A 42,239-nucleotide genomic window follows, 5' to 3' on the forward strand; every position below is an offset into this window, starting at 1 on the left:
CGCCTCCACACCCGCACGCTGCTCACGGCGACGCGCCTCACGCGCCTGCTTATCGATCATGGTCATCAGTGTCTCCGATCAATCAGGAGCACCGCCCCTCACACAAACCATCTGACACCCTCGCCAGTCGCTCCCCTGGAATCCACACGCGGGGCAACTCCGGCATCGTTTCCAGGACGTAGAACTCCCGTGCGAACAGAAGACGCAAAAAATACAGATCATGGTCCTCAACCCGGAGCACCATGTCGTGAGGCCACCGGGAGTTTCTCCCTGGCCACGACATATACATGGGCAACCTCCTGGCATCTCGCGGTCGCAGCGCCTGGCCGAGCCCTGTCAGGCGGGCATGGAAGGCGGGGCATTGCACGGCTCAGCACTGCTCCGGCGATGGTGGTTGCCACGCTACTCCCCGATGTCCAGGCTGAACACCGCCACCCCGGCGCCGTTCGGTCAGAAAGGTGGTGGGTCGGATCCGCCGGGATGCGCACCGCCGAATTCTGAACCGCCGGGATGTTTTCCTGGGTGGTTCGAACCCGCTCCGGATGGTCTTCGAGGCGATGTGGTGTGGGTTGCCGGTGCCGGTGGGTGGTCGAGGTGTGTGCGGCCGGTGGGGCTGGTCCACTCGAGGACGCCGTGGCTGGGACCGGTTTGTGAGCCGTTGCCGTTGCCGATTTTGAGGCCCATTCTCTGGGCGATCGTGGCACGGGGGCCGTCGTTCTCCCCGTCCTTGTTGGGCAGTCCTATTTGCCGGACGGTCCAGCGGCTCTGGTGTTTCAGGACGTGGTGGCGCCGGCAGAGCCCGGCGAGGTTGCCCAGGCTGGTGGGGCCGCCATGGGCGGCGTCCCGGGTGTGGTCCAGGTCCAGTTCCGCGGCGGGTTGGTTGCAGCCGGGGAAGCGGCAGCGGGAGTCCCGGGCGTGCAGGAGCCGTTTGAGGTCTTCACTGGGACGGTACCGGTCCACGGCCAACACCGCACCGGTGATCGGGTCGGTCAGGACCCGGTTCCACGCGGACACACCACCGGCCAGGAGACGTGCGGTGTCCGGGTCGATGGGATGTCGGCCGTTCAGCTCCGCCGCGACCGGCTCATGAGTCTCGTCACCGATCAAGGTCAGCACCGGGACGGTCACCTCGACCCGGGCGGTGATCCCGGCCAGGAGCCCGTCGGGGGTGTCGTGACCGGTCGGGGCGCCGTGCAGGAGCAGATCTGAGAGGAGGTCGGCGCGGAGCTGATCCCGAGTCCGTGGCTCACGGCCTGGACCCGACACGTCTGCATCCGTGCTGGTGTCCGGCCTTCCAGTGTCCTGCCGTCCCGGGCCTTCGGCATATGTCGTGGCCAGGTGCGTCAACCGTCCGAACACCCCATGGGCGAGCGTGGCGGGCAGCACGGCCCCGAGCTCGGCCATCCCCTCCGGCAACGGATTCAACCAGACACGTCGTTCCTGACAGGCCCGCTCGTGGCGGACTGCCAGGGGTTCGGGTTGGGCTTTCTCGGCTTCCCGGGCCGCGAGTCTCCGTACCCGCCCCGGCGCCTGCACCTCCGCCACGGCCAGGACCGCGGCCTCATACCGGGCCCGCGCCGTGGGGTCGGCAATCGGGGCACCATGCTCCTTGATCACCCGCACATGCGCGGCGCTGATCCGGCCTTGGCCCAGGGCGTGGAAGGTGGCCGGAAAGCCGTCCAGCAACTCCACGGCGGCACTCATCTGATGCTGGATGCTCCGGTCACTGGTCCGGGTCGCCGTGGCGAGTTCGGCCGAGACCGAACGCTGGGCCAGCTCCAGCGCTTTGGAGTCCAACAGCCCGTCCCGCTCCCCCAACGGCGAACCGAACCCCGCGCCGTCGTCGGCCATCACCTCGGCCAGGCGGGAGGCCATTGCCAGGGTGTACTCCCGCAGGGCCTGGAGGCTCGCAATCGCCGAGTCGATGTCCACCAGGGAGGAGACCATCCCAGCCAGCAGCGACTCCGGATCCGCCGCTGCGGTCCGGTCCTCTCGCGTACTGCTCTCCGCCTCCATGACCCCACTCTTCCAGAGGGGTGTGACATTAATTTCCGCCCAGGAGTCGTATGTGGAGAACCTTCACCGCCCACTGCACCAGGCACCGATACCTGCCGGGCTCACCGCCTCAGACGCAGGAGAAGTCGTAGTCCAAACCGCCGGACACGTACTGCGTCATGACCACCTTTCCGCCACTGGTCAGAGGCGTCCCGGAACACGCGGAGCGCGCACCGCTCAAGTTCCTGGCTCCAGGGATCCAGCTCGGAAGACCGTACAGAGAGCTGGACGAGGCGACCGTCCCGGCGATCCTCCCCCACTGGTACGTCGTGGAGTACACCCCCACCCGGGCGCCGATGCCCGTGAAATACGCGGCCATGCCCTCGAGGTCAGCCCTGTTCGCCGCCGTATCGGAAGACCAGGAGTTCCCCGTCTCCACGTCCAGCCACCACAGGTACGCACCCGGACCGGTCACCCCGCGACTGTTCGCGTCGTCGTACGCCTTGGCGTACCCGTACATGTAGGAGCACGCCGCCCCCGTCGACCCGGCCACGCACGTCCCGTACGGGTTGGCCACCACCGCCCCGCCATAACTGTTGCTCTGCGGCCACCAAGACCCTGCAGTCCCCGGATTCGCGGTGTTGACATACAACGACACGAGCGGCTGGCCCGTGCCGCCCACGGACCCGGCCGCCCAGTTCAGCTCGACGGCCAGGCACTGGTTGGTGTTGTTGGCCAGGCCGCCGTTCACTCCGACCACGGCGAACGCCTGCCCGCCAGGCAGGGTCTTACCGCATTGCGGCCAGGAGACGTCATTGCCGACGACGACGGCCTGGCGCGGCGCCGCTGCAGCCGTCGACATCGCGCGGACCGCCGCCGTCGTCTGGGCAGCCGTCGTCTGAACGGTCGTCGCCGCACCGGCCGAAGGCGCGGCCCAGGCCGCCCAGCAGACCATGACCGTGCACACCGCAGCGATGGCACGGATGAACCGGTTCAGCTTCATGGGGCCGCCTTTCGCGGGGCACAAGGCATCCGCTCGCCTGAACCGCAACGGATCGCGCCGCGCCCCTCCTCATCGCAGGGTAGAACCGCCCCGCATCCATCACAAGAGGCCCGCCCGCAGCGGCCCCGCACCGTCCCCACCCGTCATCCCACCTCCGCCGGAACCCCCAGCCCCAGGTGCTCCCGCAGCGTGCCTCCCCGGTACTCCGTCGGGTACACACCCCGCTCCTGGAGCGCCGGCACCAGGTGATTCACCACCTCATCCAGCCCCGTCGGAATGAGCCACGGCGAGATGTTGAAGCCGTCCACCACGCCGTCACGCGCGTACTCAGCCAGGTGATCCGCCACCGCTTGGTAGGACCCCACGAAGCTCGCATCCCGCCGCGCGGACTGCCCGGCCACGAATTGCCGGATGCTTTGTCCTTTGTCCTTCGCCTCCGCCCGCCACTGATCCGCCAGCTGCCGTGCCTTGGCCCCGTGGAAGCCACTGCCGCGCGTCTCGCTGGTCTCCTCCACCACCGGATCGATCTCCGGGAGCGGCCCGTCCGGGTCGTACTCCGCAAGGCTCCTCCCCCAGAACTGCTCCAGGAACGCGATCGCCTGCTGCGGCCCGATCTGCAGCGACCGCAGCCACTCCTTCTTCTCCCGTGCTTCCGCGTCCGTGGGCGCCAGGATGAACTCGCTGGCCGGGAAGATCAGCAACTCGTTCGGGTGCCGGCCGGCCGCCACGGTCCGGTCGATCAGATCCGCCCGGAACGCCCGCGCCGCCTCCAGCTTGGGGTGCGCGGAGAAGATGACGTCCGCCTGCCGGGCGGCGAAGTCGCGCCCCTCGGGCGAATCGCCCGCCTGGAACAGGACGGGCCGCTGCTGCGGGCTGGCTGCGGAACCGGCCACGCCACCGCGCCACAATTCCTTCGCGAGCTGCACGAACGCCTCCGCATGCGTGTACCGCTCCGCGTGGTCCAGGTACCCGCCGCGGCGGAAGTTCTCCCCGGTCCAGGCGTTGTCCGTGGTCACGATGTTCCACGCCGCCCGCCCGCCGCTCAGCCGGTCCAGCGATGCGAGCCGCCGTGCCAGATCCGCCGCGTCGTTGTACGTGGTGTTCTGCGTCGCCACCAGCCCGATCTTCTCCGTGACCCCGGCCAGCGCGGCCAGCATGGTCTGCGCGTCCGGCCGCCCCGCGACGTCGAGCTCGTGCACCCGCCCCAGGTGTTCGCGCAGCCGCAGCCCCTCCCCCAGGAAGAACGCGGCGAACAGCCCGCGCTCGGCCGTCTGAGCCAGGCGCCGGAAGGACTCGAAGTCCGTCTGCGACCCCGCCTCCGGGATCTTCCACACGGTCCCGGAGTTGACGCCCTGGAAGAAGACGCCGAACTGGATCCGCCCGCTCGGGCGGAAATCGCTGCTGCTGTATGTCATGCTCGTGCTCCTGCCGTGAGGGTGTGGCGGTTGGCGGGGCGGCCCAGCCCCAGAATGTCGCGGAAGGTGTTGCCCGCCCGCAGCGGCCGCAGCACGCCCCGCTCCCGCAGCAGCGGCAGCGTCACGGCCGCCAGCTCCGGCAGCTCGGTGACCAGCGACGACGCGCGCAGACGCACGCCGTCGGCCAGCTCCAGCAGATGCGCGACGACGCCGGCGAGCGCCTCGGCGGATCCGGTGAAGCGGGCGCCGTCTCCCCCGAGTGCGGTGTCAGTCGTGCTCGCGGGGAGCCCCCGCGCGTCGAGCGCCACGGACAGCTCTGCGACGAGCGCCGGACCACCATCCTGCCGGAAGCCGTAAGCCTCCCGAAGCCGCCCCAGTTCCGCACGCAGAACGTCCACCGAGGAGGCGGAGACCAGCACGGCGTCCACCTCCTCCGGCCACAGCGGTCCGTCCAGCGATACGAGCGCGGACGGCGCCAGAACCGGCAGCTGCCCCTGCGGCGGGCGCGGGATGATGGACGGCCCCTTCACCGAATAGCCCTCGCCGTCCCCGAAATCCGCGCGGAAATCGGCATAGTGCAGCCGGTCCGCGTCCAGGTACCGGCCGGAGGCGACGTCCTTGATCACGGCGTCGTCCTCCCAGGAGTCCCAGAGCCGGCGGTTCGCCTCGACGGACGCCGCGGCCTCCAGACGGCGGCGGCGCTCATCCGCCGCGGGACGCCCGACGGCGGCCGCCGCCCGCGCGTCGTCGCTCGCCACCACGAGCCAGCCGCCCCGGCCCCGGGAGGCGTAGTCGAGGGTGGCCAGCTGCGTGGCCACGTGGAACGGCTCGGTGTAGACGGTGTCGACCTCCGGGATCAAGGCGATCGCATGCGTCTGCGGGCCGGCGAAGGCGGCGCGCTGGACGGGGTCGAGGCCTTCTCCCGCGGGGAAGACGAGCCCGTGGAAGCCCGCGGATTCGGCGGCGAGCGTCAGGTGTTTGAGGTCTTTCGCGTCGTCCGTGTCCAGGATCAGGAAGCCGCTCATGCCGCGTCCTGCCGTTCCAGAGGCAGCTTCTCCCCGGCTTCCACGGCCACCGGCAGCCGGTTCCCGGCGGGCGGCAGCGGGCAGGTGGCGAAGTCCGTGTAGGCGCACGGCAGATTGACCGCGCGGTTGAAGTCGAGCACCGCGGTGCCGTCCTCGCGCGGGGTGACCGTCACGGAGCGATTGGCCGCGTAGGTGGTGTTGCCGCTGGTCAGATCGGTGAAGAGGACGTTCAGGGTGCCCGGGGCGTGGCCGTTGAAAGCGGTCAGGACGTGCTCCTGGCCGCCCAGTTCGAAGTGGAGCCGGGCCGGCGCCTCGTACACGTGCTCGATGCCCTCCACCACGGCGCCCACCGTCACCGCTTGCGGCGACTCGAAGAACTCCACGCGGGCGTCGACCACGAAACTGGACGATGCCGGGTAGGCGGGCGTCCCCGGGTACTCCGTGCGGAGAGGGTGCTCCGGGTCGCGCGGCCGCACCACCAGGAAGCCGCCGCGGCGGGCCACCTCGATCCGGACCCGGCCGTGGTCCACGTACAGGGCGTCGCGCTCGGCGACCGGGCCCAGGACCGTGGTGCTTCCGGTGCCGTCCGGGTTGAGCTCGCGGCCCTCCCAGCCGAGCCGTTCCAGGGCCGTGAGCGTGATGGTCACGGTGTCCTCAACGGCGTTCCAGAGGCCCGGGATGCCGGGGATCCGGGCCGGTTCGGAGTCCAGGAAGTGCAGGCCGGTGACGGCCAGGAAACCGTGCTCGGTGGCGCGCTGTTGCTCATGGACGGCGTGCCAGGCCTCCCAGGACGTCTGGAGCTGGGTGGGCTGGTCGGAAACAGTGTCAGTGGGCGAGGGCATGGTTGCTCCTAGAAGTGACAGCGGGACGGTCGGCGTACGGGTCGCCGTCCTCCCAGAGGGTGGTGGGTGCGGCCGCGCGCACGGCGGGGATGACCTCGGCGGCGAAGCGTTCCAGCAGTTCGAGCTGCTGGCCGAACGGAAGGGTGGTGGGGAGTGAAACGGACTGCAAATCGTGCCCGTAGAGCTGGTGGTAGGACAGGATCTTGTCCACCACCTGCTCCGGGCTGCCGACCAGGGCCGGACCCTCCGCCACGGCGTGGTCGATGTCCCGGTACGGCGAGTTGTTGCCCGGGACGTCCCGGCCCGCGGTGAGCGCCTCATAGACCGGGCCGTACTGGGCCTTGGCCTGCTGCGTGGTGTCCGCCAGGAAGATCCCGCCGGCGCCGCTTCCGGAGCCGAGATACGCCTGGCGAGGGTCGTGGCCGTGCCGGGCGTACTCCTGGCGGTAGTGATCGATCAGGGCCTTGTAGTTCTCCCGCGGCTGGATGGCGTTCGCGGTGAACAGCGGGTCGCCGTGCCGTGCGGCGAGCGCGGCACTGGTCAACGACGTCGCGGAGCCGTGCCAGACGCGCGGCGCACCTCCGTAGGGGCGCGGCGTCGTCGTGGTCGGCTCGGTGAGCGCGGGTCGGAAGCGGCCCTCCCAGGTGAGGCCCTCCTCCCGCCAGAGGCGGCGCAACAGGCCGTACTTCTCCTCCAGCAGCTCCCACTGGTCGTCCAGGGAGTGGCCGAAGAGCGGGTACTGCAGCACCTCGTTGCCCTTGCCGATCACCAGTTCCAGGCGGCCTCGGGAGAGCTGGTCGATGGTGGCGTAGTCCTCGGCGACGCGCACCGGGTCCAGCACCGAAAGCACCGTGACCCCGCTCTGCAGGCGGATCCGGCTGGTGACGGCGGCGATCGCGGCGAGCACCGTGGTGGGCGAGGAGGAGATGAACTCCCCCGCGTGCCGCTCGCCGACGGAGAAGGAGTCGAAGCCGAGTTCCTCGGCCCGCTGGGCGGTCTCCACCACCTGGGCGAGCCGGTCCGCGGTGGAGACGATCTCGCCCGTGAACGGGTTCTTGAGGTGCGGAATGATGTCCAGGACCTGGAATTTCACTTCGCCACCGCCTTGGAAGCCGCGTCCTTGTACGCCGCGAAGTTCTCCGCGGTCACCACCTGGGAGGACGGCACGGCCTCCTCGGACAGGCCCCAGCGCTCCAGGACCTTGGCATAGCTGCCGTCCTGGATGGCGGAGTCGATCGCCGCGGACAGCGCTGCGGCCAGGCCGTTGCCGCGCTGGGTCACGGCGGCCACCAGAGTGGTGCTGGGCCAGCCGGCGTTAACCTTGCCCACCACCTTCAGGTCATTGCGGGTGTTGGCCCGGTACACGGCGGACGGGTACGGGCCCAGGTTCAGATCCGTGCGCCCGGAGGAGAGCGCCAGGATGGTGTCCGCCTCATTGGCGTAGTACTCCAGCCGGGCGGGGGCCTTGCCCTTGGCCTCCAGCTCCTTGTTCCAGGCCAGCAGGATCTTCTCCTGATTGGTGCCGGAACCCACGGAGATCTTCTTGCCGGACACGTCATCCGCGCCGTTGACTTGCAGTGTCGAGTCCGTCCGGGCTTCGAAGCCCATGAACGCGGCCCGGTAGCCGGCGAAGTCGAAGAGCTTCACCCGGTCCGCGTTGATGCCGACGTTGGAGATCACGGTCTCCACCTCGCCGGACTGGGTCTTCAGCGGCCAGCTCTCCCAGGAGGTGACCTTGACGTCCAGCTCCAGGCCGAGCTTGTCCGCCACGAGCTGGGCGATGTCCAGCTCGCTGCCCACGGGGGTTTTGTCATCCGTGGCGTGGAAGGAGAGCGGGATGGATCCGGCGCTCGTGGCGACGGTCAGCTTGCCGTCCTTCGCGATGGCGGCGGGGACCTTCGCGGCGGCGGCCGGGTCCTTCTGGTCCCGGATGCGGTGCTGCTCCGGGGAGGTGTTGTAGGTGATGCCGTTGCGGGCGGCGGCGGGGCTCGCCCCTGCCGCGTTGGCCCCGGGGTCGGAGCAGGCGGCCAGGGACGGGATCACGACGGCGGCCAGCGCGAACGCTGTCACTGCCCGGGAGGCGAGGGTGCGGGTGCTGTGCTGCATGGGTTCCTCAGATGTTGAAGGCGGGTTCGATGACTTTGGAGAGGGACGTCCTGGTGCGTTCCTCGCGGGGATTGCCGAAGAGCTGGGCCGGCGGGCCGGACTCGACCACCCGGCCCTGGTCCATGAAGACCACGGTGTCCGCGACGTCACGGGCGAACCCCATCTCATGCGTGACCACCACCAGGGTGGTCCCGGTGCTGGCCAGGTCCCGGACGACGTCCAGGACCTCCCCCACCAGCTCCGGGTCCAGGGCCGAGGTCGGCTCGTCGAAGAGCACGATCCGCGGCTCCAGCGCCAGCGCCCGGGCGATCGCCACGCGCTGCTGCTGGCCGCCGGAGAGCTGCCTCGGATACACGCCGGCCTTGTCTGCCAGGCCCACGCGGTCCAGGAGCTCCAGCGCCTTGGCCGTGACCTCCTGGCGGTTCCGCCGCTGCGCCACCAGCGGCGCCTCCACCACGTTCTCCAGCACGGTCAGGTGCGGGAAGAGGTTGAAGTTCTGGAAGACGAAGCCGATCCCGGTACGCGTGGCGAGAATGTCCTTCTCCCGGCGCTCGTGGAGCTTCCCACCGCGGAGCCGATACCCCACGGGTTCGCCGTCCACCGCGATGTAGCCGGCGCTGAGCGCCTCCAGGTGGTTGATGGCCCGCAGGAGCGTGGACTTGCCGGAGCCGGACGGGCCCACGATCACGGTCACCTCGCCGGGTTTCACGGTGAGGTTCACGCCCTTCAGAACTTCCAGGGTGCCGAAGCTCTTGCGGGCGTCCACGATGTCCACGCGGGCGGGAAGGGTGGCGGTGCTCATGCTTCCGGTGTCCTTTCAGAAGGAGGTGCGACGACGGCGCGGCGCGGGCCGAGATTGGCCCGGAGCCTCTGCCACGGGGTGAGCGGGAGGGTGCGGACGGAGCCGCGGGAGAAGTGCCGTTCGATGTAGTACTGGGCGATGCTCAGGACCGAGGTGATGACCACGTACCAGAGGGTGGCCACCAGGAGCAGCGGCAGAACCTGCTGGGTGCGGTTGTAGATGACCTGCACGGTGTAGAAGAGCTCGGAGTACGCCAGGACGTAGACCACGGAGGTGCCCTTGACCAGGCCGATCACCTCGTTGAACGCGTTCGGCAGGATGGCTCGCATGGCCTGCGGGAGCACGATCCGGGTGTTACGCCGCCAGGCCGGGATGCCGAGGGCCGCGGCGGCTTCGAGCTGTCCGGCGTCCACGGAGAGGATGCCGCCCCGGATGATCTCCGCCGAGTAGGCGGCCTGGTTGAGGCTGAGGCCCAGCACCGCGGCGGCGAACTGGCTGATGAGCGTGGTGGTGGAGGCCTCGAAGAAGCGGACATCGGTGAACGGGATGCCCAGACTGATCTTCTCGTAGAGGTACCCCAGGTTGTACCAGAGGAGCAGCTGGACCAGCAGCGGCGTGGAACGGAACACCCAGGAGAAGGTCCATGCCACGCCCACCAGCAGAGGCGAGGTGGAGAGCCGCATGAGTGCCAGCAGGAAGCCGAGCAGGAATCCCAGCGTCCCGGCGATGACCGTCAGCTTCAGCGTCTCCAGCAGGCCGGTCAGGACGGACTGCGCGGTGAACCACTGCGCCACCACGCCCCACTCCCAGCGCGGGTTGGTGGCCAGGGACCACGCCACGCCGGCCAGCAGGAGTGCCACCACCACGGTGCCCACCCAGCGGCCGGGGTGGCGGGCTTTGACCACGCGCAGTTCGGCGGCCGGCGGAAGCGCGGCCGGGTCAGGCGGTGCCGTGTCCACGGCTCCGGTGTGCAGGCCGAGGGTAAGTCTGTGTTCGGTGCCGTCGTCCAGCACGGGGGTGTCGGTGATGACGCTCATGGCAGGTCCTCGCAGGTCCGTGGAAGGGGTGATCAGCAGCCAATCTAGGAACCCCGATCGGGGCGGTTCAAGGCGTCCCTTCACCTCCGGAAACCCTCGTTCACGGCACGTCGCCGCAGGTCACACGCCTCCATATGCGGCCCCGCACGACGCCCCGTGACGGGCCGTGAACCCCGGCGTCGGGCGGTGACGGACCCGCTGGATTCCCGGGTGGAGGGGCTCCTAGGGTCGGGTTCCACACGCACCGGAACCAAGGAGGAGACATGAGTCAGGCACGTCCGTCGCTGGTGGTGATCGGGGCAGGACCCCGCGTGGCCGGGGTGCTGGAGCGGATGGCCGCGAACGCCCCGGAGCTGCTGCGCTCCGAGGTGGACATCCACCTGGTGGACCCGCACGAACCGGGTTCCGGACGGGTCTGGCGGCACGAGCAGTACCCAGGCCTCCTGCTCAACTCCCAAGCGCAGGACATCACCCTTTTCACCGATGCGACGGTGAATTGCGAAGGCCCGCGGACCGAGGGCCCGGATCTGCTCGAGTGGGCCGGGACCGTGGCCCCGGAGGCGCTCGAGGACCCGCAGCTGCTCACGGAGGCCGCAGCCCTCCGGCTGGGTTCGTTCCCCAGCCGCCGGCTCTTCGGCGCCTACGCCCGCTGGTTCCTGCACGCGGCGGTGCTCCGCCTCGCCCCGCGGGCGCGCGTCACCGTGCATCGCGACACCGCGCTCTCCGTCCACGACGCCGGCGAGGACGGCCACCACAGCGAGGCAGCTCACAGCGGCGCCTCCCATCGCGTCCTCCTGGCCTCCGGCACGGTGCTGGAGGCCGCCGTCGTGCTCTACGCCCTGGGCCACAGCGACGCGCGGCCGGACGACCGCGAGCGAGAGCTGGCCGCGTTCGCCGAGCGGCACGGCGGTGCGTACCTGCCGGCGTCGTACACTGCCGACGCGGACTATTCGGCGATCCTTCCCGGCCAGGATGTGCTGGTGTCGGGGCTGGGGCTGGCGTTCATCGACCTCGTGGTGCTGCTGTTCGAAGGCCGCGGAGGGCGCTTCCAAGCGGCCGAAGGCGGCAGGCTCGACTACGTCGCGTCCGGCCGGGAGCCGCGCCTCTGGGCCGGTTCACGGCGCGGGGTTCCGTATCACGCGAAGCCCCAGGCTCCCCTGCGCGGGCCCTTGCCCGCCGGCCCGCGGTACCTGAACCGCCAGGCCGTCACCTCGCTCGCGGACCTCCACCCGGACGCCGCCTTCCGGGAGCTCCTCTGGCCGCTGGTGCAGAAGGAGGCCGCCCACTATTTCTACGCTGAGCTGTTCGCCGCGTCACCGGAGCGTGTCTCGGGGCCGTGGCACGCGTTCCTGCGCCGCCTGGACACGGTGACGTGGGCCTCGGCCGAGGCGGAGCGGCTCCTGGCCGACTTCCTGCCGGATCCCGCGGACCGCCTGGACTTCGCACGGCTGGACCGCCCGCTGGCCGGGCTGCACGGCGGGATCGAGGAACGCGAGGATGCGGTGCGGCAGCATATCGAGAACGACCTGCGGCTCCGCAGCGACCCGGAACGGAGCGAGCAGACGGCCCTGTTCGTGGGGCTGCTCCAGGCCTACGTCACGCTCGGCGACGCCGCCGCGCCGTTCGACGAGTGGTGGCACGGTTTCTTCAGTTTCGTCGACTCCGGCCCACCGCCGCACCGTCTGCAGGAACTGCTGGCGCTGCACCGCGCCGGGTTCGTCAGGTTCCTGGGGCCGGGCCTGTCCGTCGGCACCGACGAGGCGAGCGGCACGTTCACGGCCGCGGTCCCCGGCAGCGCCGAGGTGGTGCACGCGAGCGCCTTCGTGGAGGCCCGCCTGCCTCAGCCCACCGTCAGGGGTTCCAGCAATCCGGCGCTGTGGCAGCTGGGCGGCAGCGGGCTGGGGCAGGTGCGGCGGGGCCGGCTGGCCGTCGACGCTCAGCACCGGATCCTGGGGCCCGACGGCGCGGCGCGGGAGACGCTGTTCGCGGTGGGTCCGTGGACGGCGGCCTGGGGCGCGGCGGCGTTCGCCAGGCCGCGCACCAATGCGGCGCCGTTCCGCGAGAACGACGCCCTCGCACGGCGACTCCTGACGCTTCTGAGCCGGCAGCCGGCCCAGCCCGTGGTCCGCGTTTCCTCCGCACTCGCCGGGGTGCGAGCATGACACTGTCCCTGCACCAGAAAGACCGCTCCATGACTGACACCGTGAACCTCGACGTCGTGCACGTCGGCCTGGACGACCCGCGCGTCAAGCCGCTGCTGGACGAACTGGCCGTCGAATACAACACGCGGTACGGGGACTTCTTCTCCGCCGCTGGGGCCCAGGAGGAACTGTCCCGCTACCCGGCCAGCGAGTTCGAGCCGCCCCACGGTGCGCTGCTGATCCTGCAGCAGGGTGCGGAGACCGTGGCGGGCGGGGCGTTCCGGCGCTACAACGAGCGCACGGCGGAGTTCAAGCGGATCTGGACCCATTCCGCGCATCGCCGCAAGGGCCTGGCGCGCCGGGTGCTGGTGGAACTCGAGCAGGCGGCCCGCGAGCGCGGCTATGAGCGCATCTATCTCACCACCGGGCCACGCCAGCCGGAGGCGAAGGGCCTGTACCTGGCCACCGGGTACACCCCGCTCTTCGATCTTGAGGCGGACCCGGAGCAGCTGCGGCACCTGGCGTTCGAGAAGGCGCTTGGTTAGCTGCAAGCCACACATCGGCGCGTTCTTCGGCAGGCAATGACTGCAGAGCCCGGCCCGGCGAGGCCAAGATGTACGGCCACGATCACGGGACCTTCGCGATCCGGGAGTACTCCACTGGGTCACTGACCGCAAGGCTGCCGGCGATGGGGGCTCAAGGTGATGGGTGAGGGGCCGCTTTGCACTCCAGCCCCTCACCCGGTTCCTACTCTGAGGAGATGATTCCGAGCTGCTGAAGGACCTTCACGCCGTCGTCCAGGCCGGTTTCTTCAACGATGAGCCCGTCGACGACCTTGAGCACAGTCATACCGGTGAAGCGCATTGTCTTGCCGGATGCGGCCGGCACAGAGCCGATGGGCAGATCGGTGAAGTCCACACCTCCTGTGTGGGTGCCGCCGCCTTCCCATTGGCCGACGACGTAGTCGCCTTCGGCAATGAGGTCGGCGGTGCCCCAGAAACCGAGGTCGGGGAACGCCTTGCGGAACCGAGTGGCGAAGTCGCGGACTTCGTCGCGGCCGACCATCGGTTCATGCAGGGAGTAGTGGAACTTGATGTCGGGGGCGGCCAGCTCGTCAATGATGGCCGGGTTGAAGTCCTCGCCCCAGAATTCAGTGAACCAGCGGCCGACGATTGCCTTGTTCTCTTCGAGTGACATGGTGGTCTCCTTGTCTCGGTGATCGTCGGCGAGCGGTGGTGATCGTCGACATTTGGAAGACGGTGGTCGTCAGCGAAACGTGAGGTGGGTTGCAGAAATCCCTGGTGCAGGGGTGTGCGTCGTGGCCGTCGTCGGGATCAGAGGTATGCGGCCTCCGTCCAGAGGTGCAGGAGGGCGTGGGTCCGGTGCGGCGCCCAGGCACGGGAGCGGTCCTTGGCCAAGTGCTGGTCGAGCCCAAGTGCCCGGCGGGCAACGAGGTCGCCGGGGGCGAAGGTATCGGGGTGTTGCAAGGCACGGACCTGGAGGTAGTCGGCGGTCCACGGGCCGATCCCGGGGATCGCCAGGAGAAGCCGTCGTGCTTCTTCGACTGTGAGTCCTGTCAGCCGTGGCCCGTCGGCCCATAGGACCGCGACTTCGTGCAGGGTCTTGGCTCGGGCACCGGTCAGTCCCACGCGGGAGCGGATCTCATCGATCGTGAGTTGCGCGATGGTCCTTGCTTCGGGGAAGACACACAGCTCGGAACTGGGCACTGGCACGCCGAACGCTGCGACCAATCGGCCTGCGAAAGTGCGCGCGGTGGCGAGTGAAACCTGTTGGCCGATCACGGTCGCGGCCACTGCTTCGAACTCGTCGGGGTAGCCGATGAGCCGAAGACCGGGCCGCTTGTCCACAAGAGGTCCGATGATGGGGTCGGCGGTGAAGGTGTGGTCGATGATGCGGATATCCCGGTCAAGATCGAACCAGCCGCGGATCCTGGAGACCAGGACATCGAGATCCGCCGTGGTCGGGCCGAGATCGGCCAGCACGCCTCGCTCATCGAGCGCGAGCCGTACCGGCACGTGGGCGTCGTCGACGGCGAGGACTCGCCGATAGATCGCGCCCTTCACCTCCTCGGCGCCGGGGATCGCGTGAGCGGTGAGCATCGCGAGAGCCGCCCTGTGATGGAAGGGGCCCAGGGCGGTGAGCCTGATCTGGGTCATTTGGTCCAGATGCCGGAGCTGCCACGGCGATGGGAGTCGACCAAATGAGTATCGATGATCCCGATCGCCTCCATCAGGGCGTACATGGTGGTCGGCCCGACGAATGCGAAGCCGCGCCGGCGGAGTTCCTTGGAGAGCGCGACGGATTCCGGGGAGGTGGTCGGGATGTCCTCGAAACGCCGTGGCCTGGGAGTGTCTCGAGGCTGGAAGGACCAGATCAGCGCCGGCAGGCCGCCGTCGTCACGCATCGCGATCGTGGCGCGCGCGTTGCCAATGGTGGCCTGGATCTTCTGTCGGTTGCGGACGATGCCGGTGTCGACGAGCAGCCGCTCGATGTCCTCCTCGCCGTAGGCGGCGATCCTGTCGGGGTTGAAGTCGTGAAATGCTGCCCGGAACGCGGGGCGTTTGCGTAGGATCGTCGCCCAGGACAGGCCGGCCTGGAAGCCCTCCAGCGACACGCGCTCGAAGATGCCGTGTTCGTCGGTGATGGGCATGCCCCACTCGTTGTCGTAATAGTCGCGCAACAGCGGATCGACGGAAGCCCAGGCAGGGCGGGCGAGTCCGTCGTCGCCGATCACGACGCCGGGATCGCGGTTGAGTTCAGTCATGTCGGATTTCGGTCCTCCTCAGCCCTGAAGTCCGGTCATGCGCATGGTGATGTTGATTCGTCCAGTGCCAAGGCCGCAGCCGTTGGGGGCGGTGAGCGGGTGAACCCGGGTGACACCGTGGTAGGCGAGACGGGAAGCACTGCCGAAGACGAAGAGGTCCCCGGAGCGGAGACGCAGGTCGGTGTAGGGCTTGTTCCTGTTCTCGGTATTCCCGAACCGGAAGGTGCACTCGTCTCCGATGGAGAGCGAGACGATCGGGGCCAAGGAGCGTTCGTCCTTGTCCTGATGCATGCCCATGCGCGCATTCTCGTCGTAGTAGTTCGCCAGGGCAGTGTCCGGAGTGTAAGCGGCGGCTTCGGCATCCGTGTAGCCGGACTCGCGCAGTGCGCGGCGGCCGAGCCGGACCATCCAGTCCGGGAATGGGAGCACTCGCGCACCATTGACGTCGGTGGCTTCGCGCGTGTACTTGTACGGCTGCCAATGCCAACCCAGACAGACCGTGCGCACGGACATTTCATGTCCACGGACCTTCGCAGCCCGGATCGGTACAGGGCCGGTGCTCCATTGGCGGAACTGCCCGACGATCCAGCTCTGCTGTTCCAAGGTCAGCCATCCGGGAATATGTACGGCGCCAGGACCTGGCCGGCTGCGTTCGCCAGGTTCCATGTCCGGGGTGAACAGAGTCATGATCCACTCTCTGGGGTCGTGATGATGCGGTTGTCGGCCGAGAGATGCCAGGCGGAGCCGGCGCGTGTCGTGCCGGCGATGCCGGTGAGGTTATGGAGTCCGACCAGCTCGAGTGCGCGAGGATCGCTGACTCCTCCGGTCAGGAGGGTGCGGGAGGGCTTCCAGGGTGTGGACCAGAGCAGGCGGCGGGTCATCTGAGCCCAGCCGAGCGGAGGTCCCAGCATGATCCACAGGTCCGTGCTGGCGGCGGCGAAGCGATTCGCCGGCCGTAGCCAAGATGCGGCCGTCTCAGGCCAATCGATCGTGACGGCAACGCCGTGCCCGGAGGTGCTCCAGGCATCCGCAATGGTGCGGGCGGAGGCGCGCGTGATCAGGTCCCTTCCTGATCCGATCGTGACCGAGGTGGCACCGCGCGAGAGTGCCATCGTCACCAGGGAACGGACCTCGGCCCCGATGATCGGGATCTCCTCACCCGCCAGCGGAACGGCCGAGCCTCTCAACAGTGGGCTGTTCAAGGCGTCCATGACTCACCCCGCTCCGTCGCAGCCTTCCATGCCCGATACTTCGGCGTGCAGCAGGTACCGCAGGGGCGGTACCCGGCTGCGAGGGCCGTGGCCTCGTTGAGGAAGAAGACCCGGTTTTTCACGTAGCCACCTCTGGCGATCGCGCGCAGAGCGGCGGCACAGTCGAGGCGGCCGTAGATCTTGCCGCCGCGGTGGCCGCCCCACGCACCCTTGACCGGGGAGGCGTAGGGCCGGCCATCGGGGCCGGTGAGCGTGTAGCTTTTCGTGGTGCTCATCGTGTCTGCAGGCTCATGCGGCGTCGTGGAAGACGAGAGCGAGGGTGTGCCGTTCCCCGGAGCGGATCGCGGACACCCCATGCCGCACCGGCGCCGCCGACCAGCCCCGCTTGGACTCGACTGGCCGGTCGCGGGTGGTGAACACGTACCCGTGCCCGTGAGGCAGCAGCGTCGCCGTGCCACGGGACTGGGCCCGCGGACGTTGCTCCAGGAGCAGGAATTCACCGCCGGTGTGGTCGACGCCGGGCTCGTTGAGATTGATCACGACCTGGAGAGGAAACACGAGGTCCCCGTAGAGGTCTCGGTGCAGGGCGTTCCAGTCCTTCTTGCCATACTTCAGCAGGATCGCCGTCGACTTGATCTGCCCGGCCTCGTGGCACATGTCCAGCCATTCGTCGAGCGTGTCGGGCCAGATCGCCTCACGGCCGAGCTTGGTCCACCAGTCCCGGGCGATCGGCAAAAGCCGCGGATACAGCGCCTGCTTCAGCCGCTCGATCGCCTCCGGATACGGGGCATTGAAGTAGCGGTACTCACCCTCGCCGAAGCGATGCCGGCCCATGTTGATCGTGCTGCGGAACAACTCGTCGTTGCCGTACATCTGCCGGAACTCAACAGTCTCCTCCGAGGTGAGCAGCTGCGGCAGCAGGGCCCCGCCGTACTCGTTCACCTCGTCGGTCACAGCGGTCCAGTCGGCCGAGGCCACGCGGTCACGCCACGGGTCCTGGATCTTCCTCTTCGCGTTCATGCTGCTTTCTCCAGTTCAAGCAGGGTGGTCTTCGCGTCGAGTCCGCCGATATAACCTCCAAGGGTGCCATCCGTGCGGAGCACCCGGTGGCAGGGGACGACGACGGGCAGCGGGTTGGTCGCACAGGCAGTCCCGACCGCGCGGACGGCTTTCGGATTCCCGACCATCTCTGCCATCTCCTTATAACTGCGGGTCTGTCCATAGCTGATCTCGGGGAGGTGCTGCTGCACGAGCTGACGGAATCCCTTCGACAGCGACAAGTCGAGATCGAGATCAAAGGTCTTCCGTTGGTGCTGGAAGTACTCGTCGAGTTCGCGCGCCGCGGTATCGAGCCGTCTCGGAGACCGCAACACCCGCGGACTGACCTTAGCGGCCAAGGTCTCCAGCACACGGTCGTGGTCCTCATTGGCGAACGCGACCCGGATCAGGCCCTTCGGAGTGGCGGCGAGCAGGAGTCTGCCGACCGGGCTGTCGACGATGCGATAGGCGACGTCGAGGAGCCCTTCAGACTGCGCTGCGGCCTCCAGCCGGCGGTGCAACTCAGCGAGCTTGTCGGGGTTGATGGGCGCCGCCAGGGCTGTGATGGTGTCATCGTTTCGGATGTCATTCATGATCGGGCTCCTTTCGTACTCGCGCCCGGATAACTTTTTCTGAGGTTCTTCAGTCCATCGGCTGAGGCTCTTCGGGCCGCGTCAACGGTTCCGCCGAGGACCGCTGCGATTTCCGCATGCGACATTCCTGCAAGGTAGCGGAAGGTGATCGCCTGTCGCTGTTTCCGCGGTAGCTGCCCAACGGTTCGCCAGAGATCGGTGTCGTCCATCCCAGGAATCCCCAGTGCTGTCGGGGCCTCTGGGAGCTCTTCGACCGGCAGCGGGTTCCGTTTGGCGGCACGATGCAGATCGATCGCCTTCCGGCGTGCGATGGTCACGAGCCACGCCTCGACGTTGGCCGTGTCCGGCAAATCCGGGTAGGCACGCATCGCAGCGAGAAACGTCTCCGACCACGCATCATCAGCATCATGAACCCCCAGGAGGGATCGGCAGACACGCAGCACGGTGGCGCTGTGGAGTGTGACCACTGATTCGAACGGCTGTTTCATGTTCATCCCTTCGAAGACGGGCCAGAGGGGAATATCGTGAGGTCCACGATTTCAGGACACAAAGAAGAAATTGACCAAGGCGGGATTCTCCAGTTCCAGCAGGGCCTGCTTGCGCGTCAATCCACCGGCGTATCCGGTGAGCTTGCCATTGGCACCGAGTACACGATGACACGGAACGAAGATACACAGCGGATTCGTGCCGACGGCCTGGCCGACTGATTGCGCAAGGGCCCTGTCACCGATGCGTTCCGCGATGGCACCGTACGTGGTCGTCTCACCGAACGGGATCTCCGCCACAATGTCCCAGACCGCACGCTGGAACGCATCACCCTCCACAGAGAAAGGGAGATCGAAGACACGCCGCGACCGGGTCAGGTATTCGCTCAGCTGCCTCGATGCCCTGGCAAGCAGTTCGTCGGAGTCGCCACTGACCTCCGGACCGAAGGTCTCTTGTGCAGGCCGGCGAATGTGATCAAGAAAGTACAACCCGGTGATCGCATCATCGGTGGCAACGATCGTGAGCTCGCCGAGCGTCGTATCGGCGGTGATATGTCGCGTGCTCATGACTCTTCCTTTCGTCCTTGTGCTCTGAAGACGACCCGGGCCATCAAAACGTGAGATGCAGGAAAGATCCCGTGCGACGGCGCGGCTCGGGCTCAGATTGAAGGCGCACCTGACAGAACAGACGTGACTTCTGAACGTGTACGGCCCTCCGGTATCGCGACGTGCGTCCGCGGAACGGTGCGATACCGGAACCACAGCACAAGCATCGTCACACTGACGGCGGTATTGAATCCGTGTAAGGCCCACGCCGGGCCGAAGGGAAGGCTCAGCACATAGACGCTGTAGAGCAGATTTCCCGCGTTGCCGAGTATCAGATTGCCGATACTGTATGACGACAGGTCACGAGTGCGTATGGCCTTCGCAACCATCGGCAGCGTCGAAGCGATGAAGACAATCGTTGAGAATGCTCCAGCGATGACACCCAAACGATCCGGCACAGTTGCTCTCCTCATTCTCAGATTCACCGCGCCTCCTGCTCGTCGGAAGGGCGGCATCCGAGCCGTAGACGCCGCACATGGAGATTCCGTGAGACGCTTCAGGCTTTCCCGTCTGCGACATCGATGCGGCAGACTCGCCCCCCGGGCGACGGAAATCGAGTCTCACGTTTCGAGCCACCTTCCGTCTTCTCATTGGACCCGCAATGATCGATCTATGAATAGGAGGCAAGCATGAATCGTCGGCACGCGATCGTCGAGACGCCGGTGGACGCGCTGTTGCTGGTCGCCGACGGCGACGCGCTGACGGGGCTCTACTTCCAGGGATACAGGTACACCCCGCCAGCGTCGGCGCAGGGGCCTCTCGTAAGAGCCTCCGAAGATCCCGCGCTCGCGCAGGCTGAGCGCGAGCTTGGTGAGTACTTTGCCGGCACCCGACACGACTTCGATATCCCAGCAGTCACCAGCGGGGACCCTTTCCAGGAACGTGTCTGGGCGCAGCTGCGTCAGATCCCGCACGGCACCACGATCACCTACGGCGACGTCGCGATCGCCCTCGGAGACAAGGTGTTGGCACAGTCGGTAGGGCAGGCAGTGGGCCGCAACCCGGTCAGTATCGTCATCCCCTGCCATCGAGTGCTCGGCGCGGGCGGCAAGCTCACAGGATTCGGCGGCGGCTTGAAGCGCAAGCAATTCCTGCTCGATCTCGAGGAACCTGCAAGCATCCGAGCCACCCGGCTCTTCTGAAAAGTGCCACCCGTTCTGAGGAGCCGGACTCTGGTCTCATCATCGGTTCACGGCCCCTGTGTCGGCATCTGCTAAGTAACACCCAGCCGCAGGCTCAGCGACGAAGATGCTGCTGCCCGGCAGACGCGCACCGGACAGGATTGCCAGGACGGACGGAGCGCATGCCGATCGGTGTAGGCCCGCCATTGCCCCGCTCCCGGGCCTGTGCCACGCTCGAAGTGATCCCGCCGGAAATGCTGACGGGCCACAGCGAGGGAGCATGGCATGGGACTCATCCAGATCGACCTCTTCAGCACGCTCGACGGCGTGGCGCAGGCGCCGGGCGGGCCGGAGGAGGATCCGTCGGACAGCTTCGCCTTCGGCGGCTGGCAGGCACCGCTCACGGACGAGGAGAGCGGGACGTGGATCGTCGGCGGCATGGACGGCATGGACGCCCTCCTGCTGGGGCGGCGCACCTACGACATCTTCGCCGGCTACTGGCCGCATCAGGACGGGTACATCGCTGACCTGTTCAACCGCATCCCGAAGTACGTGGCGTCCCGCCAGGACCCGGACCCGCAGTGGGCGGGCACGTCCTGGCTCGGCGCGGACATCCCGGCCGCCGTCCAGGATCTGCGCACCCGGCATGAGAACGTCCACGTGATCGGCAGCCTGGACTTCGTGCAGACCCTGCTGACGGAGAAGCTCTTCGACCGTCTGAACCTCTGGGTGTACCCGATCCTGCTGGGCACGGGGAAGAAGGTGTTCGCCGGCGGCACCGTGCCGAGCAACCTCCGGCTCCTTGAACCCGCGGCCACCTCGCCGAAGGGCGTCGTGATGCAGCGCTACGCTCTGGAGGAGGGGGTCCCCGGCGTCGGCGTCATGTCCTGAGGCAGGATCCTCACGCAGCACCGTCCGGGCCCTGGGTCCAGGACGGCTGCCTTCTCCGGATCATGCTCCAGAAGGCCCGAGAGGTATGCCTGGTTGAGACCGCAGATGGTATCCGGGTGGACCTGGGCCAGGCGGTGGAACGGGCAATTGCGCAGTTCCGTCGAACCATCCGCGCAGGCCACCGGCTCGTAGCCGTGACGGCTGAGGACGGCGTCGACGTCGGCCGCCTGAGCTGCGCCCGCCGCGACGGCGGCGGCGTGCTCCCAGGCGTTCCTGCCCGCCTGGGCACCCACCTGCCCCAGCGCCTGCCCGATGCCGCTTCCGCTCGAGCCGGCCTTGTCGATGGCGGCGGCCATGAGTTCCCCGGCGAGCTCGTAGCGGCGCTCCGGCACGCTCGCCAGGATCTCGGCATCGGCCACGCGGTAGAGCTTCGCCGGGCGGCCGGCGCCCGGGCCGCGGCGCTCGTTCAGCCGGCGGAAGACGTGCACCAGCAGACCCTCCTCGGCGAGACGCTCCAGGTGGAAGGCCGCCGTGCTGGGCGCCAGACCCAGGCCGTCGGCGACGTCGGCCTTGCTGCATTCGCCGCCGCGGCGGCGCAGGAAGTCATATACCGCGCGGCGCGTGGGATCCCCGAGGGCGCCGATGGCGCCCACGGGGTCTGGATGACGGCTGCTGTCCATGGACGGAACCTTACTCTGCGGCGGAAGTCCATTGTGCGATGGATCACTCAGTTCTAAAATCAATAATATCAAGTTTTAGAAGGAGTGATCATGTACACGCACCCAGCGACGCGAAAGGCCCCTCCCGCCCTGACAGCCGGCAGCCATCAGGCATTCCTCATGCTCCGCACCATCTTCACCGTCGCGCCGATCCTGTTCGGCCTGGACAAGTTCTTCAACCTCCTCACCTATTGGCCTCAGTACCTGGCTCCGACCGCCACGCACGTCGTCCCGGTCGCCCCGCAGCAATTCATGTACGCGGTGGGTGTCATCGAGATCATCGCCGGTCTGCTGGTGGCGTGGAAGCCCCGGGTCGGTTCCCTCGTGGCCTCCCTCTGGTTGCTGGGCATCATCGTCAACCTGCTGATCCTGCCGGGCTTCTTCGACGTCGCCCTGCGTGACTTCGGCTTGCTGGTGGCCGCGCTGGCCCTGAACCGGCTGAGTGTCTCCGGGACCCGGACGGCTCCGGCCGCTCAGAACGTCAGTTCATAAGGCGTGGTGCCCGTGACCCTGGTGAAGCCGTACCGTTCCAGGATGGGCCTCGAGTAATCTGTGGAGTCACTGTTGACCAGCGTGACTCCGCTCTCCAGCGCCGTCCGGGCACGCCGCGCCGTCAGCGCCCGGTAGATCCCTTGACCTCGCCAGGGCAGGAGGGTGAACCCTCCCCAGATCCCGGCGAAGTCCGTCCCGGGCACAGGTTCCAGTCGTCCGCCGGACACCACCGAGCCGTCAGCCAGGGCCATCCAGGCCTCCACGCCCGTTCCGTTGGCCAGCCGGGCCATCAGATCCGCCGCGCGCCGCGGGGCGTTCGCGGGATCCCCCTCGAACGCCTCTTCGGCGGCAAGGCAGAGCGCCAGGGCGTCCGCCTCGGTCCGGACCGGCCGCAGGGTGATGCCTTCCGGCAGCGGCACCTCCACGGCGAGCGCCTCCGCCCGCCCGATCATGACGGATTCCTCTTCGCCCGCTTCGAATCCCTCCGCCAGGAGGGCCTCGTGCAGCCCGGGGAGCGCGTCGTGGGACCGGGTCTTCCATTCGAGCGTGGCCAGCCCCTCCTCTCCGGCGAGTTCGCGAACGGACTCCAGGCCGAAGCGCACCAGCGCGGCGATCACGGAAGGCTCAGCCAGCGCCTCGCGGATCCTCGCCGGGTCCTCTCCGAGCGGTCCGGTGCTGATGAAACCGGACCGGCCCGTGAACACCGCGACCATCAGCTCGAGTCCGACCCCGGCGTCGTCGGCCTCCCAGCGGATACGGCGACGGGCGAGCGCGCCCTGCGCCTCGGCGTCGAGCCTCAGCTGGGTGTCGTAGGCGGCCAGCAGCAGTACTGAGTCAGTCATTGCAGTGTCAGTCATGGATCTCCTCCCTCGCGGCGACGGCGGCGGCCCGCGCGGCGCGTTCGATACCGTCCCGGTAGGCGCCCCAACGCTGTTCGTCGAAGGGCGGCAGGTTCGGATGCCCGGCCGTGTAGCCGATGCTCCCGTCGATCAGCTCCCGGATGATGTCCGCGTGGCCGGCGTGGTGAGCGGTCTCCAGGCCCATGTGGACCAGGATCTGCTGGAGCGTCACCTCGCGCGTCTCCGGCTTCCACCACGGCACGACGCCGGGGGCGTCCAGGGACAGCGCCTCGATGGTGGCGTCGCTGTGGGCGGCTGCGGCGTGGTGAAGATCGAGGATGCTCCGCACCGATTCGGTCTCCGGCACCCACATGTCCGCGTTGTCCTCCGCGTCCTCCCCGGCCCAGGGCATCGGGTGGCCGAAGGGGCGGCCGAAGACCAGGCCGAAGTACTCGGCCTCCGTGGTGGCAACGTGCTTCACCAGGCCCAGGAGATTGGTCCCGGTCCTGGTCATGGGGCGGCGGAGATCGTACTCGTGCAAACCGTCCAGTTTCGCCAGCAGTCCGGCCCTGCGCGCCTTCAGGTACCGGTGCAGGGTGGCTTTATGTTCCTCGGGGGTGTGAGTCATGCCACGAGCCTACGGCAGGGGTGCGACAGGAAGACGGGCTGGATCCCGCCCGCTACCACGTAGCGTGCTCCCCGCCCTCGTACCTCGGCCTGGGACCCCTCGCCCGCTACCGCGTAGCGTCCTCCCCGCCCTCGTACCTCGGCCTGGGACCCCTCGCCCGCTACGCTTAGGCCCATGGCTTCCAAGACCAACGAGGGAAAAGTCCGGACCGTCCGCGGCGCCGACGACGGGAAGTGAGGGGCTGCAGAGCGTGACGTGGACACAGACCACCATCAAGACCGCCGCCTTCTGGCTGGCCGGCATCATGCTGGTGGCCGCGGCCGCGATCGTGACGATCGCCGTCGTCAACGCCGGGCCCGCGGGCGCCCAGGAACCGGTGCGCGCCTACCTGTCGGCGTTGCAGGCCGGCGACGGCGGCAAGGCCCTCGGCCTGCTCCGCGCCCAGGTCCCGGCGGGTAATCCGAGCCTGCTGGACGGGGCGGCCCTCAAGGCCGCTGTGGCGGATCTGAAAGATGTGAAGGTCGGGGATCCGGCACCGCAGGCCGACGGCCGGAAGACCGTGCCCGTCAGCTACACCCTCCACGGTTCGCCGGGACACACCGACTTCGCAGTGGAGCCGGCCGGGAGCGAATGGCTGTTCTTCACCCGGTGGCAGATCGTCTCCACCCCGCTGGCCTCCGTGACCGTGAACGTGGTCAATTCCAATCTGGCCAGCATCAATGGCGTCACGGTCAACACCCCGCAAGGCCATGCCGAGTTCCCGGCGTTCTTCCCGGGCAGCTATGGGGCGTCCTACACCTCCCCCTATTTCGCCGCCCCGGCCCAGACCGCGGCGCTCCAGCAGAGCACGGACTACCAGACCGTGCGCCTGAGCACCGCGGCCACCAAAGGCCTGGTGGATGCGGTCTCGGCCCAGGTCCACCAGTACCTGGACGACTGCGCGGCCAAGGCCACCAAGGACCAGAAGCTCCAGCCGGATTGCCCGTTCTACCACGCGGGGCTGGAACGGGTGGTGCCCGGGACCGTGAAATGGTCGCTGGTGGAATATCCCAAGGTGGACATCCAGCCCTACAACGGCCGCTGGGTGGTCTCCCCGCTCGGCGGCAAGGCGAGGCTCCAGGCCAGCGCGCAGGATCTCTTCACCGGCCAGGTGGCGCCGCTGGAGCAGATCCACCCCTTCAGCTTCAATGTGGCGCTCAGCTTCACTCCGGACAAGGTCACGGTCACCCCGATCGTGGACTACTGACCACGCGAGAGTGCAGATGATGCCGCCTCCCGTGACGGGAAGCGGCATCATCTGCACTCTCGCGGGAGAACTCAGTCCATGCCGCGCAGGTCCAGGACCAGTTCGCTGTCGCCCTCGGCGGTCAGCACCACCGGGATGCCCCAGTCCTGCTGGTAGAGGTGGCAGGCGGCGTGATCCGGGATCTCCCCGTCGGGCCCCTCGGCCCCGTCACAGGCGGCGGCGCGCGCGGTGATGTGCAGGATGCCCTCGGTGACCTCGGAGGACAGCTCCAGGGTGCGGTTCAGGCCCTCCCCGGTGCCGCCGCCGGACACGATGAGCTCCGGCGGGGTGGAGGAGATCTTCAGCTGCGTCGGGTCGCCCCAACGGTAGTCGAGCTTCTGGCCGGTGGGCGCGGTGAAGCGCACCGCCAGCTCGAAGCCGCCGGGCGCCACGGGCGACGTCGGACGCTGCGTCTGGGAGGCGCCTTCGTCCACCTGCTGCGCCTCGGCCGGGATCGGGACGTACACGAGCTGGTGCTTGTTCGCCTCCACGACCACGAGCAGCGGCTCGGAGCCCCGGGTGTCCAGGAGGACGTCGCTCGGCTCCGCCAGGCCACGGGTCAGCGTGGAGACCGTGCCGGTGGCGGGATCGTAGCGGCGCACGGCGCCGTTGTAGGTGTCCGCGATCGCCACGGAGCCGTCCGGGAGGACCGCGACGCCGAGCGGGTGCTGCAGGCGCGCGTCGGCGGCGGCGCCGTCACGGAAGCCGAAGTCGAACAGGCCCTTCCCGACGGCGGTCTCCACACTCACGCGGGCACCGTCGGACGAGCCGGTGGGCACGAGACGCCGCAGCGCGGAGGTCTCCGAATCGGCCACCCAGACGGACCCGTCCGGTCCTTCAGCCAGGCCGGAGGACTGGGCGAACCAGGCCGAATCGGCGGCGCCGTCCAGCAGGCCCTCCAGACCGTTGCCGGCCAGGATGGACACCTCACCGGTCTCCGGGGAGAACGCGAAGATCTGGTGCACGCCGGCCATGGCGATCACCACGGTCTGCAGCGCCTCGGACCACAGCACATCCCACGGCGAGCTGAGGGCCACCTGCAGCGGGTCCTCGCCGAGCGGGCCGCCGTAGCCGGCTCCCTCGTCGTCGACCCGTGCGGGGCCGGCCTCCAGCAGGCGCTGCACGCCGCTGCCGGCCAGGGTGGTCACCGCGCCGGTGGCAAGGCTGATGCCGCGCAGGCGGTGGTTGACGGAGTCGGCCACGACGACGTCGTACCCGAGCTTCGCGGCCAGCTCGGCCGGGAGGAGGGTGACGCCCTGCGGCTCGTTGAAGCGGGCGGTGGCGGCCGCGCCGTCGTCGTATCCCTTGGTGCCGTCACCGAAGGCGGTCAGGACGGTGTCGAAGTCGTCGGCGAGCTCCACCACGCGGTGGTGCCCGGTGTCGGAGACGAGCCAGGAGCCATTGGACGCAGACGCGGAACCGCGTCCCGCGGGCAGGAACACGGCCTTACCCGGGAAGCGGAGGGTGCCGGAGGTGGCCTCGGGGGCCACGTAGGGGCCGTCTCCGCGGTGCAGGGTGCCCTTGGCCTCGTGCTCGGCGATGAGCTCCGGGATCAGGACGGCCAGGCCGTCGGCGTGGCCCTCGCCGGAGAGGTGCGCCACCACGTAACCCTCCGGGTCCACCACCACCAGGGTGGGCCAGGCGCGGGCCGTGTAGGCCTTCCAGGTGTCCAGTTCGGGGTCGTCCAGGACCGGGTGGTGGATCTCGTAGCGCTCCACGGCGGCGGCGATCGCCACCGGGTCCGCCTCATGCTCGAACTTCGGCGAGTGCACGCCGACGGTCACCAGGACGTCGCTGTACTGCTCCTCCAGGGGGCGCAGCTCGTCCAGGACGTGCAGGCAGTTGATGCAGCAGAAGGTCCAGAAGTCCAGCAGCACGATCTTGCCGCGGAGCGCTTCCAGGGAGAGCTGTTCCCCGCCGGTGTTCAGCCAGTTGCGGCCCACCAGCTCGGACGCGCGGACGCGGGTGGCGGCGCGCACGGAGGACGCGTTCTCGATGGTCATTCCTTCTCCTTCGATTCCGGGGCCGGGGTGGCGGCAGCCGCGGTGGATGAATTGTCCCGCGCCGCGAGGCGGCTGAACATGTCGTTGTAAGCGGTGAGCTCGGCGTCGTTATTCCTGTCCGCCGCGCGGTCCTTGCGCCGGGTCTCCCGCTCGTCCGAGCGGGACCACATGATGGCCACGCCGATGGCCAGCAGAACCGTGGGCACCTCGCCGATGCCCCAGGCGATCGCGCCGCCGTGCTGCTGGTCCAGAATCGCGCTGGGACCCCAGGTGCGGCCCAGATTGCCGAAGTAGTCCGCGGCCAGCAGGCCGGTGCCGCCCATGATGGAGACGCCGAAGAACGCATGGAACGCCATGGTGGCCAGCAGAAGGAGCAGCCGCATGGGGAACGGGGCGCGGCGCGGGAGCGGGTCCTCACCGATCATGGTCAGCGCGAAGATGTACCCGGTCAGCAGGAAGTGCAGGTTCATCAGCTCGTGGCCCACGTGGTCCTTCATGGCGAAGCCGAAGAGGTCCGAGTAGTAGAAGATCACGATGGACCCGGCGAAGTTGGCGGCCGCGAAAAGCGGGTGGGTGACCAGCTGGGAGAACTTCGAGTGGACGAAGGCCAGGGTCCATTCGCGCAGGCCGCGGCTGCCGTCGGTGCGCGGGCTGAGCGCGCGCAGGGCCAGCGTGATGGGCGAGCCGAGCACCAGGAAGATCGGGGCCACCATGGTCAGTGCCATGTGATCCACCATGTGGATGGAGAACAGCGCCCGCCCGTACACGCTCGGCGCGCCGGAGGTGATGTACGTCAGCGCCACCAGGCCCAGGAACCAGGACACGGCGCGCATGGCGGGCCAGCGGTCCCCTCGGCGGATCACCTTGATCAGGCCCAGGAGGTAGGCCGCGGCGGCGAACACGGCCACCGCCACCCAGAGCCAGTCCAGGCGCCACTCGGTGAACCAGCGTTCCGTGGTCAGCTCCGGCGGGAGCTCGTAGCCGCTGAGGATGAAGGCCGGGCTTGCGTCCTCGGCGTACTTGGTCACGGCGGGCGGAGCGGAGGAGGAGAGCGCGACGGCGACGGCGCTGGTCGCGGCCATGACCACCAGTTCCACGCCGATCACCTGCCAGAGCACGCGGCGGGCGGACAGGGTTCCGGCCGTGCCGCCGTTCCCGCCGAGGCGAGGGATGATCCAGGCGCGGTGCATGTAGCCGATGGCGCCCAGGACGAGCGCGCAGAATCCCTTGACCAGGACCAGCTGGCCGTACGGGGAGTAGAAGAGGTCATGCCAGCTGGTGACGCGGATGGCGGCGCTGACCACGCCGGACGCGGAGACCAGGAAGAAGCAGACCAAGGCCAGCGCGGAGAAGCGCTTCAGGACCGGGGCGGTCACGTCCTTGCGGGCGGCGCCCGTGATCCCGCGGCCCAGGAGCCCTGAGATGAGGGCGAGGACCACGATGCCGCCCACCCAGAGCGAGGCGCCCAGGACGTGCAGGCCGATCGAGTTGACGGCGCCGGCATGGTCGTCCGAGCTGGCCGCGTGGCCGTTGAGCGCGGGCGGGATCATGCCCACGAGGGCGAGCAGGAGCGTGAAGGCGAGCCCGGTGGTGTTCCGCAGCCCGAAGCAGGCGGTGGCCACCAGCGCGGCCACGATCACCACGAACAGCCAGGCCTGGCCGAGCGGCAGCTGGGTCACGAAGACCACCAGCTCATTGGTGTACTGGGAGTCTCCGCTGATCGGCTGCCCGGAGACGTTCGCATAGGTGAAGATCAGCACCGCGATGGCGGAGAGGGTCCAGGCGGCTCCGCCGATCCCGGCCACCAGCAGCGTCCGGGTGAAGGCCGGGTGCTCCGGGATGTCCTCGTCCCCGCCGGTCCGGCGCGGCGCGCGGACGGTGCGCGGCAGGACGAACACCACGAAGGCGAGCGCCGCAACGGTGACCGCCAGGCTGATGTTGTGGGCGGTCTTGGCGATCGGGAGGCCCCAGCGCACGACGGCGCCGGGGTCACTGATCTGACGGACCCCGGCGGCGCCGGTGAAGAGGAGTCCCAGCACCAGGGTCACGACGGCCACCGCGAGCGCCGCGAACTGCCAGGCCGGGCCCAGGCCGCGGACGGCGTCCCCTGCGGCTGGCAGTGGGCGCGGCTGGGCCTTGGGACCGGAACGAGATGGCATGGGTCCATTCTCCCGCGCGGGCCGGGGGCCGGTCGAATCGGGGGCCCGGTTCACAGCGGGCGTTCAGCCTCCGCGGACCTCCACCACCATGTCCTCCAGGTGCGGGAGATGCGCCTTGAGCTGCCTGCGGGCGTCGGAGCGGAGTTCGTCGGCGCCGGCGACGCTCAAGGCCGGGTCCACGGTGACGGCCACGGAGCCGTGGAGCCGGTGTCCCGACCAGCGCAGCCGCACGTTCTCCACCGCGTGGATGCCGTCCACGTGCTCCAGGGCGTGCTCCGCGCGGTCCACGAGTCCCGGCTCCACGCCGTCGAGCAGTCTCCGTCCCAGGTTCTTCACCGTGCCCCAGAGCAGCGCGATGATCGCGGCGCTGATGAGCAGGCCGACGATCGGGTCGGCGAGCGGGAAACCGAGCATGACGCCGACGGCGCCGACCACCACGGCCAGCGAGGTGAAGCCGTCCGTACGGGCGTGCACACCGTCGGCCACCAGGGCGGCGGAGCCGATGCGCTGGCCCACCCTGATGCGGTACACGGCCACGGACTCGTTGCCCAGGAATCCGATGACGCCGGCGGCCGCCACCCACCACAGGTTCGTCAGCGGCTGCGGGTGCAGGAGCCTGTCGATGGCCTGCCAGGCCGCCACCACGGCGGAGAGCGCCACGACGGCGATGATGAACAGGCCGGAGAGGTCCTCCGCCTTGCCCAGGCCGTAGCCGTAGGCCTTGCTGGCCGGGCGCCGCGCCAGGACGAATGCCACCCAGAGCGGCACGGCGGTCAGGGCGTCGGAGAAGTTGTGGACGGTGTCGGCCAGGAGGGCCACGGAACCGCTGAAAAGCACGACGACGAACTGCAGCAGGGTGGTCCCCAGCAGGATGAAGAGGCTGATCTTGAGCGCGCGGACGCCTTCGGTGCTGGCCTCCAGAGCGTCGTCGATGGAGTCGGCCGAGTCGTGCGTGTGGGGGACGAAGAACTCGTGCAGGCGGGCCTTCAGGCCGGTGCCGTGCGAGTGGTCGTGGTCATGGCCGTGCTCGTGGCTGTGGCCATGACCATGGGAGTGGTCATGCCCGTGCTCATGATCGTGGTCGTGGAGGTGCTCATGCGTAGGACCGCGGGGGTGCCCGTGGTCGTGATCGTGGCTCAATGTCAGTCCTGAGGGGTGTGGTGGTGCCGGGGGGTTCCGCCGATGGAGTGTTCGGCCTGGAGGATGGCGTCGGTGACGAGCTGGGAGGCGTGCTCGTCCGTGAGGCGGTAGAAGGCACGGGTGCCCTCGTGGCGGGCGGTGACCATACGGGCCAGCCGGAGCTTGGCCAGGTGCTGGGAGACGCCCGCGGGGTTCTTGCCCACTGCTTCGGCCAGCGCGTTGACGGTCAGTTCGCCGTCGGCGCGCAGCGCCAGGATGATGCGGATCCGGGTGGCGTCGGCCAGCATGGCGAACACCTCCACGGCGAGCTCCACGAACTCCGATTCAGGGTCGCGGCCGCAAAGCTTCTTATCTGCATCCATACGCAGATAGTGGCAGAAAGGGATCGCGAGCAGCAATGAAGGCAGTGCTTACCAATACCTATACCTAGAGCTGACCTCACCTGCTCAATGTCGAAGAAAATCCGATATCAAATACCTATCAAGGGCGGAACCAAGCCCATTGTGATACCCAGTCCCCCTGCGACTCGCCTTTCCTGAAGAAGTCACCACCGCGTCCACGGACCCGGTGCAACCACTTTCACCTCAGGAGTACGGCATGACCATCAGCACCACCGAAACGAACCCCACTGACAGCAAAGACGGACGGCGCACCGGCCGGAAGCGGGCCATCATCACCGGAGCGGCCCTCCTGGGCTTCGGCGCGCTGGCCACCTCCGCGGCATTCACCGACTTCGCTTTGCTCGATCTGAACGGCGCCGGAGGCTTCGGCGGCGACGCGAACAAGTACAACATCCAGGTCGCCACCCAGCAGGTGGACCACGTGTCCGATGTCCAGGATGCCCAGTGGCTGGAGGCCAACCCGGACGCGGAGACGCTCACCATCGCCGGGGCTGACTCGCTCATCCCGGGCGGTCAGGCCATCTACGCGAAGATCCCGGTGCGGAACGCCTCCCAGACCATGCGCTCCAGCCTGGACCTGACCCTGGAGAACACCACGCAGGCCGGCGGCGACTCCGTGGCGGACGCCAAGAACGCCGCCTACAGCCAGAAGCTGGCCGTGGACATCGCCATGGTGGACGACGCCTCCGACCTCAGTGCAGCCGGCTGGACCCCGATTCCGATGGATGCCTTCGCCCCGGGCGGCAAGAGCGGCCGGGTCTCCCTCGGCAACCTCGACGCCACGGCCGGTAAGGTCGCCGTCTTGAAGATCAGGCTCGACTCGGCCGAGGACGACAACGCGGCCAACGGCGGCAAGGCCACCGTCCAGGCGCGCTTCGACGGCACCGCCATCAACTGACCGGACCCATCGAGTGGGCCTCTCGCCGGCGTTCAGGGGCGGCGAGAGGCCCACTCGATCTCCCGATCCCACAGAAAGGCCGACCGTGACGAATCCCTTCGCACTGCCGAAGAGGGCCTGGCTTGCCACCGGCAGCCTCCTGGGCACTTTTTCGCTCGCCACCACCGCGCTCCCCGCGGAGCACCTGGATATCATCGCCCTCGGGAAGGCCGGAGCCGGTCACGAGTTCAATCTTCAGATCGCGGGCTCCGCCACCTCACCCTGGGCGCCCGCTGAGTCAGACTGGGCCGAGGGCAACCCGACGGCCCTCACCATCGGCGGCACACCGGACGGCGCTCCGCTGCGGATCCTCCCCGGGGAGAGCCGCACATTCCAGCTGGCCGTCCGCAACGCCGCCCCCCGGCTCGCCAGCAGCCTGCGGCTCCGCCTCTACCAGCCGGACCAGCCTGCCGGAACCACCGATCTCTTCCCGGCACTGACGTTCACCCTGAACAGCGCTGGACGGATTCTCGCCGCCGGGCAGGGGCCGCTCACCGCCGAATGGCCGGCGCACCTATCCCCCGGTGAAGTCCAGCATTTCGAGCTGACCGTGCAGCTGCCTGCCACCGCGGGCAATGAATTCAACGGCGCCGCCACACAGCTGGGCCTGCGCGCGGACGGGGCGTCCCGATGACCCTCCGCGCCGTCCCTCGCACGGTCCGGGCCGCCGTCGTCGTCCTGCTCAGCGCCGCTGCTCTGGCCGCCACGGTCACCACCACACAGGCCGCGTTCCACGCCGGGTTCACCGGGGAGGCTCGCGCGGACGGCTCCATCGACATCGCCCAAAGCGAAGACGGCACCTCACAGCACCCCACCGCAGCGGAGGCGAAGGCCCTCCCCCAGGCCAACCCCGGCGTGCCCGTCCGCGCCCTCGCCGAGATCCCGCACGGCTGGCCCACGGTGCCGACCGCCGTCGTCCCCGTGCAGATCCACAATCTCTCGCCGCAGGCTGTCGTGACACTGCGGCTGAAGCTCGACGGCGGCACTGCGGGCACTGCACTCTTCAGCCGGCTCGCCGTCGGCCTTCAGGTCGACGGGCGGCAGGCGGGCGACGGCACCGTACTCCCCGGGACGTGGTTCCAGAGCCATCCCGACGGCGCTCTGGTGACGGAGCGACTGGAATCCGGGCGCTCGGCGCGGCTGGATCTCCACGTCTGGATGGGTCCGGAGGCCACGCCGGCCGACTATGCCCAGGCACTGGACCTCGGAGTCCAGGTGACCGGAGAGACGGTCGGCGGGGAGATCATCGCGCTCGAAACGGACTGGACATGACCCGGCGGCTCGGATCGGTCCTGGGGGCCTTGCTGTGCTTGCTCGCGGCCGTCGCAGCTCCGGTGACGCTGGCCCACTCCGCCGAGGGGGACGGCGGGGCGCTGCAGAGCGACGGCGCGCTGGTCACCTTCGAAACGCCCGCGCCAGGCCACACGGTGGAGGTCCCGCTCCACGTGCGCAACACCGGCGGGCACACACTGGACCTGTCGCTGGCACTCCGAGAGGCCACCGGCGCCGCCACGGAAGGCCCCCACCCACTGCGGCTGGCGGTGCATGCCGACGACGGCGGGCTGCTCGTCGGGGGCACCGCCGACGAACTGCTGGACCAGCACGTCGCCCTCGCCGCGCTGCCCGCGGGGGCGGAACGCACGCTGCGGGCAACGGCTCATCTTCCGGCGGGTGCCGGAGACGACTACCGGGGCGCTCCGGTGAGCCTGCGCTTCACGTTCACGGGCACGGGGGATCCGGGCGGGGTGGACTCCGGCGGCCTGCCGGACGGGTCCCTGGCCATCACCGGGGCCCGAGGCTTGTGGATCCTGGCCGTCGCCTTGCCGCTCATGATCGTGGGGATCCTCCTGCTGCCCGCGCGCCGGAAACGAGAGAAGGAGGCCGAGGACCATGAGCCGCACGCCTGACAGCACCGCGCCCCTCACATCCCGGCGGGCCGTTCTCTGGGCCGCATTGCTGGTCACGGCGGGTGGTGCACTGGCCGCCACCGCCCTCTCCGTGACCGGCACCTCGGCGGCCCTGCGGGATACCGCTGCGCTGCAGACCGAGGTCACCGGCAGCTTCCAGCTCGCCGCACTGGACCGGGACGGACGGATCGGCAAGATCACCCAGGGTGACGCTCCTGCCGTGCTGACGTTCGCACCGGCCCAGGGGATGGTTCCGGGCACCACGCTCGCACTGCCGCTGACCCTGGCAGGCAACGCCCCGGGTGCCGGCGTCGATCCGGCATTGTCGGTGCGGCTCGCGGGAGAGCTGACCGGAGGAGAGACCTCATCGCTCCTCCCGCATCTCCGGATCTCCGCCCGGGAAACCGTCGGGGGACGGACCCGGACCCTGCTGGGCGATCCGTCCGCCCCGGAACGTGGCGTCGAAGTAGGCGATGAGCCGCTCGGGATCCCCGGGCTGACGCCGCTCCCCTCGCGCCAGGGCCAGGCGCAGGCCGTCGGCGAGCGCTGGGACGGCGGCCAGGACGCCATCGGCTCGGTCACCGTTTTCATTCATCTCCTGGATTCATCGGCGCTGCAGCACATCTCGGCGCAGCGGCTCTCCGTCCACTTCACTCTCACCGGAAGGTCCCACGCATGAGCACTTCCAGCATCGCCGGCCCGCCCCGCACGGCACGGCTCGTGGCCTGCCTGGGCGCCGCGCTCCTCGCCCTGACGGCGGCGTGCGTCCCCGGCACCTCGGCCGGCTTCACCGACTCGACTTTCGGTCAGGCGGCGCTGACGACGGCGGCCGGGCTGGACTCCCCGCCCACCGACTACGACCAGTCCGCGGCGTCGTCGCTGTTCATCTCTGCGCGCGGCGAGCTGTACATCACCGGGTTCCGAGGCAACGGCGACGGCAACGGCCAGCGCCCGGCAGGCACGGCTGCTCCGAGCCGCGTGTCCTTCCCTGAGGGCACCGTGATCGTGGACGCGGCAGGATCCACCAACGACTTCTCCACCGTGTACGACTGGACCAACTCCTACATGGCGCTGGACAGCCGGGGCCAGGTCTGGACGTGGGGCGCCGTCTACGGCGGCGCGCTCGGCCGCCACGGATACGGCCTCATCGGCCGCGGCGGGATCAGTGCGGAGCAGTCCCGCACCGTGGGCCGCGTCACCACCACTGCGGACGGCACTCCGCTGCCGCACATCCGGTCCATCGCACGGTCCGAAAACCAGTTCCTGGCGCTGGACGGCAGTGGCCAGCTCTGGGCCTGGGGCTATGGCGGGGAGAACCTTCCTCGCCCGGCCGGTCCCGGCGTCGACGCCGCGCTGCCGTTCAGGGTGGACCTTACCACCTGGGCGCCCAGCCTCACCCGCTGCGACGGCGGCGGCGGGAACAACCTGGGCCGGGTTCTGTGGCACTCGGTCTGGGGAGGCAACAACGCCGCGGGGGCCGTGGGGCAGAACGGCCTGATCTACAGCTGGGGCTTCGACAACATGCAGCCTCCGGGCTCCGGGAACGGCATCACCAGCACCACCTGCCCGTCCATCAACGAACGGGCCAATCGCGTGCTCTTCCAGGAGTACCCGGAGCTGTACCGGACGGTGGACGGCCTTGTCTACGACGAGTCCCTCCTCCGCTCGGAGACCGAACGCCACGCGAGGTTCTCAGCGATCGTCAACGCACGTTTGCAGGCCGGGGTGCTGGAGCAGTGCTCCAGCGTGAAGGGCGTGGGCAAGACGGACGAGTCGGGCTGCCCGGTCCGTCAGCTCGCCTTCCCGGCACGCGCCACCCTGCTCCTCACCCAGAACGGCAAGCTCCAGACCTGGAAGGCCTCCACGCTCAACTATGGGGACCCCTTCCTGGGCCGGTCTCCGGGGAGCAACCCACACTGGCCCACCACGGTCAGCGTGGCCGGCACACCGCTCACGATCCGCTCGTTCAGCCCCGGGATCAGTTCGGTCCAGGCCCTCACCACGGAGGGCCGGGTCCTGGGCTGGGGCTGGAACAACTACTGCCAGGCGATCGGGCGTCCCACCGGCAAGCCGGACTGCAACGCCGCCCGGAACACACCCACAGCGGCAACGGACCTGGTCTCCTCAGCCACGCCGGTGGCGGGAATCCCCGTTGAGGACAAGGTCACGCGGATCAGCACCACGCAATGCGCCGCCTGGGCCACCACCGAGTCCGGCCGGCTCTACGCCTGGGGCGCGGGAACCGTGGCGGGCACCGACTTCCGGACCTGCAAGGAACCCGCCTCGGCCCAGAAGGGCTACAAGATCTACGACTACGACTCGGTCGACCAGGCCAACCCCTTCGGCCGCCCCGTCACGGGACGCGCCACGGAAACCAGAAAGGTGGCAGGCGAATGACCTCCACACCCGGCCCGATGATCGCGGTCTTCTCCGTGATCCGTTCAGCCCTGCTCTGGATCGGAGCGGCCATCGGCACACTGTGCCTGATCCTGTTCCTGCTCGGAGTGGCGTTCGGGATCCGGCCCCAGGCCGTGGTGTCCGGGTCCATGGAGCCCACCCTGCCCACCGGATCGCTCATCCTGGTGAAGCCGGAACCCGTGGTGGATGTCCGGGCCGGGGACATCGTCACCGCGGCCCTCCCGGACGGTCGCGGCACCGTGACCCACCGGGTGGTCGCGCTGGACAAGGACCGCAACGGGGTCACCTCGCTGACCCTCAAGGGCGACGCCAACCTCGCCGATGACCCGGTGCCGTATCCGGTGGCCACGGTGGGCAAGCACCTCGCCACCATCCCCGGCCTGGGCACGCTGGCCCTCGCCTTCCGCACGCCCGCGGGGCTGGCCGCCGTCGCGCTGGTCACCGTGGTGTTCCTTGCCGTGGTGCTGCTGCCCGGGCGGAAGGCACGACGCCGGCCCGACCGGGCTCACCGGTGAGGAACCGGTACAGCTCGTGCCGGGACGCGGTCCCGGTCTTCTTCAGCGCATTCGAGATGTGGTTGTCCACGGTGCGGACGCTGAGCCCCAGACGGTCGGCGATCTGCTGATTGGTGAGTCGCCCTGAGAGAAGCCCCACCTCGAGTTCACGAGGACTCACCGTTGTGGCGCCGTCTCCCGCCGCGGCGGGCGCCAGCGGCTCGCTGTGCCGGCCGCCGCTCCCGGCCAAGGTGGCGGAGAGCTCCCGCAGCCGGCCGGCCCGCTCCGTCCTCCCGGCTGTCTCCTCGGCCTGGGCGGCGGACCGGACCAGCAGGAAGAGCATGTACTCCGGACAATGCACCGAGTCTTCGACGGCGCGCTCCACGTCCTCCAGCCGCCCGTCTTGCAGGCAGGCCACCAGGGCGCCGAGTGGCTGGAACAGCGGAATGTCGCTCTCCGCCAGAGCACGCCGGAATTCCTCTGCGGTCTTCGGCCCGAATCCCACGGCCAGGCAGCTGTACGCCGTCTGAACCGCGCCGAGGACATAGCCCTTCTCCCGCCGTTGCCGGACGCAGGCGGCCACCTCCTCATCGAAGGCGTCGGAGGCCAGGGGCTGTTCCGTCACGGCACGGACGATGTCGATACCCATGCCCAGGAACGGACCCATCTGCGGGCTGAGGAGGGACGCCTCGTACAGATGATCCTCCTGGGCGGCAGTCTGCCCGTCGAAGAATGCTGTGAGGCCCCTGAGGTTGAGGAAGGCGGCGAAGGCCGGGATGAACAGGATCTCCGGGCAGCCCACCAGGAGTGCCTCGTCCAGGACGTTGCGCAGGGCTTGGCCCTCCCCCCGGTAATGATGCCCCATGATCGCCACATAGGACGCCATGACGAAAGATGAGCGGTCCAGGCCTGTCGCCGAGCGGGTCATCATCTCCGTGGCGGCGGCCACACACCGGTCCACGTCGCCCTCCATCAGCGGGATGATCAACCCGCTCCACGAGCCCACCCGCCCCAGGGGACCCGTGGAGCCGGGAGCCTCGCTCAGCTCCCTTGCCTCGGAGACCCTGCCGAGTGCCAGCAGCATGAGTGTGTCGACGCCCCGGCACAGGCCCAAGGGATCCCCGGGATCGCGGGCCAGGTGGGACGCCTGAGCGGATACACCGCCACCTGTCATCATGTCCAGCAGGCTGACCGCAGCCGCGGCCGTGCCCGCCCAGCGCCGGTTGTCCTGGGCGAAATCCCTGAGGAGGATCCGGGCACCTGCCGGGTCTCCTTCCTGGAGGGCCAGCCATTGGGCCCGCGCAAACGCCAGCAGGAAGTCGTCCGAGGAGGCCTCGAACCGCCTCCCGGCCGTCTCCTGCAGCACACGCCCCACGTGCTGTGCTCTCCGGGGGTCCCCGGATGCCTCGCGGAAATAGGCCACCGCCGTGGCAGGCCCCGGCGCGTCCTGCCACGCACGGTGTGCCAGATCGGACAGTTCCTGCTCGTGACTTTCGAACGTCCTGGCCAAAGTCGCCATGGTCGCGGTGTCCCGGTCGCCCAGCGCCGTCGCGGGGCCTCGCCGCTCGTCGTAATCCCTCCTCTGGGGGTGCACTCCGCGACGGAAGCAGTCCACCAGGATCGGCGGCCACGGGGACACCGTGGATCCGCGCGAGGCGGGACCCACACGCACGAGTCCTCGGTCCGCGGCGCGCCCCAGCACCTCCTGTCCGTAGGTCTTCAGAGCCTCCTCAAGGCTCACCGCGTCGCGCAGAGACAGTGCCCGGAGGGTCTCGGTCAGCTCGGAATCGTCCCCGCCGAGGAACTCCACGGTGAGGGGGATGAGATCCGGGTTCCACAGGGTGGCGCCGCTCTGCATCCACAGCCCGTCCTGTTCCACCAGGAGCCCGCGGTCACGGGCGCTCAGCAGAACGGCGCTCACCAGGAGGGGGATACCGCCGGTCTTCCCGTACACCCGCGCGGTGGCCGCGGAGTCAAGCCCGCCACCCAGAACCTCATGGGCCATCTGAGCGGTCTGGGCGATCGTGATGGGTTCCAGGGTGACCATCCGTTCGGGCCACCGGGGCGGGAAGTCCAGGTGCCGCTCGGGGTCCACCGGCAGTGCCAGGACAGTCCGGAGCCCGAGCCGGTCCCGCACGGAAGCCAGGACCTTCAAGGACAGAGGGTCCACCAGATGAAGATCGTCCACTGCCAGCACGGCCGTGGGCCCCACACGCGCCGTCAGCTCGTCCACAGTGCCGGCCAGGGAGCGGGGCCGTGCCGGAACTCCGAGTTCGGAAGACCATCGGTCCACCACATAGCCCGGCTGTTCCGCCGCGGCCGGTTCGCCGCGGATCCACCACACGGTTTCACCCGTACGCTCCAGCACCGACGTCACGGCAGCGAGCACGGTGCTCTTCCCGCTGCCCCGGCCGCCGACGATGCGGACGCTCTTCCCCTGGCGGAGCGCGGCCCGCGCCACGGCCACCTCGTCCTCGAAAATCATCCAGTCCCTGCTCTCCCAGACCCGTCCGGGTTGTCATTCCATCCTGGCAGAGCCGGTGCCCGCGCGGAGAAGGCACGCCCGGGTCCCGACGTCCGCCGTCCGGCGTTCCTGCGCGGGAGGGCGCGGGACGGCGGGACTCTACACTGGAACGGTGACCCTGGAACAGTCTCTGCTCGGCTATGCCGCCCTCTCCGTCCTCATCACGATCCTTCCCGGAACGGACACGGCCCTCATCCTCCGCTATGCCCTGGGGCAGAGCAGGAAACACGCCTACATGGCGGGCCTCGGCATGATCACGGGGGCGTTCATCTGGAGCGTCGCCGCGGCCACCGGGGTCTCCGCGCTCCTGGCCGTCTCCACGATCGCCTACGACGTGCTGCGGATCATCGGCGCCGGCTACATGCTGTGGCTCGCATTCAGCTTCTGGAAGGCGTCCTTCGCCAAGACTCAGGACGCCACGGTGGACACCCCGGCGGGGAAGGCGGCCATCGCGCCGGAACACCTGGGCAAGACCTGGAGCAAGGGCTTCCTGTCCAACATCCTGAATCCCAAGTTCGGCATGTTCTGCCTGGCCGTCATCCCGCAATTCCTGGTTCCGGGCATCGCGCCGCTGGCCATGGGTCTCATGCTCTCCGTCATCAGCAACCTGGAGGCCATCGCCTGGTTCGTCGTCATCATCACGGCGGCGCACTTCTTCCGCCGCTGGCTGGACGGCCCCCGCTTCCGCAAGATCATCGACCGTGTCACGGGCACCGCCCTGGGTGCGTTCGGCGTCGTCGCCATCGTGGAGACCGCCAAGGGTTGAGTCAGGCAGGACGTTGAGCCAAGCAGAGCGCCGAGGCAGGCGGGGTGCTGAGTCAGGCAGAGCGCCGCGTCAGCGGCCATTCAGCCGCAGCACGGCGGCGGCCCGCACGCTCAGATAGCCGCGCCACTCCAGCGCCGCAGCCTCCGAATAGCTGGAGAAGTCCACCGGCCAGCCGCCGTCGTCGTCCTGTTCCCGCTCCAGCCTGGCCAGCGCGATCTCCGCGGCGGCGTCGGAGAAGAGCGCGCGCACCGGGCCGCCCGGCTCAGGCGCGAAGTCGGTCAGATGCAGGCTCTCCCCCACCGCACCGCCGTCGACGGTGATGGTGCCGTCCTCCGGGAGCCACTTCCCCAGGCGCTCGAGCTGGGCCGCTGCGCGCTCATCGGAACCCGCCAGCCGGTCCAGGAGCTGCAGAGAGAAGGAGAGCACGTACGCGAACGGCCGCTCGTCCAGTTCCTCGATCCGCGCCAGGCAGTAGCCGGTGGCCCGCGCCAGCCACGGGTGGGCGCCCACGCGCCGGTCCCGCACGGCCAGGCGATGCGCTTGAGCGACGACGGCGGCGGTCAGCTGCAGCGATGACTCCTTGGGATCGGCGGACACCCAGAACGGGGCGCACGCGGTGTAGTCGGCCACCGGGAGCGCGAACGGCAGGCCTCCGTCCCGGAGGGTGACGGACTCCAGCCAGTCCAGCAGCGCCGGGAGCCGTCCGGACACGGCAGGCCACGCGTCCGCCAGGGCTTCGAGCGCATGTAAGGCGCCGGCCACCTGGCTCTCAGGGGAGCGCAGATCGGGCTCCAGACCCCAGCCGTAGCCGCCGTCGGGGTTCCGGTAGGCCTCCAGGGCCTGGATGACAGCCTCACCGTGCCGGTGGGACGGTTCCCTCAGCGCCGCATGCCGGTGGCGGTCCAGGAGCCTGGCGTGGCCGGTGATGAACTTCCCCGCGCTGAGATGATCGGTCATGGTGGTGATCATGTCACGGCCGGCTGCCGAGGGCCGCGCTTCCCTCTGCGGGTTCACCTCCCTTCCGCCGCGACCCCGCGGATGGTTAGCGTCCTCTTATGAGCACACGTTTTCACAGTGACGAAGCCCTGCGGCAGGCCCGCGAGTTCCTGTCCCGTCACCTCCTCCTGGACGGCCACAATGATCTGGCCACCAGGCTGCGCGCCGACGGCTACTCGTTCGACGGCCTGGACACCGGCCGTCCCGAGTTCGACACGGATATCCCGCGGATCCGGGCAGGCGGGCTCGGCGGCCAGTTCTGGTCCGTGTACGTGCCGTCCACGCTGGAGAAGCACGCGGCGGTGACCTCCACCCTCGAACAGATCGATGCCATCCATGGGCTGGTGGCCGCCCATCCGGACGTTTTCGCTTTGACGTTCACGGCCGATCAGGTGCGGGCCGCGTTCGCGGACGGCAAGGTCGCCTCCCTTCTGGGGGCGGAGGGCGGCCACAGTATCGCCCGTTCGCCCGGTGTCCTCCGGACCCTCGCCCGTCTGGGGCTGCGTTACCTGACGCTGACGCATTTCCAGAGCAATGAGTGGGCGGACTCCTCCACGGATGGGCCCCGCGCCACGGGCCAGACGGCCTCCGCGCTGAATCCGGAGGGAGCCTCGGTGCTCGCGGCGCTGAACAGCCATGGGATCATCGCCGATCTGTCGCACACCTCCGATGACACGCAGCGCGCCGTCCTGAACTCCACCGATGTGCCGGTGCTGTTCAGCCACTCCTCCGCCTTCGCCGTGACCCCGCACCCGCGGAACGTCAAGGATGACATCCTGGAATCCCTGAAATCCAATGGCGGCGTCGTCCAGGCCGCGTTCGTCTCCTCCTTCCTCAGCCGCTCACGCGCAGAGTGGGAGGCAGAGGCGGACAGGCTCCACCCGTCCGAGTGGAGCTGGCCGGCTCAGCCGCTCTTCCCCGGCGCGGAACCGGAGGAGGGTCCTGCAGACGCCTCCACGCACGACGACGGGGCCTCCTCTGAGGAGGAGGATCGCTTCGCGGCGTGGCTGGCCGAGCACCCCCGCCCGCGGGTCACGGTCAAGGACGCCGCCGATCACCTGGACCACCTCCGCGAAGTGGCCGGCGTGGAGCACATCGGGATCGGCGGCGACTTCGACGGTGCCAGCGGCTTCCCAGAGGGGCTGGAGGACGTCTCCGCCTACCCCACGCTCTTCGCCGAGCTGAAGGAGCGCGGCTGGTCCGGGGCCGATCTTGCGGCGCTGGCCGGGGAGAACGTGCTGCGTATCCTTCAGGCCACCGAGGACGCCGCGAGGGATCCGCTCTGGCCTGGGGCTGTGTAGGTGGTTTTTGTGTGTTAAATGCAGCGGCCCCGGGAGCGTCGTTGCTTCCGGGGCTTCGCTGGTGGTTGTGTCCGGCGGTGTCCTACTCTCCCACACTCTCTCGGGTGCAGTACCATCGGCGCTGTGGGTCTTAG

44 protein-coding genes are annotated in these 42,239 nt (G+C 69.0%); 15 read left to right on the forward strand and 29 right to left on the reverse strand.

What is annotated here, in order from left to right:
- Window positions 1-450 precede the first annotated feature (450 nt).
- From Q9R02_RS15630 to Q9R02_RS15670, 9 genes are all read right to left on the reverse strand, one after another.
- The gene (locus tag Q9R02_RS15630) at window positions 451-2,016 is read right to left on the reverse strand and encodes an HNH endonuclease signature motif containing protein (protein ID WP_305997634.1); all 1,566 of its coding nucleotides are present in this window, start codon (window positions 2,014-2,016) and stop codon (window positions 451-453) included.
- Between the two features lie 109 nt (window positions 2,017-2,125).
- Window positions 2,126-2,857 carry a glycoside hydrolase family 25 domain-containing protein gene (locus Q9R02_RS15635; protein ID WP_305997677.1) on the reverse strand — a complete coding sequence of 244 codons (732 nt, stop codon included), beginning with the start codon at window positions 2,855-2,857 and terminating at the stop codon, window positions 2,126-2,128.
- A gap of 284 nt (window positions 2,858-3,141) precedes the next feature.
- Complete coding sequence (locus Q9R02_RS15640) at window positions 3,142-4,413, reverse strand: LLM class flavin-dependent oxidoreductase (RefSeq protein WP_305997635.1); 1,272 nt, start codon at window positions 4,411-4,413, stop codon at window positions 3,142-3,144.
- Window positions 4,410-5,438: an LLM class flavin-dependent oxidoreductase gene (locus tag Q9R02_RS15645; RefSeq protein WP_305997636.1), complete on the reverse strand. Its 1,029-nt coding sequence runs from the start codon at window positions 5,436-5,438 to the stop codon at window positions 4,410-4,412. Before Q9R02_RS15645 ends, Q9R02_RS15640 begins: the two co-directional genes overlap by 4 nt.
- Window positions 5,435-6,280, reverse strand: coding sequence for a DUF1684 domain-containing protein (locus Q9R02_RS15650; RefSeq protein WP_305997637.1), 846 nt, complete (start codon window positions 6,278-6,280; stop codon window positions 5,435-5,437). The genes Q9R02_RS15645 and Q9R02_RS15650 overlap by 4 nt, the downstream gene beginning before the upstream one ends.
- A complete protein-coding gene (locus Q9R02_RS15655; RefSeq protein ID WP_305997638.1) occupies window positions 6,264-7,373 on the reverse strand; it encodes an LLM class flavin-dependent oxidoreductase in 1,110 nt (369 codons plus the stop codon). The genes Q9R02_RS15650 and Q9R02_RS15655 overlap by 17 nt, the downstream gene beginning before the upstream one ends.
- Window positions 7,370-8,386: a transporter substrate-binding domain-containing protein gene (locus Q9R02_RS15660; protein WP_305997639.1), complete on the reverse strand. Its 1,017-nt coding sequence runs from the start codon at window positions 8,384-8,386 to the stop codon at window positions 7,370-7,372. Before Q9R02_RS15660 ends, Q9R02_RS15655 begins: the two co-directional genes overlap by 4 nt.
- Window positions 8,387-8,393: 7 nt before the next feature.
- Window positions 8,394-9,188: an amino acid ABC transporter ATP-binding protein gene (locus tag Q9R02_RS15665; RefSeq protein ID WP_305997640.1), complete on the reverse strand. Its 795-nt coding sequence runs from the start codon at window positions 9,186-9,188 to the stop codon at window positions 8,394-8,396.
- A complete protein-coding gene (locus Q9R02_RS15670; protein ID WP_305997641.1) occupies window positions 9,185-10,225 on the reverse strand; it encodes an amino acid ABC transporter permease in 1,041 nt (346 codons plus the stop codon). The genes Q9R02_RS15665 and Q9R02_RS15670 overlap by 4 nt, the downstream gene beginning before the upstream one ends.
- A gap of 263 nt (window positions 10,226-10,488) precedes the next feature.
- Here Q9R02_RS15670 and Q9R02_RS15675 point away from each other — a divergent pair, with 263 nt between their 5' ends.
- Together Q9R02_RS15675 and Q9R02_RS15680 are read left to right on the forward strand one after the other, a co-directional pair.
- Window positions 10,489-12,387: an FAD/NAD(P)-binding protein gene (locus Q9R02_RS15675; protein WP_305997642.1), complete on the forward strand. Its 1,899-nt coding sequence runs from the start codon at window positions 10,489-10,491 to the stop codon at window positions 12,385-12,387.
- A gap of 29 nt (window positions 12,388-12,416) precedes the next feature.
- Entirely contained in the window at window positions 12,417-12,911 is a 495-nt protein-coding gene (locus Q9R02_RS15680) for a GNAT family N-acetyltransferase (protein WP_305997643.1), read from the forward strand.
- Between the two features lie 202 nt (window positions 12,912-13,113).
- Here Q9R02_RS15680 and Q9R02_RS15685 read toward each other — a convergent pair whose 3' ends face one another.
- The 11 genes from Q9R02_RS15685 to Q9R02_RS15735 all read right to left on the reverse strand — a co-directional run bounded on the left by Q9R02_RS15685 (window position 13,114) and on the right by Q9R02_RS15735 (window position 19,482).
- On the reverse strand, window positions 13,114-13,563 hold the full coding sequence (locus Q9R02_RS15685; protein WP_305997644.1) for an ester cyclase: 450 nt from the start codon (window positions 13,561-13,563) through the stop codon (window positions 13,114-13,116).
- Window positions 13,564-13,700: 137 nt separating this feature from the next.
- On the reverse strand, window positions 13,701-14,543 hold the full coding sequence (locus Q9R02_RS15690; RefSeq protein ID WP_305997645.1) for a DNA-3-methyladenine glycosylase family protein: 843 nt from the start codon (window positions 14,541-14,543) through the stop codon (window positions 13,701-13,703).
- Window positions 14,540-15,151, reverse strand: a complete 612-nt coding sequence (locus Q9R02_RS15695; RefSeq protein ID WP_305997646.1) for a DNA-3-methyladenine glycosylase I — start codon at window positions 15,149-15,151, stop codon at window positions 14,540-14,542. The genes Q9R02_RS15690 and Q9R02_RS15695 overlap by 4 nt, the downstream gene beginning before the upstream one ends.
- A gap of 18 nt (window positions 15,152-15,169) precedes the next feature.
- The gene (locus tag Q9R02_RS15700; RefSeq protein WP_305997647.1) at window positions 15,170-15,838 is read right to left on the reverse strand and encodes an alpha-ketoglutarate-dependent dioxygenase AlkB family protein; all 669 of its coding nucleotides are present in this window, start codon (window positions 15,836-15,838) and stop codon (window positions 15,170-15,172) included.
- Window positions 15,835-16,353: a hypothetical protein gene (locus Q9R02_RS15705; RefSeq protein ID WP_305997648.1), complete on the reverse strand. Its 519-nt coding sequence runs from the start codon at window positions 16,351-16,353 to the stop codon at window positions 15,835-15,837. Before Q9R02_RS15705 ends, Q9R02_RS15700 begins: the two co-directional genes overlap by 4 nt.
- Complete coding sequence (locus Q9R02_RS15710) at window positions 16,350-16,637, reverse strand: Ada metal-binding domain-containing protein (protein ID WP_305997649.1); 288 nt, start codon at window positions 16,635-16,637, stop codon at window positions 16,350-16,352. The genes Q9R02_RS15705 and Q9R02_RS15710 overlap by 4 nt, the downstream gene beginning before the upstream one ends.
- Before the next feature lie 13 nt (window positions 16,638-16,650).
- Entirely contained in the window at window positions 16,651-17,382 is a 732-nt protein-coding gene (locus tag Q9R02_RS15715) for a 2OG-Fe(II) oxygenase (protein ID WP_305997650.1), read from the reverse strand.
- The gene (locus Q9R02_RS15720) at window positions 17,379-17,993 is read right to left on the reverse strand and encodes a methylated-DNA--[protein]-cysteine S-methyltransferase (RefSeq protein ID WP_305997651.1); all 615 of its coding nucleotides are present in this window, start codon (window positions 17,991-17,993) and stop codon (window positions 17,379-17,381) included. The genes Q9R02_RS15715 and Q9R02_RS15720 overlap by 4 nt, the downstream gene beginning before the upstream one ends.
- Window positions 17,990-18,481, reverse strand: coding sequence for an RNA polymerase sigma factor (locus Q9R02_RS15725; RefSeq protein WP_305997652.1), 492 nt, complete (start codon window positions 18,479-18,481; stop codon window positions 17,990-17,992). Before Q9R02_RS15725 ends, Q9R02_RS15720 begins: the two co-directional genes overlap by 4 nt.
- A gap of 51 nt (window positions 18,482-18,532) precedes the next feature.
- Window positions 18,533-19,045 (reverse strand): methylated-DNA--[protein]-cysteine S-methyltransferase, encoded by a 513-nt coding sequence (locus Q9R02_RS15730; protein ID WP_305997653.1) that lies wholly within the window; start codon window positions 19,043-19,045, stop codon window positions 18,533-18,535.
- Between the two features lie 92 nt (window positions 19,046-19,137).
- Window positions 19,138-19,482 (reverse strand): hypothetical protein, encoded by a 345-nt coding sequence (locus Q9R02_RS15735; protein WP_305997654.1) that lies wholly within the window; start codon window positions 19,480-19,482, stop codon window positions 19,138-19,140.
- 231 nt (window positions 19,483-19,713) lie between these two features.
- Between Q9R02_RS15735 and Q9R02_RS15740 the strand changes: the two genes are divergently transcribed.
- A complete protein-coding gene (locus tag Q9R02_RS15740; RefSeq protein WP_305997655.1) occupies window positions 19,714-20,226 on the forward strand; it encodes a methylated-DNA--[protein]-cysteine S-methyltransferase in 513 nt (170 codons plus the stop codon).
- Window positions 20,227-20,490: 264 nt separating this feature from the next.
- Complete coding sequence (locus tag Q9R02_RS15745; RefSeq protein WP_305997656.1) at window positions 20,491-21,096, forward strand: dihydrofolate reductase family protein; 606 nt, start codon at window positions 20,491-20,493, stop codon at window positions 21,094-21,096.
- Here Q9R02_RS15745 and Q9R02_RS15750 read toward each other — a convergent pair.
- Complete coding sequence (locus tag Q9R02_RS15750) at window positions 21,051-21,776, reverse strand: helix-turn-helix transcriptional regulator (protein ID WP_305997657.1); 726 nt, start codon at window positions 21,774-21,776, stop codon at window positions 21,051-21,053. The two genes, Q9R02_RS15745 and Q9R02_RS15750, sit on opposite strands and share 46 nt — an antisense overlap.
- A gap of 90 nt (window positions 21,777-21,866) precedes the next feature.
- On the opposite strand from Q9R02_RS15750, the gene Q9R02_RS15755 reads away from it, so the two are divergent.
- Window positions 21,867-22,307: a DoxX family membrane protein gene (locus Q9R02_RS15755; protein WP_305997658.1), complete on the forward strand. Its 441-nt coding sequence runs from the start codon at window positions 21,867-21,869 to the stop codon at window positions 22,305-22,307.
- Here the strand turns inward: Q9R02_RS15755 and Q9R02_RS15760 are convergent.
- Complete coding sequence (locus Q9R02_RS15760; protein WP_305997659.1) at window positions 22,289-23,164, reverse strand: GNAT family N-acetyltransferase; 876 nt, start codon at window positions 23,162-23,164, stop codon at window positions 22,289-22,291. The two genes, Q9R02_RS15755 and Q9R02_RS15760, sit on opposite strands and share 19 nt — an antisense overlap.
- Window positions 23,157-23,774, reverse strand: coding sequence for a DinB family protein (locus tag Q9R02_RS15765; RefSeq protein WP_305997660.1), 618 nt, complete (start codon window positions 23,772-23,774; stop codon window positions 23,157-23,159). Before Q9R02_RS15765 ends, Q9R02_RS15760 begins: the two co-directional genes overlap by 8 nt.
- 250 nt (window positions 23,775-24,024) lie before the next feature.
- Between Q9R02_RS15765 and Q9R02_RS15770 the strand changes: the two genes are divergently transcribed.
- Window positions 24,025-25,020 (forward strand): hypothetical protein, encoded by a 996-nt coding sequence (locus Q9R02_RS15770; RefSeq protein ID WP_305997661.1) that lies wholly within the window; start codon window positions 24,025-24,027, stop codon window positions 25,018-25,020.
- A 71-nt stretch (window positions 25,021-25,091) separates the two neighbouring features.
- Here the strand turns inward: Q9R02_RS15770 and Q9R02_RS15775 are convergent, their stop codons facing one another.
- The 4 genes from Q9R02_RS15775 to Q9R02_RS15790 form a co-directional block, all read right to left on the reverse strand.
- A complete protein-coding gene (locus Q9R02_RS15775) occupies window positions 25,092-27,062 on the reverse strand; it encodes an NHL domain-containing thioredoxin family protein (protein WP_305997662.1) in 1,971 nt (656 codons plus the stop codon).
- The gene (locus Q9R02_RS15780; RefSeq protein WP_305997663.1) at window positions 27,059-29,221 is read right to left on the reverse strand and encodes a bifunctional copper resistance protein CopD/cytochrome c oxidase assembly protein; all 2,163 of its coding nucleotides are present in this window, start codon (window positions 29,219-29,221) and stop codon (window positions 27,059-27,061) included. Before Q9R02_RS15780 ends, Q9R02_RS15775 begins: the two co-directional genes overlap by 4 nt.
- Window positions 29,222-29,284: 63 nt before the next feature.
- Entirely contained in the window at window positions 29,285-30,367 is a 1,083-nt protein-coding gene (locus tag Q9R02_RS15785) for a cation diffusion facilitator family transporter (RefSeq protein WP_425279293.1), read from the reverse strand.
- Entirely contained in the window at window positions 30,364-30,723 is a 360-nt protein-coding gene (locus Q9R02_RS15790) for an ArsR/SmtB family transcription factor (protein WP_305997665.1), read from the reverse strand. The genes Q9R02_RS15785 and Q9R02_RS15790 overlap by 4 nt, the downstream gene beginning before the upstream one ends.
- A 235-nt stretch (window positions 30,724-30,958) precedes the next feature.
- Between Q9R02_RS15790 and Q9R02_RS15795 the strand changes: the two genes are divergently transcribed.
- The 7 genes from Q9R02_RS15795 to Q9R02_RS15825 all read left to right on the forward strand — a co-directional run bounded on the left by Q9R02_RS15795 (window position 30,959) and on the right by Q9R02_RS15825 (window position 36,539).
- Entirely contained in the window at window positions 30,959-31,660 is a 702-nt protein-coding gene (locus tag Q9R02_RS15795; protein ID WP_305997666.1) for a hypothetical protein, read from the forward strand.
- An 85-nt stretch (window positions 31,661-31,745) separates the two neighbouring features.
- Window positions 31,746-32,333: a hypothetical protein gene (locus Q9R02_RS15800; protein ID WP_305997667.1), complete on the forward strand. Its 588-nt coding sequence runs from the start codon at window positions 31,746-31,748 to the stop codon at window positions 32,331-32,333.
- Window positions 32,330-32,971, forward strand: coding sequence for a hypothetical protein (locus Q9R02_RS15805; RefSeq protein ID WP_305997668.1), 642 nt, complete (start codon window positions 32,330-32,332; stop codon window positions 32,969-32,971). Before Q9R02_RS15800 ends, Q9R02_RS15805 begins: the two co-directional genes overlap by 4 nt.
- The gene (locus Q9R02_RS15810) at window positions 32,968-33,606 is read left to right on the forward strand and encodes a hypothetical protein (RefSeq protein WP_305997669.1); all 639 of its coding nucleotides are present in this window, start codon (window positions 32,968-32,970) and stop codon (window positions 33,604-33,606) included. The genes Q9R02_RS15805 and Q9R02_RS15810 overlap by 4 nt, the downstream gene beginning before the upstream one ends.
- Entirely contained in the window at window positions 33,590-34,285 is a 696-nt protein-coding gene (locus Q9R02_RS15815) for a hypothetical protein (protein WP_305997670.1), read from the forward strand. The genes Q9R02_RS15810 and Q9R02_RS15815 overlap by 17 nt, the downstream gene beginning before the upstream one ends.
- Complete coding sequence (locus Q9R02_RS15820; RefSeq protein ID WP_305997671.1) at window positions 34,282-36,003, forward strand: RCC1 domain-containing protein; 1,722 nt, start codon at window positions 34,282-34,284, stop codon at window positions 36,001-36,003. The genes Q9R02_RS15815 and Q9R02_RS15820 overlap by 4 nt, the downstream gene beginning before the upstream one ends.
- Complete coding sequence (locus Q9R02_RS15825) at window positions 36,000-36,539, forward strand: signal peptidase I (RefSeq protein ID WP_305997672.1); 540 nt, start codon at window positions 36,000-36,002, stop codon at window positions 36,537-36,539. Before Q9R02_RS15820 ends, Q9R02_RS15825 begins: the two co-directional genes overlap by 4 nt.
- On the opposite strand, the gene Q9R02_RS15830 is transcribed toward Q9R02_RS15825, so the two are convergent.
- Window positions 36,463-39,003: a helix-turn-helix transcriptional regulator gene (locus Q9R02_RS15830; protein ID WP_305997673.1), complete on the reverse strand. Its 2,541-nt coding sequence runs from the start codon at window positions 39,001-39,003 to the stop codon at window positions 36,463-36,465. The two genes, Q9R02_RS15825 and Q9R02_RS15830, sit on opposite strands and share 77 nt — an antisense overlap.
- 151 nt (window positions 39,004-39,154) lie before the next feature.
- Between Q9R02_RS15830 and Q9R02_RS15835 the strand changes: the two genes are divergently transcribed.
- Complete coding sequence (locus Q9R02_RS15835) at window positions 39,155-39,808, forward strand: LysE family translocator (RefSeq protein ID WP_305997674.1); 654 nt, start codon at window positions 39,155-39,157, stop codon at window positions 39,806-39,808.
- Between the two features lie 69 nt (window positions 39,809-39,877).
- Here Q9R02_RS15835 and Q9R02_RS15840 read toward each other — a convergent pair whose 3' ends face one another.
- On the reverse strand, window positions 39,878-40,765 hold the full coding sequence (locus tag Q9R02_RS15840) for a hypothetical protein (protein ID WP_305997675.1): 888 nt from the start codon (window positions 40,763-40,765) through the stop codon (window positions 39,878-39,880).
- Window positions 40,766-40,863: 98 nt separating this feature from the next.
- Here Q9R02_RS15840 and Q9R02_RS15845 point away from each other — a divergent pair, with 98 nt between their 5' ends.
- Window positions 40,864-42,105 (forward strand): dipeptidase, encoded by a 1,242-nt coding sequence (locus Q9R02_RS15845; RefSeq protein ID WP_305997676.1) that lies wholly within the window; start codon window positions 40,864-40,866, stop codon window positions 42,103-42,105.
- Window positions 42,106-42,239 lie beyond the last annotated feature (134 nt).

This window comes from Arthrobacter horti (genome assembly GCF_030731045.1).
In the GTDB taxonomy this organism is placed as follows: domain Bacteria; phylum Actinomycetota; class Actinomycetes; order Actinomycetales; family Micrococcaceae; genus Arthrobacter_E; species Arthrobacter_E nanjingensis.

Bases quoted from the DNA above. Each gene is read 5' to 3' on its own strand.
- Q9R02_RS15630 (WP_305997634.1), bottom strand. From the start codon at position 2,016: ATGGAGGCGGAGAGCAGTACGCGAGAGGACCGGACCGCAGCGGCGGAT.
- Q9R02_RS15635 (WP_305997677.1), bottom strand. From the start codon at position 2,857: ATGTCGACGGCTGCAGCGGCGCCGCGCCAGGCCGTCGTCGTCGGCAAT.
- Q9R02_RS15640 (WP_305997635.1), bottom strand. From the start codon at position 4,413: ATGACATACAGCAGCAGCGATTTCCGCCCGAGCGGGCGGATCCAGTTC.
- Q9R02_RS15645 (WP_305997636.1), bottom strand. From the start codon at position 5,438: ATGAGCGGCTTCCTGATCCTGGACACGGACGACGCGAAAGACCTCAAA.
- Q9R02_RS15650 (WP_305997637.1), bottom strand. From the start codon at position 6,280: ATGCCCTCGCCCACTGACACTGTTTCCGACCAGCCCACCCAGCTCCAG.
- Q9R02_RS15660 (WP_305997639.1), bottom strand. From the start codon at position 8,386: ATGCAGCACAGCACCCGCACCCTCGCCTCCCGGGCAGTGACAGCGTTC.
- Q9R02_RS15665 (WP_305997640.1), bottom strand. From the start codon at position 9,188: ATGAGCACCGCCACCCTTCCCGCCCGCGTGGACATCGTGGACGCCCGC.
- Q9R02_RS15670 (WP_305997641.1), bottom strand. From the start codon at position 10,225: ATGAGCGTCATCACCGACACCCCCGTGCTGGACGACGGCACCGAACAC.
- Q9R02_RS15675 (WP_305997642.1), top strand. From the start codon at position 10,489: ATGAGTCAGGCACGTCCGTCGCTGGTGGTGATCGGGGCAGGACCCCGC.
- Q9R02_RS15680 (WP_305997643.1), top strand. From the start codon at position 12,417: ATGACTGACACCGTGAACCTCGACGTCGTGCACGTCGGCCTGGACGAC.
- Q9R02_RS15685 (WP_305997644.1), bottom strand. From the start codon at position 13,563: ATGTCACTCGAAGAGAACAAGGCAATCGTCGGCCGCTGGTTCACTGAA.
- Q9R02_RS15690 (WP_305997645.1), bottom strand. From the start codon at position 14,543: ATGACCCAGATCAGGCTCACCGCCCTGGGCCCCTTCCATCACAGGGCG.
- Q9R02_RS15695 (WP_305997646.1), bottom strand. From the start codon at position 15,151: ATGACTGAACTCAACCGCGATCCCGGCGTCGTGATCGGCGACGACGGA.
- Q9R02_RS15700 (WP_305997647.1), bottom strand. From the start codon at position 15,838: ATGACTCTGTTCACCCCGGACATGGAACCTGGCGAACGCAGCCGGCCA.
- Q9R02_RS15710 (WP_305997649.1), bottom strand. From the start codon at position 16,637: ATGAGCACCACGAAAAGCTACACGCTCACCGGCCCCGATGGCCGGCCC.
- Q9R02_RS15715 (WP_305997650.1), bottom strand. From the start codon at position 17,382: ATGAACGCGAAGAGGAAGATCCAGGACCCGTGGCGTGACCGCGTGGCC.
- Q9R02_RS15720 (WP_305997651.1), bottom strand. From the start codon at position 17,993: ATGAATGACATCCGAAACGATGACACCATCACAGCCCTGGCGGCGCCC.
- Q9R02_RS15725 (WP_305997652.1), bottom strand. From the start codon at position 18,481: ATGAAACAGCCGTTCGAATCAGTGGTCACACTCCACAGCGCCACCGTG.
- Q9R02_RS15730 (WP_305997653.1), bottom strand. From the start codon at position 19,045: ATGAGCACGCGACATATCACCGCCGATACGACGCTCGGCGAGCTCACG.
- Q9R02_RS15740 (WP_305997655.1), top strand. From the start codon at position 19,714: ATGAATCGTCGGCACGCGATCGTCGAGACGCCGGTGGACGCGCTGTTG.
- Q9R02_RS15745 (WP_305997656.1), top strand. From the start codon at position 20,491: ATGGGACTCATCCAGATCGACCTCTTCAGCACGCTCGACGGCGTGGCG.
- Q9R02_RS15750 (WP_305997657.1), bottom strand. From the start codon at position 21,776: ATGGACAGCAGCCGTCATCCAGACCCCGTGGGCGCCATCGGCGCCCTC.
- Q9R02_RS15755 (WP_305997658.1), top strand. From the start codon at position 21,867: ATGTACACGCACCCAGCGACGCGAAAGGCCCCTCCCGCCCTGACAGCC.
- Q9R02_RS15760 (WP_305997659.1), bottom strand. From the start codon at position 23,164: ATGACTGACACTGCAATGACTGACTCAGTACTGCTGCTGGCCGCCTAC.
- Q9R02_RS15765 (WP_305997660.1), bottom strand. From the start codon at position 23,774: ATGACTCACACCCCCGAGGAACATAAAGCCACCCTGCACCGGTACCTG.
- Q9R02_RS15775 (WP_305997662.1), bottom strand. From the start codon at position 27,062: ATGACCATCGAGAACGCGTCCTCCGTGCGCGCCGCCACCCGCGTCCGC.
- Q9R02_RS15780 (WP_305997663.1), bottom strand. From the start codon at position 29,221: ATGCCATCTCGTTCCGGTCCCAAGGCCCAGCCGCGCCCACTGCCAGCC.
- Q9R02_RS15790 (WP_305997665.1), bottom strand. From the start codon at position 30,723: ATGGATGCAGATAAGAAGCTTTGCGGCCGCGACCCTGAATCGGAGTTC.
- Q9R02_RS15795 (WP_305997666.1), top strand. From the start codon at position 30,959: ATGACCATCAGCACCACCGAAACGAACCCCACTGACAGCAAAGACGGA.
- Q9R02_RS15805 (WP_305997668.1), top strand. From the start codon at position 32,330: ATGACCCTCCGCGCCGTCCCTCGCACGGTCCGGGCCGCCGTCGTCGTC.
- Q9R02_RS15810 (WP_305997669.1), top strand. From the start codon at position 32,968: ATGACCCGGCGGCTCGGATCGGTCCTGGGGGCCTTGCTGTGCTTGCTC.
- Q9R02_RS15815 (WP_305997670.1), top strand. From the start codon at position 33,590: ATGAGCCGCACGCCTGACAGCACCGCGCCCCTCACATCCCGGCGGGCC.
- Q9R02_RS15820 (WP_305997671.1), top strand. From the start codon at position 34,282: ATGAGCACTTCCAGCATCGCCGGCCCGCCCCGCACGGCACGGCTCGTG.
- Q9R02_RS15825 (WP_305997672.1), top strand. From the start codon at position 36,000: ATGACCTCCACACCCGGCCCGATGATCGCGGTCTTCTCCGTGATCCGT.
- Q9R02_RS15830 (WP_305997673.1), bottom strand. From the start codon at position 39,003: ATGATTTTCGAGGACGAGGTGGCCGTGGCGCGGGCCGCGCTCCGCCAG.
- Q9R02_RS15840 (WP_305997675.1), bottom strand. From the start codon at position 40,765: ATGACCGATCATCTCAGCGCGGGGAAGTTCATCACCGGCCACGCCAGG.
- Q9R02_RS15845 (WP_305997676.1), top strand. From the start codon at position 40,864: ATGAGCACACGTTTTCACAGTGACGAAGCCCTGCGGCAGGCCCGCGAG.